At 60.8% G+C, this 57,671-nt stretch carries 41 protein-coding genes, 2 tRNA genes, 2 rRNA genes and 1 pseudogene (2 of these 46 only partly in view); 21 read left to right on the top strand and 25 right to left on the bottom strand.

Features of this window, described 5'->3' with window-relative positions; genetic code table 11:
- Positions 1-783, top strand: partial view of a hypothetical protein gene (locus CO657_RS20795; protein ID WP_054182221.1) — the end only. It extends 1,008 nt beyond the left edge of the window; 783 of the gene's 1,791 nt are visible here — the last part of the coding sequence; its start codon lies off the left edge, out of view; the stop codon is at positions 781-783.
- Positions 784-857: 74 nt separating this feature from the next.
- Here the strand turns inward: CO657_RS20795 and CO657_RS20790 are convergent.
- A tRNA-Ala gene (locus tag CO657_RS20790) sits at positions 858-933 on the bottom strand.
- Positions 934-1,083: 150 nt separating this feature from the next.
- Positions 1,084-1,467, bottom strand: a complete 384-nt coding sequence (locus tag CO657_RS20785; protein ID WP_003583384.1) for a TIGR02300 family protein — start codon at positions 1,465-1,467, stop codon at positions 1,084-1,086.
- A 327-nt stretch (positions 1,468-1,794) separates the two neighbouring features.
- Here CO657_RS20785 and cmk point away from each other — a divergent pair, with 327 nt between their 5' ends.
- Both cmk and rpsA read left to right on the top strand, forming a co-directional pair.
- On the top strand, positions 1,795-2,442 hold the full coding sequence (gene cmk, locus CO657_RS20775; protein ID WP_054182222.1) for a (d)CMP kinase: 648 nt from the start codon (positions 1,795-1,797) through the stop codon (positions 2,440-2,442).
- A gap of 177 nt (positions 2,443-2,619) precedes the next feature.
- Positions 2,620-4,323, top strand: coding sequence for a 30S ribosomal protein S1 (rpsA, locus tag CO657_RS20770; protein WP_003571265.1), 1,704 nt, complete (start codon positions 2,620-2,622; stop codon positions 4,321-4,323).
- 69 nt (positions 4,324-4,392) lie between these two features.
- On the opposite strand, the gene CO657_RS20765 is transcribed toward rpsA, so the two are convergent.
- From CO657_RS20765 to CO657_RS20755, 3 genes are all read right to left on the bottom strand, one after another.
- On the bottom strand, positions 4,393-5,952 hold the full coding sequence (locus CO657_RS20765; RefSeq protein WP_054182223.1) for a hypothetical protein: 1,560 nt from the start codon (positions 5,950-5,952) through the stop codon (positions 4,393-4,395).
- A 228-nt stretch (positions 5,953-6,180) separates the two neighbouring features.
- Positions 6,181-6,807, bottom strand: a complete 627-nt coding sequence (locus CO657_RS20760; protein ID WP_054182224.1) for a ribonuclease D — start codon at positions 6,805-6,807, stop codon at positions 6,181-6,183.
- Between the two features lie 140 nt (positions 6,808-6,947).
- Positions 6,948-7,757, bottom strand: coding sequence for a MerR family transcriptional regulator (locus CO657_RS20755; RefSeq protein ID WP_054182225.1), 810 nt, complete (start codon positions 7,755-7,757; stop codon positions 6,948-6,950).
- Between the two features lie 168 nt (positions 7,758-7,925).
- Here CO657_RS20755 and CO657_RS20750 point away from each other — a divergent pair, with 168 nt between their 5' ends.
- Entirely contained in the window at positions 7,926-9,206 is a 1,281-nt protein-coding gene (locus CO657_RS20750; protein WP_054182226.1) for a 4-aminobutyrate--2-oxoglutarate transaminase, read from the top strand.
- Between the two features lie 63 nt (positions 9,207-9,269).
- The gene (locus CO657_RS20745) at positions 9,270-10,751 is read left to right on the top strand and encodes an NAD-dependent succinate-semialdehyde dehydrogenase (protein ID WP_054182227.1); all 1,482 of its coding nucleotides are present in this window, start codon (positions 9,270-9,272) and stop codon (positions 10,749-10,751) included.
- Between the two features lie 46 nt (positions 10,752-10,797).
- On the opposite strand, the gene CO657_RS20740 is transcribed toward CO657_RS20745, so the two are convergent.
- Positions 10,798-11,007, bottom strand: coding sequence for a SlyX family protein (locus tag CO657_RS20740; RefSeq protein ID WP_003589419.1), 210 nt, complete (start codon positions 11,005-11,007; stop codon positions 10,798-10,800).
- Positions 11,008-11,188: 181 nt separating this feature from the next.
- Here CO657_RS20740 and uxaC point away from each other — a divergent pair, with 181 nt between their 5' ends.
- On the top strand, positions 11,189-12,604 hold the full coding sequence (gene uxaC, locus CO657_RS20735) for a glucuronate isomerase (protein ID WP_054182228.1): 1,416 nt from the start codon (positions 11,189-11,191) through the stop codon (positions 12,602-12,604).
- The gene (locus tag CO657_RS20730; protein ID WP_054182229.1) at positions 12,601-14,058 is read left to right on the top strand and encodes a mannitol dehydrogenase family protein; all 1,458 of its coding nucleotides are present in this window, start codon (positions 12,601-12,603) and stop codon (positions 14,056-14,058) included. Before uxaC ends, CO657_RS20730 begins: the two co-directional genes overlap by 4 nt.
- Before the next feature lie 278 nt (positions 14,059-14,336).
- On the opposite strand, the gene CO657_RS20720 is transcribed toward CO657_RS20730, so the two are convergent.
- From CO657_RS20720 to CO657_RS20690, 7 genes are all read right to left on the bottom strand, one after another.
- Positions 14,337-16,787, bottom strand: a complete 2,451-nt coding sequence (locus tag CO657_RS20720; protein ID WP_054182230.1) for a GcvT family protein — start codon at positions 16,785-16,787, stop codon at positions 14,337-14,339.
- Positions 16,788-17,663, bottom strand: coding sequence for a phosphotransferase (locus CO657_RS20715; protein ID WP_012559455.1), 876 nt, complete (start codon positions 17,661-17,663; stop codon positions 16,788-16,790). It abuts the gene before it with no gap.
- A 79-nt stretch (positions 17,664-17,742) separates the two neighbouring features.
- Positions 17,743-18,819 (bottom strand): ABC transporter ATP-binding protein, encoded by a 1,077-nt coding sequence (locus CO657_RS20710; RefSeq protein WP_012559454.1) that lies wholly within the window; start codon positions 18,817-18,819, stop codon positions 17,743-17,745.
- A gap of 32 nt (positions 18,820-18,851) precedes the next feature.
- A complete protein-coding gene (locus CO657_RS20705) occupies positions 18,852-19,949 on the bottom strand; it encodes a Gfo/Idh/MocA family protein (RefSeq protein WP_012559453.1) in 1,098 nt (365 codons plus the stop codon).
- Positions 19,949-20,836: a carbohydrate ABC transporter permease gene (locus tag CO657_RS20700; protein ID WP_003589429.1), complete on the bottom strand. Its 888-nt coding sequence runs from the start codon at positions 20,834-20,836 to the stop codon at positions 19,949-19,951. Before CO657_RS20700 ends, CO657_RS20705 begins: the two co-directional genes overlap by 1 nt.
- On the bottom strand, positions 20,829-21,788 hold the full coding sequence (locus CO657_RS20695; protein ID WP_003589430.1) for a carbohydrate ABC transporter permease: 960 nt from the start codon (positions 21,786-21,788) through the stop codon (positions 20,829-20,831). Before CO657_RS20695 ends, CO657_RS20700 begins: the two co-directional genes overlap by 8 nt.
- A gap of 6 nt (positions 21,789-21,794) precedes the next feature.
- Positions 21,795-23,081, bottom strand: a complete 1,287-nt coding sequence (locus CO657_RS20690) for an ABC transporter substrate-binding protein (RefSeq protein ID WP_054182231.1) — start codon at positions 23,079-23,081, stop codon at positions 21,795-21,797.
- A 205-nt stretch (positions 23,082-23,286) separates the two neighbouring features.
- Between CO657_RS20690 and CO657_RS20685 the strand changes: the two genes are divergently transcribed.
- The 5 genes from CO657_RS20685 to CO657_RS20655 all read left to right on the top strand — a co-directional run bounded on the left by CO657_RS20685 (position 23,287) and on the right by CO657_RS20655 (position 28,858).
- The gene (locus CO657_RS20685) at positions 23,287-23,964 is read left to right on the top strand and encodes a TetR/AcrR family transcriptional regulator (protein ID WP_003589432.1); all 678 of its coding nucleotides are present in this window, start codon (positions 23,287-23,289) and stop codon (positions 23,962-23,964) included.
- Between the two features lie 398 nt (positions 23,965-24,362).
- Positions 24,363-25,511: a Gfo/Idh/MocA family protein gene (locus CO657_RS20670; protein WP_054182232.1), complete on the top strand. Its 1,149-nt coding sequence runs from the start codon at positions 24,363-24,365 to the stop codon at positions 25,509-25,511.
- A gap of 3 nt (positions 25,512-25,514) precedes the next feature.
- Positions 25,515-26,678 carry a dihydrodipicolinate synthase family protein gene (locus CO657_RS20665; RefSeq protein WP_054182233.1) on the top strand — a complete coding sequence of 388 codons (1,164 nt, stop codon included), beginning with the start codon at positions 25,515-25,517 and terminating at the stop codon, positions 26,676-26,678.
- A gap of 30 nt (positions 26,679-26,708) precedes the next feature.
- Positions 26,709-27,539, top strand: coding sequence for a sugar phosphate isomerase/epimerase family protein (locus CO657_RS20660; RefSeq protein WP_054182234.1), 831 nt, complete (start codon positions 26,709-26,711; stop codon positions 27,537-27,539).
- 41 nt (positions 27,540-27,580) lie between these two features.
- Positions 27,581-28,858, top strand: coding sequence for a Gfo/Idh/MocA family protein (locus CO657_RS20655; protein ID WP_054182235.1), 1,278 nt, complete (start codon positions 27,581-27,583; stop codon positions 28,856-28,858).
- A 355-nt stretch (positions 28,859-29,213) separates the two neighbouring features.
- On the opposite strand, the gene CO657_RS20640 is transcribed toward CO657_RS20655, so the two are convergent.
- The 3 genes from CO657_RS20640 to CO657_RS20630 are packed head-to-tail and all read right to left on the bottom strand — an operon-like array spanning position 29,214 to position 33,132.
- The gene (locus tag CO657_RS20640) at positions 29,214-30,224 is read right to left on the bottom strand and encodes a hydroxyacid dehydrogenase (RefSeq protein WP_054182236.1); all 1,011 of its coding nucleotides are present in this window, start codon (positions 30,222-30,224) and stop codon (positions 29,214-29,216) included.
- A complete protein-coding gene (locus CO657_RS20635; RefSeq protein ID WP_054182272.1) occupies positions 30,221-32,077 on the bottom strand; it encodes a DUF2264 domain-containing protein in 1,857 nt (618 codons plus the stop codon). Before CO657_RS20635 ends, CO657_RS20640 begins: the two co-directional genes overlap by 4 nt.
- 5 nt (positions 32,078-32,082) lie before the next feature.
- A complete protein-coding gene (locus tag CO657_RS20630) occupies positions 32,083-33,132 on the bottom strand; it encodes a LacI family DNA-binding transcriptional regulator (protein WP_054182237.1) in 1,050 nt (349 codons plus the stop codon).
- A 145-nt stretch (positions 33,133-33,277) separates the two neighbouring features.
- Here CO657_RS20630 and CO657_RS20625 point away from each other — a divergent pair, with 145 nt between their 5' ends.
- Positions 33,278-34,564, top strand: a complete 1,287-nt coding sequence (locus tag CO657_RS20625) for an ABC transporter substrate-binding protein (RefSeq protein ID WP_054182238.1) — start codon at positions 33,278-33,280, stop codon at positions 34,562-34,564.
- Between the two features lie 170 nt (positions 34,565-34,734).
- Here the strand turns inward: CO657_RS20625 and CO657_RS20620 are convergent, their stop codons facing one another.
- From CO657_RS20620 to CO657_RS20600, 5 genes and pseudogenes are all read right to left on the bottom strand, one after another.
- Positions 34,735-35,703 (bottom strand): glycoside hydrolase family 26 protein, encoded by a 969-nt coding sequence (locus CO657_RS20620; RefSeq protein ID WP_054182239.1) that lies wholly within the window; start codon positions 35,701-35,703, stop codon positions 34,735-34,737.
- 3 nt (positions 35,704-35,706) lie between these two features.
- Positions 35,707-36,239 (bottom strand): annotated as a pseudogene (locus CO657_RS20615) (DUF995 domain-containing protein).
- A gap of 37 nt (positions 36,240-36,276) precedes the next feature.
- The gene (locus CO657_RS20610) at positions 36,277-38,145 is read right to left on the bottom strand and encodes a glycosyltransferase family 2 protein (protein WP_054182241.1); all 1,869 of its coding nucleotides are present in this window, start codon (positions 38,143-38,145) and stop codon (positions 36,277-36,279) included.
- Complete coding sequence (galE, locus tag CO657_RS20605; protein WP_054182242.1) at positions 38,142-39,125, bottom strand: UDP-glucose 4-epimerase GalE; 984 nt, start codon at positions 39,123-39,125, stop codon at positions 38,142-38,144. The genes CO657_RS20610 and galE overlap by 4 nt, the downstream gene beginning before the upstream one ends.
- A 1-nt stretch (position 39,126) precedes the next feature.
- Entirely contained in the window at positions 39,127-40,164 is a 1,038-nt protein-coding gene (locus CO657_RS20600) for a UDP-glucuronic acid decarboxylase family protein (protein ID WP_054182243.1), read from the bottom strand.
- Between the two features lie 399 nt (positions 40,165-40,563).
- On the opposite strand from CO657_RS20600, the gene CO657_RS20595 reads away from it, so the two are divergent.
- On the top strand, positions 40,564-40,884 hold the full coding sequence (locus tag CO657_RS20595) for a hypothetical protein (RefSeq protein ID WP_054182244.1): 321 nt from the start codon (positions 40,564-40,566) through the stop codon (positions 40,882-40,884).
- 184 nt (positions 40,885-41,068) lie between these two features.
- On the opposite strand, the gene CO657_RS20590 is transcribed toward CO657_RS20595, so the two are convergent.
- On the bottom strand, positions 41,069-41,851 hold the full coding sequence (locus CO657_RS20590) for a helix-turn-helix transcriptional regulator (protein WP_012559437.1): 783 nt from the start codon (positions 41,849-41,851) through the stop codon (positions 41,069-41,071).
- Between the two features lie 822 nt (positions 41,852-42,673).
- Between CO657_RS20590 and CO657_RS20580 the strand changes: the two genes are divergently transcribed.
- From CO657_RS20580 to CO657_RS20550, 7 genes are all read left to right on the top strand, one after another.
- The gene (locus CO657_RS20580) at positions 42,674-43,642 is read left to right on the top strand and encodes a hypothetical protein (RefSeq protein WP_054182245.1); all 969 of its coding nucleotides are present in this window, start codon (positions 42,674-42,676) and stop codon (positions 43,640-43,642) included.
- Between the two features lie 139 nt (positions 43,643-43,781).
- Positions 43,782-45,851: a hypothetical protein gene (locus CO657_RS20575; RefSeq protein WP_054182273.1), complete on the top strand. Its 2,070-nt coding sequence runs from the start codon at positions 43,782-43,784 to the stop codon at positions 45,849-45,851.
- A 25-nt stretch (positions 45,852-45,876) separates the two neighbouring features.
- Positions 45,877-48,210: a type I secretion system permease/ATPase gene (locus CO657_RS20570; protein ID WP_054182246.1), complete on the top strand. Its 2,334-nt coding sequence runs from the start codon at positions 45,877-45,879 to the stop codon at positions 48,208-48,210.
- A gap of 5 nt (positions 48,211-48,215) precedes the next feature.
- Positions 48,216-49,565 (top strand): HlyD family type I secretion periplasmic adaptor subunit, encoded by a 1,350-nt coding sequence (locus CO657_RS20565; RefSeq protein ID WP_054182247.1) that lies wholly within the window; start codon positions 48,216-48,218, stop codon positions 49,563-49,565.
- Between the two features lie 98 nt (positions 49,566-49,663).
- Positions 49,664-50,155: a hypothetical protein gene (locus CO657_RS20560; protein WP_003589459.1), complete on the top strand. Its 492-nt coding sequence runs from the start codon at positions 49,664-49,666 to the stop codon at positions 50,153-50,155.
- Positions 50,156-50,414: 259 nt separating this feature from the next.
- Complete coding sequence (locus CO657_RS20555; protein ID WP_054182274.1) at positions 50,415-52,067, top strand: GNAT family N-acetyltransferase; 1,653 nt, start codon at positions 50,415-50,417, stop codon at positions 52,065-52,067.
- Positions 52,068-52,198: 131 nt separating this feature from the next.
- Positions 52,199-55,579 carry a DEAD/DEAH box helicase gene (locus CO657_RS20550; protein ID WP_054182248.1) on the top strand — a complete coding sequence of 1,127 codons (3,381 nt, stop codon included), beginning with the start codon at positions 52,199-52,201 and terminating at the stop codon, positions 55,577-55,579.
- 95 nt (positions 55,580-55,674) lie between these two features.
- On the opposite strand, the gene CO657_RS20545 is transcribed toward CO657_RS20550, so the two are convergent.
- The 3 genes from CO657_RS20545 to CO657_RS20535 all read right to left on the bottom strand — a co-directional run.
- Positions 55,675-55,751 (bottom strand) — tRNA-Met (locus CO657_RS20545).
- 121 nt (positions 55,752-55,872) lie between these two features.
- Positions 55,873-55,987, bottom strand: a 5S ribosomal RNA gene (rrf, locus tag CO657_RS20540).
- Between the two features lie 195 nt (positions 55,988-56,182).
- Positions 56,183-57,671: ribosomal RNA gene (locus tag CO657_RS20535) — 23S ribosomal RNA — on the bottom strand; it runs 1,389 nt beyond the window's last position.

The following is a 57,671-nucleotide window of genomic DNA, read 5'->3' as shown; positions in this document are numbered from 1 at the left end:
GACGCCTTTTCATGCATTCTCTCCTACTACAGCTACCGCAGCGAAATGACCGTGCAGGCTCATGAGGTGGCGAAATCCTGCCTGCAACGGGCCGTGGAGAAGATGCCGGCCGATTCCAATGTCGTGGCCCTACTTTCGTTGATCCATCTCGACGAGTTCCGCTTTTCATACCAACTTCACACGAAATCGACGGCCGCGACGCTTGGCCTGGCAAAGCAACTTGCCGAGCATGCGGTGCGGCTCGACCCGAAGAATGCACGCGCTCTTCAGGCGCTGATGCTTGCCAATTTTTTCGACAATGATCCGGCTGCGGCCCTCAGCGCCGGCGCTGGCGCCTATGCCAGCAACCCGAACGATACCGAAGTGGCCGGTGAATACGGCCTGCGGCTGTCGATGTCGGGGGAATGGGACAGAGGCTGCACGCTGATTTCAGAAGCGGTCGGCAAGAATGCGGGGCCACGCGGATATTACGAGGTCGGAATGGCGCTCTGCGCCTTCATGCGGGGCGATACACAGGCAGCGGAACTCTGGTCGCGCATGTCGGATCTCAACTACAATCCGATGCATCGCCTCGTATTGCTCTCCATTCTCGGCGCGCTTGGAAAAAAGCAGGAGGCAAAAGAACAGCTTGAATGGATCCGGCGCGAGTCACCCGCGTTGATCCCGCACATCAGGCAGGAAGTCACGAGGCGGCTGGCGCGGACCGAGGATCAGCGGCGGTTTCTTGCGGGAATAGAGGCTGCCGGTTTGTCGGTGCAAGATGGTGAGGCGCCGAAGGATTGAGTTGGCGGCCGGGCACTGCTTTGGCCTAATGGTTTCTCGCGGCTGCGCCACGCAAAGCCCGTAAGGGCGAAGCGTGGTGGAGCTAAGCGGGATCGAACCGCTGACCTCTTGCATGCCATGCAAGCGCTCTCCCAGCTGAGCTATAGCCCCATCAAGGTGGTCCGGCTGAGCGCCGGTCCTGGGATGCTTCGCAGGGCGTGCCCTGCGGAGTGGCGGCTTATTACTTCCGGTTTTCGGAGATAGCAAGCCTAAAAAATTCGGCCCGGAGAATTTTTTCCTCACCGGGCCGAAATGCAGTCGTCAAACTTCGTCTTCGTCGCCGGTCACGCCGATGATGTCGCTCATGTCGTCATCGTCATCGTCCTCGTCGGGTGTGAGGAAGGTATCGTCGTCATCATCGCCTTCGATTTCGACATCGTCGTCGCCCATATCGGGGATGTCGTCGCCGGAGGCGGCGTCATCGGCATCCTCAAGCGAAACCAGTTCGACTTCGGTGTTTTCGGTATCGACTTCCGCAACCTCGTCTTCCTCGGCAACGTCGGCGATCGCCGAGGTTTCTTCGAAGAACGACAGGGGGTAGGACTTGCCAGTATAAGGAGAAACGATCGGATCCCGGTTCAGATCATAAAACTTCTTGCCGGTTTCCGGATCGGTACGCTTGGTTCCAAGTTCCGCTTTCGCCACTATAAGCCTCGTGAGAATGGCCGAATGCAAGATTCGGCAAATGCCGTTCAAGCCGGCGTTCCATCGGAATTTATAAGCCGGTCCCCTTAATCGCTGTGGCTCCCCATGTCAAAGCCAAACTTTATGATCGGAGTGCAAGGTATTTCCGGCGCCGGCGGATGACCGACCGGCGGGTTTATGGTAACGAGCCGCGGCAGCCGCAGAACCGAGCGAAGACCGTCGCGGGAAAGGACGGCCTTGCGAAGAAAATGCTGTGCCTTTACAAAGGATTACGCCACGCAGGCCTTCGCGCCGGGGCCTTTGAGCCCGCTGCCCAGGATTGATCGCATGACCAGCAAGTCTTTCATTATCGCCATCGATGGCCCGGCTGCGGCCGGCAAGGGCACGCTTTCGCGCCGCATCGCCGAGCAATACGGCTTCCATCATCTCGACACCGGCCTGACCTATCGTGCCACGGCCAAGGCGCTGCTCGACGCCGGCCTGCCGCTTGACGATGAGGCGGTGGCGGAAAAGATCGCGCAGGAGGTTGAACTCGCCGGATTGGATCGCGATATACTTTCCAAACATGAGATCGGCGAAGCGGCCTCGAAAATAGCGGTTATGCCGGCGGTGCGCCGGGCTCTGGTCGAAGCGCAGCGGCGATTTGCGACGAAGGCGCCGGGAACCGTGCTCGACGGGCGCGATATCGGCACCGTCGTCTGCCCGGATGCACCGGTCAAACTCTATGTGACGGCGACGCCGGAGGTCCGCGCCAGACGCCGTTACGACGAGATCCTCGGCAAGGGGGCGACGGCGGATTTCGATGCGATTTTCGAGGACGTCAAGCGGCGCGACGAACGCGACATGGGACGGGCCGACAGCCCTTTGAAACCAGCTGATGATGCGCACTTGCTTGATACGTCGGAAATGAGTATAGAGGCCGCGTTTCAAGCCGCTCAATCGATCATCGATGCGGTCTTGAGCCGAAATGCCTAAATTCAAGCGATTTTGCATGCTCAGACGCATGGATCGCTTTTAATACAGCAGCCTGAAATTCCGTCCAAGCGCCGGATTGCCTTCGTGAAAGAGGGCGGACTGGGTTCAGGCCCGTTCAACGCAAACCAACCGGCGCATACGTGTCCGCTCCGCTATTCAGGACACGCAGGAGATTTTATGTCAGTAGCTACTCCCTCTCGCGAGGATTTCGCGGCCCTTCTCGAAGAGTCCTTTGCCAAGAACGATCTGGCCGAAGGCTATGTCACCAAGGGCATCGTCACGGGCATCGAAAAGGATGTCGCCGTTGTCGACGTCGGCCTGAAGGTCGAAGGCCGCATCGCGCTCAAGGAATTCGGCGCCCGCGCCAAGGATGGCCAGCTCAAGGTTGGCGATGAAGTCGAAGTTTACGTTGAGCGCATCGAAAACGCGCTCGGCGAAGCCGTTCTGTCGCGCGAGAAGGCTCGCCGCGAAGAGAGCTGGGTCAAGCTCGAAGCCAAGTTCGAAGCCGGCGAGCGCGTCGAAGGCGTGATCTTCAACCAGGTCAAGGGCGGCTTTACGGTCGACCTCGACGGTGCGATCGCCTTCCTGCCGCGTTCGCAGGTCGATATCCGCCCGATCCGCGACGTCACGCCGCTGATGCATAACCCGCAGCCCTTCGAAATCCTCAAGATGGACAAGCGCCGCGGCAACATCGTGGTTTCGCGCCGTACGGTTCTGGAAGAATCCCGTGCCGAGCAGCGTTCTGAAATCGTTCAGAACCTCGAAGAAGGCCAGGTTGTTGACGGCGTCGTCAAGAACATCACCGATTACGGTGCGTTCGTTGACCTCGGCGGCATCGACGGCCTGCTGCACGTCACCGACATGGCATGGCGCCGTGTGAACCATCCGTCGGAAATCCTGAACATCGGCCAGCAGGTCAAGGTTCAGATCATCCGCATCAACCAGGAAACCCACCGCATCTCGCTCGGCATGAAGCAGCTCGAGAGCGATCCTTGGGATGGCATCCAGGCCAAGTATCCGGAAGGCAAGAAGATTTCCGGTACCGTCACGAATATCACCGACTACGGTGCATTCGTCGAGCTGGAGCCGGGCATCGAAGGCCTGATCCACATTTCGGAAATGTCCTGGACCAAGAAGAACGTACACCCCGGCAAGATCCTGTCCACGAGCCAGGAAGTCGAAGTCGTCGTTCTCGAAGTCGATCCGTCCAAGCGCCGTATCTCGCTCGGCCTCAAGCAGACGCTGGAAAACCCGTGGGCAGCATTCGCCCGCAGCCATCCGGCCGGCACTGAAGTCGAAGGCGAAGTCAAGAACAAGACCGAATTCGGCCTGTTCATCGGCCTCGACGGCGATGTCGACGGCATGGTGCACCTCTCCGACCTCGACTGGAACCGTCCGGGCGAACAGGTCATCGAGGAGTTCAACAAGGGTGACGTCGTCAAGGCCGTCGTTCTCGACGTCGATGTCGAGAAGGAACGCATCTCGCTCGGCATCAAGCAGCTCGGCAAGGATGCGGTCGGCGACGCCGCTGCATCGGGCGACCTGCGCAAGAATGCAGTCGTTTCCTGCGAAGTCATCGCGGTCAACGACGGCGGCGTCGAAGTGAAGCTCGTCAACCACGAGGACATCACTTCCTTCATCCGCCGCGCCGACCTCGCCCGCGACCGCGACGAACAGCGCCCCGAGCGCTTCTCGGTCGGCCAGGTCTTCGACGCCCGCGTCACCAACTTCTCCAAGAAGGACCGCAAGATCATGCTGTCCATCAAGGCTCTGGAGATTGCGGAAGAGAAGGAAGCCGTTGCTCAGTTCGGTTCGTCCGACTCGGGCGCTTCGCTCGGCGATATCCTGGGCGCAGCCCTGAAGAACCGCGGCGGCGAATAAGCCTCGCATCCGCCTTTGAATTGAAGAACCCGCCGGAGCGATCCGGCGGGTTCTTCATTTTCAGGGCATTTATTCCCAGCCGACCATGCGCTGATAGAGCGCATAAACCGGGTCGGCGGCCGCGCCTGACTGATATGGCGTCGGCTCGGAATCGATCATCCTCGGCGTCCGGCGCTCAGGCGCCGCATTGGCTGCTTCGCCATCGGCCGCGGCATCCCCGCTGCCGGACTGCGCCTGCTGCTGATCTTCCTGCTGCTGATCTGGCGACCCGCCCTCATGGTGGTGCTGATGCTGGTGGCTGGTTTCATCCGCCTTCCCGTCCGCCGGGACATCCTTGGCGAACTGATAAGGCAGCTGCGTATAAGCAAGTCCCTCCGGCATCCTTGCCGCAAGCGGCACATAGGCAGGCTCGGCCGTCTCGGGAAGCGGCATCGTGGGCAGTGGCGCATCGGTCTCTTTCGGCTGGCGGGCAGCCGTAGCCACGATCTCCGGTTCCATCGGCGATGGGTGCAGCGCCGCGGAGGGGCGCGCATCGGCTGCTGCGATCTCAGCCGGCTGCCTCGTCAAGGTTTCGGCCGCATCGCTGATGACGGCATCGTCGAGGATCGTATCGATCTCCACGGCCGCTTCGACGGCACCATCCTCCAGCACGGCTTCGACATCCTGCTCGCGGATGATGGTGACGATCATCTCGGAAACCTCTTCGGTCATCGAAGCGGCAATTCCTGTCCAGTTCCTCGGAATGACGGGATCGCCCTTTTCCGACACAGTGCGAGGCTGGAGAGCAGACGCCTCCGGCGTTTCCTGCGCCTCCTCGGCCGCTGCGGCTTCGGCCGGCAAGGCTGGCGCCGCGTCGATCTCTTGCGGCTCAGATTCTTCCGCGACGACCTCGCTTGCAGCTGCCGATATGGACTGAGCCCGGTTTTCATGCCGCGGCGTTTCCGGATCGGCTACCTCAACGGCCTCGACGATCACCGCTTCTTCGGCGGCCGCGAGCGCCGCGGCCTCGATCAGCGCACCGGCCGGCGCCGACAGCTTGTCTGGCGGCTGGCGCATGGCGGCTGGCGCATGATCCTCATGCAGCTGGATCTCCGGCCGGGCTTCGGCGCGCATCGGCGAAGCGTCGTTTTGGCCATAGGAGCGCACGACGGCGCGGGCGGCGAGATCGCGATCCTTGTAACGGACGATTTCCAGATAGGCGACGATGCGGGCCGCTTCCGGGCCTGCAGGGTTCTTCAGGGCTGCGGCGATCATCCGAAGCGGCAGGCTGTGGCCTTGCTCCGTCAGTTGGCGCTCGACCTCGTCGATCTTGGCGGCCGGCAGCCGCTGGATGGCATCGGCAAGCCGGGAGGCAAAGGCAAGATTGGTTTCGTCCTCGCCGCGATCCAGCGAGATCGCGCGCCCGGCAGCATCAATGGCATCGAAGAGGGCTTCGATCATGCGCTCGCGTGCGGCAAGGAGCAGGATACTGAGCTTGCCGGCAATGGCGGAATTCAGGTCGGCGGCTTCGACGGCGTTGACGGGCGCGGGCGCAATCACAGAACGGCCGAGGCCGCCGGCGACGATCGCCGCAGTCTGGCCTTGAGACGAAAAGCTTGCATTGGACGCTGCACGAACGGGAGTCAACATGGCATGCTCCTTTCGTAAAGTGACGATGAAAGCAGGCTCTATAAAGGACCGCGCTCATCCGGCCCCTTGCATCCCCGCAGATCCTCCTGTCCGCATGACGCAATACCGGCGTCATCGAAATGCATAAATATTAACGGGAATTTTAGGAAAGAGGCGTTAACGAATCGCTAACGCCGCGGACACGCCGATCCACGATCTTTGTTTTCATGCGTGCCGCAGGCAATTTACTCAGCTATGGGCGAAGATATCGGCTTCTTCCCAGCCGAGCAGGTCGAGCTTGGCGCGGGTCGGCAGGAATGCGAAGCAGGCCGTCGCATGGTCGAAGCGGCCGTCGCGGAGCAGGCGTTCCGTCAGCTTGTCGCGCAACGCGTGCAGATAAAGCACATCGGAAGCGGCATATTCGAGCTGGGCCGGAGACAGCGTCTCGGCCGCCCAATCGGAAGACTGCTGCGCCTTGGATATATCGACGTCGAGCATCTCCTTGAGATTGTCCTTGAGGCCGTGGCGATCCGTATAGGTGCGGATCAGGCGCGAGGCGATCTTGGTGCAGAAGACCGGGTTCGTCGTGACCCCGAAAGTGTGGAAGAGCACGGCAATATCGAAGCGGCCGTAGTGAAAGATCTTCTGATGGGTCGGATCTTCGAGCAGGGCGACGAGATTGGGAGCCTCTTTCTGGCCGGGGGCGATGCGGATGACGTCGGCGGTGCCATCACCCGGTGAAAGCTGGACGACGCAGAGCCGGTCGCGGCGCGGCACCAGGCCGAGCGTTTCGGTGTCGATGGCAATCGCGCCGGTGTAGCGCGCGGCATCGGCTGCGGAAATATCGCCTTCGTGATAACGTATGGTGGCGGCCATGAGACTGTCTTTCCTTAGGACGCTTTAGCACTTTGAATTGCCGCTTAATTTTATCCTTAAATCGATGGCGATTTAAGGAATTATGCAGTGCGCTATAGCGCAAAGCCGCAAAATGCGAAACCGCTTCCTCTGCAGGCGTTTCAGAATGTCGGCGGCGTGTTGATCCAGAGAAGCACGGTTTCGCCGTCATGGCGGTTGCGCCAGGAATGGTAGCGGCGGCTTTCGAAATAAAGTGAATCGCCCGGGCCGAGATCGAAGAACTGATCGCTGTCGAGCACCAGTTCGAGCCGGCCGGACAGGACATGCATGAATTCCTCGCCTTCATGGCGATAGGCGCCCTCGCTGGCAGCACCGGGCGCCAGCACGAAACGGTGACAATCCATCATTCTGGGGCCTTCGGCCAGCAACTGCACCGCGACTCCAGGCGTCGTTTCCGGCCAGCTGCGCCATTCCCCGGCACGCACCAGCACCGGCACCTCGGCGCTTTCTTCGCCGGAGAGGCGTGAGACGGTGGTGCCGTAATAATCGGCGAGGTCATGCAGCGTCTTGAAACCGACGCCCTGGGAGGTGCGCTCCAGCGTCGAAAGCGTCGAGGAGGTGACGCCGATATCGCCAGCCACCTGATCAAGCGTCTTGCCGGCGGCGTGGCGCAGGCTGCGCAGCTTGCGTCCGAGGCCGGTGCCCTGGCTTGCCTCGGCGCCATCGGCAGAAGGCTCCTCGCCTTCCAGCGCCTCGCGGATGGCGGCGGGATTGAGACCACGCTCGGCCCGATACCAGGAGATGCGCTTCAGCCGCGCCACATCGTCGGCGCTGTATTGGCGATGACCGGTTTGCGAACGGCCAGGAACGACCAGACCCTGGCTTTCCCAGAGACGCAGCGTCGAGGCCGAAACGCCAGCCAGCCGTGCGGCCTCCGCCACCTTGTAGCGTACCGGCCCGTTATCGTTCATCCGCCACTATCCCCGATTCCAATCGCTGCCGAGCATTTATCAAAAAGCGTGATGTTTGAAGCAAAAAATCCCACTTGTTTTCTTGCAGGAAAAATGTAGGAGTTTTATAAATAACTTGCAGAACTTATACAAGATAATTTCAACCCCCCTTCAGACAGGAGCGCATCGATGACCGCGACGAGCCTTACGGACCGGAAGAACGCCGCCATTTCACGGGGCGTCGGCACGACGACCCAGATCTATGCCGATCGCGCCGAGAATGCCGAGATCTGGGATAAGGAGGGCCGCCGCTACATCGATTTCGCCGCCGGCATCGCCGTTCTCAACACCGGCCACCGCCATCCCCGGGTGATTGCGGCGGTCAAGGATCAGCTCGACCACTTTACCCATACCTGCCATCAGGTGGTGCCCTATGAGAACTATGTCAGTCTCGCCGAGCGTCTGAATGCGCTGGTGCCGGGTGACTTCGAGAAGAAGACGATCTTCGTCACCACGGGTGCCGAAGCGGTCGAAAATGCCGTCAAGATTGCGCGGGCGGCAACCGGCCGCTCGGCCGTCATCGCCTTTGGCGGCGGTTTCCATGGCCGCACCTTCATGGGCATGGCGCTGACCGGCAAGGTCGTGCCCTACAAGGTCGGCTTCGGCGCGATGCCGGGCGACGTCTTCCATATTCCTTTCCCGGTCGAACTGCACGGCGTCACCGCCGATCAGTCGCTTGCAGCGCTGAAGAAACTCTTTGCCGCCGATGTCGATCCGCAGCGGGTCGCCGCCATCATCATCGAGCCGGTGCAGGGCGAAGGCGGTTTTTACCCGGCGCCGGCCGCCTTCATGAAGGCGCTGCGCGAGCTCTGCGACCAGCACGGTATCCTGTTGATCGCCGACGAGGTGCAGACCGGTTTTGCCCGCACCGGCAGAATGTTCGCGATGGATCATCACGAGGTGGCGGCGGATCTCACGACGATGGCGAAAAGCCTTGCCGGCGGCTTTCCGCTCGCCGCCGTCACCGGTCGCGCCGAAATCATGGACGCGCCGGGACCGGGCGGGCTCGGCGGCACTTATGGCGGCAATCCAATCGGCATCGCCGCAGCGCATGCCGTCCTCGACGTCATCGCCGACGAGGATCTCTGCAACCGCGCCAACCTGCTCGGAGGACGGCTGAAACAGCGGCTGGAATCGCTGCGCGAGACGGTGCCCGAGATTGCCGATATCCGCGGGCCGGGCTTCATGAATGCCGTCGAATTCAACGACCGGACGACGGGCTTGCCGAGCGCCGAATTCGCCAACCGGGTGCGGCTGACAGCGCTCGACAAGGGCCTGATCCTCCTCACCTGCGGCGTCCACGGCAACGTCATCCGCTTCCTCGCGCCGATCACCATTCAGGACGAGGTGCTCGGGGAGGCGCTCGACATTCTTGAGGCCTCGATGCTGGAAGTGAGTGCGGCCAAGTGAGGCGACAGGCACCGGATTTCAATGGCTGCCGGCGACCGGCAGCCGCTGCCAAGGAGATATGACATGGCTTTCACCACCGCGCTGACCAAACACGTTCCCTTCTCTTCACCGTTCCTGCGCGCTGCCGGCTATATCAACGGCGTCTGGACATCGGGTGATGCCGCCGGGACTTTCGACGTGCTCAACCCGGCAACCGGCGAGCTGCTTGCCTCGCTGCCCGATATGGGGGCTGCCGAAACGCGGACGGCGATCGATGCGGCCTATGCCGCCCAGCCGGCCTGGGCCGCCCGCCCGGCCAAGGAGCGCAGCGTCATCCTGCGCAAATGGTTCGACCTGATGGTCGCCAATGCCGACGAACTGGCCGCCATCCTGACCGCCGAAATGGGCAAGCCTTTCGCCGAAGCGCGCGGCGAGATCCTTTATGCCGCCGCCTATATCGAATGGTATGCTGAGGAGGCAAAGCGGATCTACGGCGAGACGATCCCCGCGCCGTCCAATGACAAGCGCATGATCGTCATCAAGCAGCCGGTCGGCGTCGTCGGCACGATCACGCCATGGAATTTCCCGGCGGCGATGATTGCCCGCAAGATTGCGCCGGCGTTGGCCGTCGGCTGCACCGTCGTATCGAAGCCGGCCGAGCAGACGCCGCTGACGGCGATCGCCCTTGCCGTACTCGCCGAGCAGGCCGGCATCCCGGCCGGCGTCTTCAACCTCATCGTCGGCGTTGACGGCCCGGCGATCGGCCGCGAGCTCTGCGGCAATGACAAGGTGCGCAAGATCAGCTTCACTGGCTCGACGGAGGTCGGCCGCATCCTGATGCGGCAATGCGCCGATCAGATCAAGAAGGTGAGCCTGGAGCTCGGCGGCAACGCGCCGTTCATCGTCTTTGATGATGCTGATCTCGACGCCGCCGTCGAAGGCGCGATCGCCTCCAAATACCGTAATGCCGGCCAGACCTGCGTTTGCGCCAACCGCCTCTACATCCAGTCAGGCGTCTATGACGCCTTCGCGGCTAAGCTTGCCGCCAAGGTCGCCGCGATGTCGGTCGGCGACGGCTTCCAGCCGGGTGTCGAGATCGGGCCGCTGATCGACGAACAGGGCCTTGCCAAGGTGGAAGACCATGTCAGTGACGCGCTTGCCAAGGGCGCCAGGGTACTGACCGGCGGCAAACGCATCGACGGCGCCGGCACCTTCTTTGCGCCAACGGTGCTGACCGGCGTGGCGCGCGGCATGAAGGTGGCGCGCGAGGAAACCTTCGGGCCGGTGGCGCCGCTCTTCCGCTTCGAGACGGCCGAAGATGTCATCGCTCAAGCCAATGATACGGAATTCGGCCTTGCCGCCTATTTCTATGCCGGCGATCTGAAGAAGGTCTGGCGGGTGGCGGAAGCGCTGGAATACGGGATGATCGGCATCAATACCGGCATCATGTCATCCGAGACCGCGCCTTTCGGCGGCATCAAACAATCCGGCCTCGGACGCGAGGGCTCGCGCCACGGCGCCGACGACTATCTGGAAATGAAATATCTCTGCATCGGCGGCGTCTGATCCGCCAGCCGGGAAAATCGGGCACGCGGCCTCTCGCCGCGTGCCGTCAATAGTGCGGCGGGCGGGTGATACCAGGCGCTTCCAGCGATTGCTCCTCGAGCGACAGGAAACGTTCGGTCAACCGGTCGAGCTTGGAGCGCATCTGCTCGACGATCTTCCATTGCTCGGTCAGCTGATCGGAAAGCTCCTCGATCGTCTTCGCCTGATGGGCCAGCATTTCCTCCAGCCGGGTGATGCGGTTCGTCTCGTCGGACATCGATCCTCCTTTGCCGAAACCGGCAGTACAGATGCTCCTCCCAAAGCGGAAATAGGCCGCTTCGTCAATGCTTTCCATGGCTGGCGCGACCATGCGCAAAAACCGAACCATCTGGTTACTAAAAGACCTTGCCGCGCCTGATGTTGTGGGGTAGGCCCTTATCCATCAGGGAGGAATACTGATGGATGTAGGAAACGGCTTTCTTCATCCGGACCGGCTCTTTCCGGCCGACCCGGCAACGCGGACCATTGCGCGCGACCTCTACGAGACGGTGCGTAATCTTCCAATCGTCAGCCCGCACGGGCATACCGAACCGTCCTGGTTCGCCGACGACAAGCCCTTCGAAGACCCGGGCTCGCTGCTGGTCATTCCCGATCATTATCTCTTCCGCATGCTGCACAGCGTCGGCGTCACCTTGGACGAACTCGGCGTTCCCAGGCTCGACGGCAAGCCGGTGGCTGAGGGACGGGCGATCTGGCGGACCTTTGCCAGGCATTACCATCTCTTCCGCGGAACGCCTTCGAGCCTCTGGGTCGACCACGCGATGTCGGCCGTGCTCGGCTGCACCGAGCCGCTGACATCCGACAATGCCGATGCGCTCTACGACCATATCAATGCGCAGCTTGCCCTTCCCGAATTCCGCCCGCGGGCGCTGCACCAGCGATTCGGCATCGAAACGATCGCGACGACAGAGGGCGCGCTCGACCCGCTGGCCCATCACCAGAAGATGGCGGCCGACGGCTGGATCGGCAAGGTCCGCACGACCTACCGGCCGGACAGTGTCACCGATCCCGACGCCGTCGGCTTCCGCGACAATCTCGTCAAGTTCGGAGAGATCACCGGCGCCGATGTGACACGCTGGGACGGGCTGATCGAGGCGCATCGGCGCCGGCGCGCCTATTTCCGCCAGTTCGGCGCCACCGCGACCGATCACGGCGTGCCCACAGCTTTCACGGCCGACGTGCCGCTTGCGGAAAAACAGGCGCTGCTCGACAAGGCGCTGAAGGGGCCGCTTTCCCCTCAAGAGGCCGAACTCTTCCGCGGCCAGATGATGACCGAGATGGCCGGGCTTTCGGCCGAAGACGGCATGGTGATGCAGATCCATGCCGGTTCGCGGCGCAACACCGACAGCGGCCTCTTTGCGACCCGCGGCCCGAATATGGGCGCCGATATCCCGACGCGCACCGACTGGGTCGGTGGGCTCAATGCGCTGCTTTCCAGATACGGCCATGCGCCAGGGCTGCGGGTGCTGCTCTTCACCCTCGACGAGACGACCTATGCGCGCGAGATGGCGCCGATGGTCGGCCATTGGCCCTGCCTGATGATCGGCCCGCCCTGGTGGTTCCACGACAGCCCGCTCGGCATTCGCCGCTATCTCGACCAGGTGGTGGAAACGGCAGGCTTCGCCAATATGGCCGGCTTCAATGACGATACCCGGGCACTGCTTTCGATTCCGGCGCGGCATGACGTCTGGCGCCGCGAAGTCTGCCGCTTCCTCGCCGGGCTCGCCGCCGAGCACCGGATTTCCAAGAAGGAAGCCGAGATCGTGGCGGGCGAACTCTCCTATGGCAATGCGAAGAAGGCCTACAAGCTGTGAGCGAACGACTGCAGACCCTTTCCGGCCTCGCCCCGACGGCGAAGCTTCCCGCCTATGATCGCAGCCGGCTGAAAAGCGGCATCCTGCATCTGGGTCCCGGCGCCTTTTTTCGCGCGCATTTCGCGCCGTTTACCGATGGCGCGCTGGCAGCCGACGGCGGCGACTGGGGCATCGAGGTGGCAAGCCTGCGCACGCCCGATGTCGCCGACAATCTGAGTGCCCAGAACGGGCTTTACACGACGTTGATCCGCGACACTTCGGGCACGACGGCTGAGGTGATCGGCTCGATCCTGAAGGCGCATGTGGCGCCGCGCGATCCGGCCGGCCTGCTGGCGCGGCTCGAAGATCCCGATATCCGCATCGTCAGCATGACGGTGACGGAAAAGGCCTATGGTTTCGATCCGGCAACCGGCGGCCTCGATCTCAAACATCCCGATATCGTCGCCGACCTCGCCAACCGCCATGCGCCGCGCGGCGTCATCGGCTATCTCGTCGAAGGCCTCGCACGCCGCCGGCAGAAGGGCATCGCCCCCTTTACGCCGCTGAGCTGCGACAACCTGCCGAGCAACGGCGCCGTTCTGAAACGCCTGGTGCTCGAATTCACCTCCCGTATCGATGCTGATCTGCACCGGTGGATCGAAGCGAATGTGCCCTTCCCGTCGACAATGGTCGACCGCATCACGCCGGCAAGCACCGAGGCGACTTATGCCGATGCCGAGCGGCTGACGGGGCGCGCGGATATGGCGGCGATCGAGACGGAGCCCTTTACGCAATGGGTTATCGAAGATCATTTCGCCGATGGCCGTCCGGCCTGGGAAAAGGTGCGCGGCGCGCTGATGGTCGAAGACGTCTCGGCCTATGAGAAAATGAAACTCCGGATGCTGAACGGCGCCCATTCGCTGCTCGCCTATCTCGGTTATATCGGCGGCTATGAATTCATCCGCGATGTGATGGATGATGCCGCCCTGGCAGCGCTTGCCTACCGCCACATGCATGCGGCGGCGAGAACGCTCGATCCGGTTCCCGGCATCGATCTCGACGACTATGCCAATGAATTGATAGCACGCTTTGCAAACAAGGCGATTGCGCATCGCACCTATCAGATCGCCATGGACGGCACGCAGAAACTGCCGCAGCGGCTGCTGGAACCGGCATGCGAAGCGCTGGCGCATGGCGACCGGGCGGAGACCTATGCGATCGCCGTTGCGGCATGGATGCGTTATGCGCTCGGCGAGCACGGCAACGGCGAGCGCTACGAGCTGCGCGATCCCCGTGCGGCGGAGATCGCCGCGCTGATCGCCGATGTCCCGCGCACGGGTCCTGCGATTTCGGCGGCGCTTTTTGCCCTGCCCGGACTTTTCCCCTCGGCGTTGACCGGACATCGGGCGTGGACGCAGGATGTGTCGGACAAGCTGGAAATTCTGATCCAGGATGATCGGCTGCCGTTGTTTTGAGGTTTTCCGACATAGGAGAGGGCGTGCCGTGGCCGCCCCCCTCTGCCCTGCCGGGCATCTCCCCCACAGGTGGGGAGATTGGCTGGGCTCACTGGCTTCCCCAAACAACTGGCGTCACAGCCCGGCGAAACGATAGACGGATGCAAAGGTTTGGCCACTTGTAATCTCCCCACCTGTGGGAGAGATGCCCGGCAGGGCAGGGGGGGGGCGGCCCGGCACACCCTCTCCTCCTAAACCTATATCCTCGGAGCGCTCGAACGCGCCGTAAAAGCAACCCGTCAAGCCTTCACCCGCACCATACCAGGATCGTAAAGCGGCGCCAGCGACACCTTGCAAGGGATGCGCTCCCTGGCGACATCGAGTTCATAGGTGCCGGAGAGGATGAAATCTTCCGTCACGCCGTCGGCATTGCGGATGTAGCCGTAGCCGATTGGCTTGCCGAGCGTATAGCCGAAGCCGCCGCTCGATAGCCAGCCGACACGTTTGCCGTTGCGATAGATGGTTTCGCGGCCGAGCAGCACGGTATCGGGATCGTCAGGAACGAAACAGGCGAGGCGCTTCTTCACACCCTCCTTAAGCTGGCGCTCGATCGCCTCGCGGCCGCGGAAGGGAATGCTCTTCCTGATCTTCACCGCCCAGCCAAGACCGGCTTCAACTGGCGTATGGTCGGGGCCGATATCCGAGCCCCAGGCGCGATAGCCCTTTTCCAGGCGGCAGCTTTCGATGGCGCGGTAGCCGGCGTTGACGAGGCCGAGCTTGCTGCCTGATGTCATCAGCAGATCATAGACCGTGGTGGCGTATTCGATGGGGACATGCAGCTCGTAGCCGAGTTCGCCGACATAGGTGATACGCAAGGCCCGCACCGGGCAGCCTGATATGCCGATGGTTCTGACCTGGCCGAAGGGAAAGGCGGCATTGGAGACATCGCTGCCAGTCACCTGTTCCAGTACGGCGCGCGCATTCGGTCCCATCAGCGACAGCACAGAATAGGCTGAGGTGACGTCGACCAGTTCGGCATGCATCTCCGTCGGAATATTGCGGGCGATCCAGTTGAAGTCATGGGTGGCGAAGCCGGTGCCGGTGACGATGTAATATTCGTCCTCGGCGATGCGGGCGACGGTCAGGTCGCATTCGATGCCACCCTTGTCGTTCAGCATCTGGGTGTAGATGAGCGATCCCACGGGCCTGGCGACATCGTTGGCGGCGATCCAGGAGAGTGCCGCCTCGGCATCCCTACCCTTCAGCACGAATTTGGCAAATGAGGTCTGGTCGAAGATGACGGCCGCCTCGCGCACTGCCTTGTGCTCGCGGCCGACGGCGTCGAACCAGTTCTGCCTGGTATAGCTGTAGACATCCCGCGGCTCCTCATTGGCGAAGAGATCGGCAAACCAGTTCGGCCGCTCCCAGCCGAGCTTTTCGCCGAAACAGGCCCCCTGCGCCTTTAGCCGGTCATAGAGCGGCGACTTGCGGCAGGGGCGGCCGCTCGAATGCTCCTCGAACGGCCAGGCCATGGTGTAGTGTTTGCCGTAAGCTTCGAGTGTGCGGGTGCGCACCCAGTCGGTATCGAAATGCGGCCGGCCGAAACGGCGGATATCGACCGGCCAGAGATCGTAGGGCGGCTCGCCCTTCGTCACCCATTCGGCAAGCGCCATGCCGGCGCCGCCGGCAGAGGCGATACCGAAGGCATTGAAACCGGCACCGACGAAGAAATTCTTCAGTTCAGGCGCCTCGCCGAGAATGAAATTGCCGTCCGGTGTAAAACTTTCCGGGCCGTTCAGCAGTTGTTTGACGCCGACATTCTCCAGCGCCGGAACGCGGCCGAGCGCCTGTTCCATGATCTGCTCGAAATGGTCGAAATTGCTGTCCAGCAGCGTGTAGTGGAAACCCTCGGGAATGCCTTTCTCCGCCCAGGCGATGGGGTTCGGCTCATAGCCGCCCATGACGATGCCGCCGACCTCCTCCTTGTAATAGGTCAGGCGATCGGGATCGCGCAGCGTCGGCAGGTTGGAGGGGACGCCGAAGGATTCGGTGATGATATATTGATGCTCGACCGAGACCAAAGGCACGTTGACGCCGAAGCGTGCGGCGAAGGTGCGCGTCCATTGGCCGGCACAGACGACGATCCGCTCGCATTCGATGCGGCCTTCAGCCGTGACGACGGCGCGGATTCGTCCCTTGTCGATCTCGAGATCGAGAACTTCGGTATCCTCGAAGATCGAAACGCCGGACAAACGGGCGCCCTTTGCCAGCGCCTGGGTGATGTCGGAGGGGTTGGCCTGGCCGTCTGTGGGAAGGAAGGCGGCGCCGACGAGATCGTCTGTCGTCATCAGCGGCCAGAGATCGAAGGCCTCCTGCGGCGTCAGCAACTGCATTTCGAGGCCGAAGGACTGCGCGGTGGTCGCCTGGCGCCTGACCTCCGTCCAGCGCTCCTCGTTGCAGGCAAGGCGCAGGCCGCCATTCATTTTCCAGCCGGTGCCGAGGCCGGTTTCCTCTTCAAGGCGCTTATAGAGATCAACGGAATAGCCGAGCAGCTGGGTGATATTAGCGCTGGTGCGCAGCTGGCCGACGAGGCCGGCGGCATGGAAGGTGGTCCCGGATGTGAGCTTCTTGCGCTCCAGCAGCACGGTATCGGTCCAGCCGAGCTTGCCGAGATGATAGGCTGTCGAGCAGCCGATGATGCCACCGCCGATGACAACGGCTTTCGCCGTCTTCGGTAATTGTCTCGTCATTTATCGTTTCCGTTCAAAGGCTTGGTAGGCGCGCTCGAAACGCGCGAGGTTTTCGGCCGTATAGGCGGCGTAGTCGAATTGGATGGTGGAGTGGATTTCCGAAATCATGCTCCAGAGCGTCTCGCGCAACAGCGAGGCGCATTTCATCGCGGCGTAACGGCGGCTGAGATCATCGGTCAACGGCCGGTCGAAATAGCTCTCCAGCATCATCTGCTCGGCGGCTTGCGAAAACTCGTTGTTGGAGGCCAATCCGCCGAGATCGAACAGCGGCGTGTTGAAGCCGGCATAGTCCCAGTCGATCAGCCAGAGCCGCTTGCCGTCGTCGAGAAAGTTGGCGGCGAGAAGATCGTTGTGGCCGAAGGCGATCTCGAACGGCCCTGCCGCCTGCTCCAGCGCCTCGGCCTTGGCGATCAGCGCCGGCAACAGCGGCAGATAGGGGCTGCCCGCCTCCTTCAGGCTGGCGGCATAGTCACGGATGACGTGGAAGACCCAGAAGATCATCGCCTGGCCGCGGAAATGCCGGGCGATATCATGGTGGCAGGCGCGCACCAGGGACAAGACCCGGGCGAGCATATCAGGCGCCCTGATATCCTCCGGGCAAAGCGCCTTCGCCTCGATATAGTCGAGCACCAGAACACCGGGCGAATGGTGGATGACGGCAGGCGATATGCCGGCGGCATGGGCCGCACGGCTGGCGGCAAGCTCGTTCTGCCTGCTGATGTGATGGATCGGGATATCGGTGCCGAGCCTCACCACACAACGCGCGACGGCATCGCTGACCAGATAATTCCGATTGGTGATGCCGCCTGAGATCGGCGCAATTTCGATCGGGCCCTGCCAGATGCCGAGCGCATGAATCCTATCTTCAGGCGTCATGCCATCCCCCTCGCCTTCTCGAAATGATGAGGCAGAGGAGGATCGGCTGTCAAGCAGCGGTTACAGCGCTGCGGCGGGATTAGATGGTCTTGCCGGAGCCATCGAAGACATGACAGCGGACCGGGTCGAAGAAGGTCTTCACATTGGCGCCGCGCTCGACCTTCTGCTGGCCGTCGAGGGCGACGGTCAGGAGCTGGCCATCCGGCGTCGTGGTGTAGAGCATGGTGGCGCCGCCGAGATTTTCGACCAGATCCACGTTGACGGTCGACAGCGTAATGGCGCCCTCCGTAAGGGAAAGATGCTCGGGGCGGATGCCGAAGGTGACATCCTGGCCGGCTTCGCCTTTCAGCCGACGTGGCAGGCGGACGGAATTGCCGCAGACATGGATGCTGGTTTCCGTCTCGCCGACCTGCTCGATGCGGGCCTTCAGAAAATTCATCTTCGGGCTGCCGATAAAGCCGGCAACGAAACGGTTGGCCGGATTGTTGTAAAGATCGAGCGGCGCGCCGACCTGTTCGATACGGCCGGAATTCAATACGACGATCTTGTCAGCCATCGTCATGGCTTCGACCTGGTCATGGGTGACATAGATCATCGTGTTGCCAAGCTGACGGTGCAGGCGGGAAATCTCGACGCGCATCTGCACACGCAGTTCCGCATCGAGATTCGACAGCGGTTCGTCGAACAGGAAGATGCGCGGCTCGCGCACGATGGCCCGGCCGATCGCCACACGCTGGCGCTGGCCGCCGGAAAGCGCCTTCGGCTTGCGCTCCAGGAGCTTCTCGATCTGCAGGATCTCGGCGGCGCGTTTGACCTTCGGCTGGATATCGGCCTTCTTGTAACCCGCCGTCTCCAGGCCGAAGGCGAGGTTTTTGTAAACCGACATATGGGGATAGAGGGCATAGGACTGGAAAACCATGGCGATGCCGCGCTTGGCGGGCGCCACCTCGTTCATGCGCTCGTTGTCGAGCAGCAGCCCGCCGCCGGTGATTTCCTCGAGGCCGGCGATCATCCGCAGAAGGGTCGATTTTCCGCAGCCGGAGGGACCGACAAAAACGACGAATTCGCCGGGATCGATCGTCAGGTCGATGCCATGGATCACATCCAGCGAGCCGTAGCGCTTCTCGACCTTCTGAAGAACGACACTGGTTGCCATCTTCTCAAAACCCCTCTCGTTTTATTTATCGATTACTTCGTTCTTGCACGCCAATCGACGTATTTCGGACTGTCCGGGCCGACCGGCAGCGGCACTTCGGCGCCGCTGTCGGAAGACTGGTAGATGGCGGTGACGAGTTCCAGCGCGCGGCGTGCATCCACCGTCGTCACCGGCAGCGGCCCATGGCCGCTGAGGAAGGCGTGAAACTGGCCCATCTGGGTAGTGAAACGCGGCGCGACCGGCTGCCAGTCGCTGATCACCCGGTCGATCTTTGCCTGCACGTCGTCATTGGCGGCGATGATCTTCCAAGGATCCTTACCTGGCGTATAGGGCTCATGGCTGCTTTCGAAGGTAACATTCTCGAAGTGCAGCCTCAGCCGGCTCAACTGTTCCTGCGAACCCAGCGTGCAGGACAGCGAGACGAAGGCGCCGCTTTCCATCAGCAGGCTGGCGGAGGCGCAATCCTCGACCTCGATATCGTTGACGCGGGTGGCGACACGGCCGAAGACCCTTGCCGCCGGCCCCATCAGATGCATCATCATGTCGTGCAGATGCAGCGCATGGGTGACGAGCACGCCGCCGAGTTCCGTCGCCCATTTGCCGCGCCAGGGCACGGCGTAATATTCGGGCTTGCGCAGCCAGAAGGTTTCGACCGAAGCCGTGTAGGCCTTGCCGGCAATGCCGGCGTCGATAATCCGCTTGGCCTTCTGGATGCCGTCGCCGTAGCGATACTGGAAGATCGGCATCAGCACGCCTTTGGCGGCTTTCTCCGCTGCCATGATCGTATCGACGGCGGCAAGCGAGCCGGTCAGCGGCTTTTCGCAAACGACATGTTTGCCGGCAGCGAGGGCAGCCACCACCTGTTCCAGATGGATGCCGGGCGGAGTGCAGATATCGATGATGTCGATCGTTTCGTCGGCGAGCAACTCCGCAAAGGAGGTGGTGCGCCGCTCGATGCCGAACTCGTCGCCGACTGACGCCATGCGCTGCTCATTCAGGTCGCAGATCGCCACGACCTTGAACTTGTCGGCATGCGGCAGATAACCCTCGACAATGTGGGAGCGGCCGATACCGCAGCCGACGATCGCGACCGTTCTGATGCTCATGTCACTGTTTCCCGTGACCGCCATCAACGCTTCATACCCGTGGTGGCGATGCCTTCGATCAGCAGGCGCTGGAAGAACAGGAAGAAGAAGAACACCGGCACGAGCGTCAGCGTCGACATGGCGAACAAGCCGCCCCAATCCGATGCGCTGGTGGAATCCACGAAGGTGCGCAGGCCGAGCTGGATCGTGTAGGTATTCATGTCGTTCAGGTAGATCAGCGGACCGAAGAAATCGTCCCAGGTCCAGATGAAGGAGAAGATGGCGGCCGTTGCCAGAACCGGCAGCGACAGCGGCAGCATGATCTTCCAGTAGATGCGCCAGGCGCTGCAGCCGTCCATCATAGCGGCTTCGTCGAGTTCGCGCGGGATGCCGCGGAAGAACTGCACCATCAGGAAGATAAAGAAGGCATCGCTTGCCAGGAACTTCGGCACGACGAGCGGCAGGATGGTGTTGACCCAGCCGAGGTTGAGGAAGAGCACATATTGCGGGATCAGCGTCACGTGATAGGGAATCATCAGCGTGCCGAGCATGATCGCGAACCAGAAATTGCGGCCGGCGAAACGCAGTCGCGCAAAGGCGAAGGCCGTCAGCGAGCAGGCGATGACATTGCCCGTCACCACCAGCAGCGAAATGACGAGCGAATTCCAGAAGAACCGGCCGAAGCTGACATCGAGACCGACCCAGCCGCGCGCATAAGAGGAAAAATCGATCGACGACGGGATAAGCGAGGTCGAGGAGAAAATCTCGGTTTCCGGCCTGACCGATGCCGAAACCATCCACAAAAGCGGATAGACCATCAGAATCGATGCGGCGATCAATAGTGCGTGGATGACAAGCGACGCCGGCAGGCTGCGTTTGGTGATGTCCGATGGCGGCCTGGCCGCAGTGACGGAAGCGGTCATCTCAGTCATCGTAGTGCACCCAATAGCGCGAGGTCAGGAAGGAAAAGGCCGTGAAGATCGCGATGATCACGACCAGGATCCAGGCGAGCGCCGAGGCATAACCCATGCGGAAATTGCCGAAGGCTTCCTGATAAAGGTAGAGCGTGTAGAACAGCGTCGAGTTGATCGGGCCGCCGGTACCGCCTGATATGATGAAGGCCGGGGTGAATGCCTTGAAGGCGTCGATTGTCTGGACCACGGCGTTGAAGAAGATGACCGGGGTGAGCAGCGGCAGGGTGATCTTGTAGAACTGGCGGAATTTCGAGGCTCCGTCGAGGCTTGCCGCTTCATACATATCCTGCGGGATCTGGCGCAGACCGGCGAGAAAGATGATCATCGGCGAGCCGAACTGCCAGACCGACAGCGCCACCAGCGTGTAGATCGAATAGTTCGGATGCGAGATCCAGCTGGGACCTTCTATACCGAACTGCGAGAGCGCGGCATTGACGAGACCATCGCTGGCGAAAAGCTGGCGCCAGAGCACGGCGATCGCCACGCTGCCACCCAGCAACGAAGGGAGGTAGAAGATGGCGCGATAGAAGGTCAGCCCGCGCAGGCCACGATTCAAAGCCATGGCAACCAGCAAGGCGAAGGTCAGTTTGAACGGCACCGAGAAGACAACATAAGTCAGGGTGACGTGCATGGCGGCCGAAAATTTCGGATCCGCCGTGGCGATGCGCACGTAATTCGAAATACCCACCCACCGCGGCGACTGCAGCATGTCGAAGTCGGTGAAGGAGAGGTAGAGCGAAATCAGGGCCGGCCCCAGCGTCAGCCCGAAAAAGCCGATAAGCCATGGCAGGAGGAAGAGATAGCCGGGAGCATTGGCGTTCCAGAGACGCCGGAAGCGTCCCTCGGCCACGGCCCCCTGATATCGTTCCACTGATATAGCCCCTGCGGGCGTGCGCATCGCATTGCTCATACGGGATCAGCCTCGTGCGAGAATCTGCGTGATTTCGGTGACAAGCTGTTTGCCGCCATCGGAAGGAGATAGCTGGCCGAAGCCGACCTGTTCGGCGATGTTGCGCAGCATCAGCTCGCCTTCACCGGCCCCGGCCGGCGGCGGCGGCGGCAATTTGCCGGCAAGATCGCCGAGACCGCTGACATAGGCCAACGCGACCTTGCCGTTCTCGTCGAGTTTCGCCGCGACGACCTCGCGCATGGCGGCCGATTCCGGAATGCCGCGTTCGACATCCAGGAGCAGCACTGCTTCGGGGTTCTTGACGAAGAAGTTGATGTAATCCACTGCCAAGTCGATCGCTTTCGACTGGGCCGAGACCGAGAAGAACATCGAAGGCTTGCGATAGTGGCCGCCCTTCGAATCCGCCTTGATGCGCATGTAGTTGGTGAGCGCCAGCTTGTCCTTGTTCATGGCCTGATAGGCGACGAACTGGTTGGAATGGGCAAAACCGGCCGCGGACTTGCCGAGCGATACCGTGTTGGTTTCGATGTCGTTCTTGTCGAGCGCCTGGACGTCGGCAGGAACGCAGGCGCCGGACTCACGGAACTTGGCCCACATGTCGTACCATTCCGATGCATCGTCGACGTCGAAGGCGATCTTGCCGTCGGCGGTATAAAGGCCCTTGCCGCGCTGGCGCAGCCAGTTTTCGAACAGCGGTTCACCGCCACTGCCGTCGGCGAGGCCGAACATGCCCTTGCGTTTGCCTGCCTTGGTGATCTCCGTACCCATGCGGCCGAATTCTTCCCAGGTGGTCGCCTGTGTCGGCAGATCGACCCCGGCTTCCTTGAAGGCGGTGGTGTTCAGCACCGTCGCGGCCGAGTTTGCACCCAGGCTGACGCCATAGAGATGGCCGTCGACGCTGCCGCCTTCGATCTGCGCCTTGTCGAAATCGTCAAGGTTGAGCTTGGCCGGCATATAGGATTCAAGCGGTGCGAGTGCGCCGCGCCGTGCATACTGAACGATATAGCGATAATCCATCTGGATGACGTCGGGCGCGTTGCGGCCGGCGACCTGGGTCGCAAGGCGCGGCCAGTAATCGCCCCAACCGAGGAATTCGCCGGTGATCGACGTACCGGCATTCTTCGTCTGATAGAGCTGGGACACCTTGTTGGTGCGGTCGGCGCGCGGCTGCGAGCCCCACCACAGGAGGCGCAAGCGCTTTTCCTGTGCAAAAGCGCTGGTTCCGAGCGCCGAGAGCGAAAGAAGCGTTGCGCCTCCCGCCATGAAATTACGTCTGCTTACACGTAGGCTCATTTTTTCCTCCTCCAAAGGGGAAGCGCCTCCACACGCTTCCGATGTCGTTACTCTTGCATAAATAACTAATTGGTTACAAGCTACGAGCAAAGCGGCAAGCCTGTCAAGCGGGGTGTCGGTTCTTGCTCGCCGCCCTTCTAAATTCGGTTTTTACAATTTCGCACCGAAGGCTTATGAGCGCAACATGCGAGACGGAGGGGAAACGATGAACGACAACGGCGAAAACGGGGAGAAGAAAAAATCCCGGCGCCCATCTCAGGAACGCACGGCGCAGCGCGATCCGGAGCGGACGCGCGCCGCGATCCTGGAAGCGGCCACCCGGGAATTTGCCGAAAACGGCATGGGCGGGGCCCGCGTCGACGCCATTGCCGAGCGCGCCGGCACCAACAAGCGCATGCTCTACCACTATTTCGGCGACAAGGAGCAGCTCTATCTGAGAGTCCTCGAAGAAGCCTATGTCGGCATCCGCACCGCCGAGCGCGCGCTGCATATCGGCGACCGCAGCCCGGAGGAGGGCATCGGCGAACTGGCGCTCTTCACCTGGCGTTATTTTCTCCAGCACCCGGAATTCCTCAGCCTGCTCGGCACGGAAAATCTGCATCGGGCCCGCTGGCTGCGCCAGTCCGTTCGGCTCAAGGAACTGCATTCGCATCTGATCGGCGAGCTTTCTGATGTGCTCGAGCGGGGAAAGAAGCAAGGCGTCTTCGTCGAGACCGCCGATCCGCTGCACGTCTATCTGACGATCGCCTCGCTCGGCTATTTCTACCTGTCCAACCAGTACACGCTTTCAACGATCTTCGGCCGCGACCTGATCGAGCCGAACCATCTCAATGCTTGGGAAAGACATATCGTCCACGTGACGCTCGCCTCGATCAAGCATTAGAGCCTTTCCGGGTTAGATTGCAGCATTCTGTTGGCTCAAACGGAGTCGGATGGTCGACCGGCCGGCGCGCGTCGTAGCCAAGCTCTACGGCCAAGCCGGCCGATCGATCAGCCGGCCCGTTTCAGCCAACCCGAAGGGCCGGGCATCTCTAGCCAGGATCAAAGGCGATCGGCTCGGACGTACCAAGAGGTATGTCCGAGCCGATCGCCTTTGCCCTGACGAAAACCTGCTCCGGCAGAATGCTTCAATCTAACCCGGAAAGGCTCTGATTCCGAAATCAGGATTTGACTATTGACAGCCTCGCCGCTCTTCTGCCATCAAGTAACTGTTTAGTTACCGGCTTGGGAGGGCCGGGCTTGATGCCCGCTCCCGCCGCAAACGATTCCAGGGAGGAAAACATGGCACGCTTGGGGATCATCTTGCACGGCGTTACCGGCCGCATGGGGTACAATCAGCACCTGGTGCGTTCGATCCTCGCGTTCCGCGATCAGGGGGGCATCACGCTGAAATCGGGTGAGAAACTCGAAATCGACCCGATCATCGTCGGCCGCAACGGCGCCAAGATGGAAGAGCTGGCGAAGAGGCATAACATCAAGCGCTGGTCGACCGATCTCGATGCCGCTCTCGCCAATCCCGACGACACGATCTTCTTCGACGCCGGCACCACGCTGATGCGCGCCGAACTTCTGTCCCGGGCGCTCGATGCCGGCAAGCATGTCTATTGCGAAAAGCCGATTTCCGACGACCTGCAGGTGGCGATCGATCTTGCCCGCAAGGCGCGCGGCTCCGGGCTCAAACACGGCGTCGTGCAGGACAAGCTCTTCCTGCCCGGCCTGCGCAAACTGGCGCTGCTCAGGGATTCCGGCTTTTTCGGCAAGATCCTCTCGGTGCGCGGTGAATTCGGCTATTGGGTTTTCGAAGGCGATTGGGGTGTGCCGGCCCAGCGTCCCTCCTGGAATTACCGCAAGGGCGACGGCGGCGGCATCATTCTCGACATGCTCTGCCACTGGCGCTACGTGCTCGACAATCTGTTCGGCGAGGTGAAGGCCGTCTCCTGCCTCGGCGCCACGCATATTCCGCGCCGCATCGATGAGCAGGGCAAGCCCTATGACTGCGACACCGATGATGCCGCCTATGCGACCTTCGAGCTCGACGGCGGCGCAATCGCCCAGATCAACTCGTCCTGGGCGGTGCGCGTGCGCCGCGACGATCTCGTTACCTTCCAGGTCGACGGCACGCACGGTTCGGCCGTCGCCGGCCTGACGAAATGCTGGAGCCAGCACCGCGTCAACACGCCGAAGCCAGTCTGGAACCCCGACCAGCCGCAGACGATCGACTTTTACAAGACCTGGGACGAGGTTCCGGACACGCAGGCCTTCGACAACGGCTTCAAGGTGCAGTGGGAAATGTTCATCCGCCATGTCGTCGAAGACGCGCCGTGGCCCTATGGGCTGGAAGCCGGCGCCAAGGGTGTGCAGCTGGCCGAACTCGGCCTGAAATCGTGGGCCGAACGCCGCTGGCTCGACGTTCCCGCACTGGAGTTCTGAGCCGTGACGACGATCAATCTCCCGCTGGACGGCAAGATCGTCCCCTATACGCTGACCGGCACGCCGATCGAACTGAAGAAACGCGACGCGAAGGCCTTTCCGCGCATCGCCTTTGCCGCCGCCCATGTCGTCGCCGATCCGCTCGCCGACAACGATCCCTGGCTGACGCCGGCGATCGACTGGGAGCGGACGCTTGCCTTCCGCCACCGGCTCTGGGATCTCGGCCTCGGCGTTGCCGAAGCGATGGATACGGCGCAGCGCGGCATGGGCCTCGGCTGGCCTGAGGCCCGCGACCTTATCCGCCGGGCGCTTGGCGAAGCGGCCGGCCGCAACGATGCGCTGATCGCCTGCGGCGCCGGCACCGACCATCTGACGCCGGGACCCGACGTGACCATCGACACCATTCTCAGAGCTTATGAAGAGCAGATCGAAACGGTGGAGGCGGCCGGCGGCCGCATCATCCTGATGGCGAGCCGGGCGCTTGCCGCCGCCGCCAAGGGACCGGACGATTATGTCAGGGTCTATGACCGCATCCTCCGCCAGGTCAAAGAACCCGTCATCATCCATTGGCTCGGCGAAATGTTCGACCCCGCGCTCGAGGGATATTGGGGCAATGGCGACCACCTGAAGGCGATGGAAACCTGCCTCGAAGTGATCGAAGCCAATGCCGCCAAGGTCGACGGCATCAAGATCTCGCTGCTTTCCAAGGAAAAGGAAGTGGCGATGCGCCGGCAGCTGCCGAAGGCCGTGCGCATGTATACCGGCGACGACTTCAACTATGCCGAACTGATCGCCGGCGATGAAGATGGCCATTCCGATGCGCTGCTCGGGATTTTCGATGCGATCGCACCGGCAGCGTCGGCTGCGCTTGACGCGCTCGGCCGCAAGAGCAACCACGAATTCTTCGACCTGCTCGAGCCGACCGTGCCGCTGTCACGGCACATCTTCAAGGCGCCGACCCGCTTCTACAAGACCGGCGTCGTCTTCCTCGCGTATCTCAACGGCCTGCAGGACCATTTCACCATGGTCGGCGGCCAGCAGAGCACCCGCTCGCTGACGCATCTGGCAGAGCTCTTCCGGCTGGCCGACAAGGCGCGGGTTCTGGCCGATCCGGAACTGGCAACAGCGCGCATGCGCCAAGTGCTTGCCGTTCACGGCGTTCATTGAGCGCCGGCACGGCGATGGGAGGAGAATGACATGCAGGTCGAAGGACTTTCGATCAACCTGGCGACGATCCGCGAGCAATGCGGTTTTGCCGAAGCCGTCGACATCTGCCTGAAGCACGGCATCACCTCGATCGCGCCCTGGCGCGACCAGGTCGCCAAGGCCGGCCTCGATGAAGCGGTGCGGATCGTCAAATCGAACGGCATCAAGCTGACCGGGCTTTGCCGCGGCGGCTTCTTTCCGGCCGCAAACGAGGGCGACTGGCAGAAGAACCTCGACGACAACCGGCGCGCCATCGACGAGGCGGCGGCGTTTTCGGCCGATTGCCTGGTGCTCGTCGTCGGCGGCTTGCCGGGCGCTTCGAGGGATATCGTCGCAGCCCGCCAGATGGTGTTCGACGGCATTGCCGCGGTGCTGCCGCATGCCCAGGCTGCCGGCGTGAAGCTTGCCATCGAGCCGCTGCATCCGATGTATGCGGCCGACCGGTCCTGCGTAAACACGCTCGGCCAGGCGCTCGACATGTGCGAGCCGCTCGGCGAGGATGTCGGCGTCGCGATCGACGTCTACCATGTCTGGTGGGATCCCGATCTTGCCAACCAGATCGCCCGCGCCGGCCGGATGAAACGCATTTTCGCCCATCACATCTGCGACTGGCTGGTGCCGACCAAGGACATGCTGCTCGACCGCGGCATGATGGGCGATGGCGTCATCGACCTCAAGGGCATAAGACAAATGGTCGAGGCCGCCGGGTTCTTCGGCGCGCAGGAGGTGGAAATCTTTTCGGCCGAGACCTGGTGGAAACGCCCGGCCGATGAGGTGATCGCCACCTGCGTCGAGCGCTTCAGAAGCTGCTGCCAGATCTAATTTCAATATTCGTTTCATCACGCATGCAGGAGGATCATTCGATGGAGAAACGCCGTTTTGCCCTGATCGGCACGGGAAACCGCGGCACCACCATGTGGGGCAAGGATCTGCTGGCCGGCTGGCGCGAACATGTCGACCTCACAGCCATCGTCGAGACGAATTCGCTGCGCGGCGAGCGCGCCCGCAACATGATCGGCAGCAACGCGCCGCTCTATGAAAACATCGATTCCATGCTCGCCGAGCAGAAACCGGATTTGGTCATCGTCTGCACGCCCGACCATACGCATGACGATATCGTCGTGCGGGCGCTGGAGGCCGGTATCGACGTCATTACCGAAAAGCCGATGACCACCTCGGTCGAGAAAATTCGCCGGATTCTCGATGCCGAAAAACGCACCGGTCGCCGCGTCGACGTCTCCTTCAACTATCGCTACGCGCCGACGGCCGCAAAGATCAAGGAGCTGCTGAACGGCGGCGAGATCGGCCGGGTGACCTCCGTCGATTTTCACTGGTATCTCAACACCAAGCATGGCGCCGACTACTTCCGACGCTGGCATGCCTATACAGAAAATTCCGGCAGCCTGTTCGTCCACAAGGCGACGCATCATTTCGATCTGTTGAACTGGTATCTCGACAGCGATCCCGACGCCGTCACCTCCTTCGCCGACCTGCAGAACTACGGCCGCAAGGGCCCGTTCCGCGGACCGCGCTGCAAGCTCTGTCCGCACGCGCATGAATGCGACTATTATCTCGATATCGAACAGGATTCCTTTCTCGATCAGCTCTATGAAGATCCCTCGAAGATCGACGGCTATTTCCGCGACGGCTGCGTCTTCCGCGAGGATATCGATATTCCCGATACGATGGTGGTCAGCCTGCGTTACCGCAACAACGTCCATGTGTCCTATTCGCTGAACACCTTCCAGCCGATCGAAGGCCATCACCTGGCATTCAACGGCACCAAGGGACGCATCGAAATTCGCCAGTATGAGGCCCAGCCGTGGGAAGAGCCGAAGCAGGACACGATCCTGCTCATCCGCAATTTCCCGAACGGCAAGGAAGCGGTAGAGCGCATCGTCGTTCCGCATTTCACCGGCGGCCATTACGGCGGCGACGACCGGATGCGCAACATGATCTTCAAGCCCGATATGGAAGACCGGCTCGCCCAGCGCGCCGGCACGCGGGCCGGCGCCATGTCCGTGCTCTGCGGCATTGCAGCGCTGACGAGTTCGCGCACCGGCAAGGTGGTCAATATTGCCGATCTGATGCCCGAACTTGCCGATGACGGGTCGCCGAATTCGCTGAAAACAGCGCGCTGATAGCTAGAGCCTTTCCTGGTTAGATTGAAGCATTCTGTTGGCTCAAACGGAGTCGGATGGTCGACCGGCCGGCGCGCGTCGTAGCCAAGCTCTACGGCCAAGCCGGCCGGTCGATCAGCCGGCCCGTTTCAGCCAACCCGAAGGGCCGGGCATCTCTAGCCAGGATCAAAGGCGATCGGCTCGGACGTACCTGGAGGTATGCCCTTCGCCAATCGCCTCTGCCCTGACGAAAATCTGCTCCGGCAGAATGCGTCAATCTAACCAGGAAAGGCTCTAAGGCGCGTCGCGATCTTTCAGATTCGCTCCCAGCGCTTTCGGTCTTTGATTTTACAGCGCCTGAGCCGCTCGATGCGACTCAGGCGATGTTTTCGAGATTTGCCTGGTGGATCTGGTAGAGCAGCGGCCGGCCGCTCACGAAGCGCTCGACCTCGTCCACCGCCATCTCGCCGAGGCGCGCCCGTTCCAGCCCGATGGCGCCGGCAATATGCGGAGTCAGAAAGACGTTCGGCAGATCGTAAAATATAGAATCCGGCTCCGGGATTTCCGGATCGGTGACGTCGATGACCGCATCGATGCGGCCGGTCTTCAGCTCCGAAAGCAGTGCCGCCTCATCGATGAGAATGCCGCGCGCCGTATTGATGAGCGTCGCCCCGTCCTTCATCAGCGACAGCCCTCGTGCGTCGATCATGTGCCGGGTCGACGGCAGCGACGGCGCGTGCAGGGAAACGATATCGGCGCGGCGCATCAATTCGTCGAGCTCGACCTTCTCGGCGCCGAGGCCGGCCGCCTCGGCGGCATCAAGCATCGGGTCGAACAGCAGCAGCCTGTAGCCAAAGGGTTTCAACAGCTCGATCACCCGCCGGCCGATGCGCGAGGCGCCGACGATGCCGAGGGTGCGGCCGTAATTGCCGATGGCTTCGCGCTGCATCGGATAGGTTCGATCGCGGTTGCGGTCGGCAACGTAGAGATCGCGGAACCGGAAGGCCCGTTTGCCGGCGAAAAGGATCGCCGCCAGCGTGAATTCGGCGACCGGCACGGCATTGGCCTCGGCCGCGTGGCTGACCGCTATGCCGGCTTCGAAGATGGCGTCGTCGATGATGCCCTTCACCGTGCCCGCCGCATGGACGATGAGGCGAAGCCGCGGCGCGGCTGCGAGGATGTCAGGCCCGACATAGGGCGCGCCCCAGCCGGTCATCAGGATTTCGGCTTCGGCCAGCAGACGCCTCGCCCGCGCATAGTCGAAATGCTGCAGCGGCTCGGCATCCAGCAGACGGCCGATGCCATTCAGCCGGCGCAGGATCTCATCCGGCAGGACATGCTCGGTGCGCGAGGGCTGCATGGCAAGGACAATGGCCGGTCGGCTCATGGCATCTGTCCCGGGGCTTCGATGGCGCTGACGGTCACGCCCTTTTCCCGCACCAAGGCCTCCAGCGCTGCGATGTCGGGCGCCCTCGGCGGCTTCGTCCAGGCCGAGGAGACGGCAGCGGGATCGTCGAGCGCCAGTACCGCCGTCACCAGGATGGTTTCGCCGGCCGGGATCTGGCCGCGCAGTTGTGGCACCAGTGTTTTCGCAACGATCACATTGGTGTTCGGCTGCGCCTTCTGGGTCAGCCCGGTGCGCCTGACCGAAGAACCGAGATCGAGAATGCAGCTGAAATCGGCTTCGCCGATCGCATAGGCAGCCCCATCCGAAGCCGACAGCCTGTCGAGTTCGAAATCCCGGCGGTCGATGGCAAAGCCGCCTTCGGCGATGCGCAGCGGCCGGCCTGAGCTGATCCGGTGGAGGCGGATATGCCAGGGGGCTCGTGGCACGAGCCAGGTTTCGACGCCGACATCTTCAAAAGGCGACCATTTTGCATACAGCACGTCGCCTGCGAGCTTGGCTTCCTCATTGGTTTCGCGCACGCGGTAGTGCAGGCCATCATCGCTGAAGGCCAGCATCGAATCGAAGGCGGCGAGCGCAAAGCCGCGTTCGTCGGATTCGACACTGAAGCCGTAGCGGGAGGAATAAGCGAATTTCGCGTATTTTTCCGTGCCGAACCGCATCTGCAGGTTTTCCTGGCCGGAGGAAAGGGCCACGACATCGCCGCCCGTCCGCATCATCACCATACCGGGATGACGCTGAGGAACGACATCAGGTGCCGGCTCCGGCGCCTTTTCCTCAGCGGTCCAGAACGGATGATCCTCGGCGATCGCCAGCGGCAGGAAGGCCTTGAGCGCCCAATAGGGGGAGCCGGCGGAATTGTAACTTTCCGACATCAGCAGGTTCGGATAGCCGAAACCGATCGACAACACGCCGTCGCGATCGGCAATTGGCTTATCTTTCCACCAGCGCAGATGCTGCAGGCAGAGATGCTTGACCTCGCCCCAGGGCAAAGCCTCGACATCGGCAAAGGCGAGCGCCGACCAGAAGCCGGCGCAGGCGAAACGATAGGTCAGGCTGCGGCCGAAGGGGATCGTGGCGCCGTCGGCGGCGAACCAGTGGCGGAAATCCCGGGCGAAGAGGATCGCGCGCTCGCGATAGCGCTTGGCATAATCGTCGTCGACCAGCTTCGAATAGATCAGGCCATAGAAATGCATGGCGAAGGGAATGTAGTGGTCTATGCGGCGGACGTTTCCGTCGCGATACCAGCCGTCGCCGATATAGAAGCCTTCGAGTTCCTCCAGATATTGCCGGGTCAGGCTGCGGTCGAAATCGGCGCCGAGGCGATCGAGGGCGATATCGACGAAAATCCGGAAGAATTTCCAGTTGTTGTCGGCATAGTCGAACTGCCTGGCATGTTTGAGATAGGCGATGACATTGTTGCGGGCGCGCGCATCGAGCGGTTCCCAGATTTTTTCCGGCACCAGCGCCAGGGCAAAACCGAGAGCGGCAAGCTCGACCATCCGCTGATCGCGGCCGTTAACCGTTCCCCAATATTCGGGATGGGCGGGATCGGTGCCGTTTGCGAGGCCTTCGGCGAACCGATGCCAATGGGCGAAGTCGCCCTTGCCGGCGCCAAGCGGCGCCAATCCCCAAAGCGGGCGGGCAAAGCCTTCGAGATCGGCCGCCGCCCGGTCGAAATGGGCGGCAGCACCGCTCAGCCTGACGCGGGCATTGCCCTCCGAGAAGCAGGCAAGCAGTGGCTCGAAGAGTTCAAGTAGGGCCCGGCTCATATCGGCGCGGGTTTCGAGCGGATTGCCTGCGAGCGGGTTGGCGCTGGCGGGATCATAGGTCATCGGCATCACTCACGGGTTTCAGCGTTCGGAACGGTCCCTCCCGGAACGGGAATGACCGCCTGGCAAATGTGGCGCGCCGGCGCCGTCCTGTTGCGGAAACGGGACAGCATCAGCGAGATGGCCTCGCGCCCGAGGGCGGCACGGTCGACGCGCATGGTGGAAAGCTGCGGGTTTGTCATCAGCGCGCAGGGCAGATCATCGAAGCCGACGATGGCGAAATCCTCCGGCACACGCAGACCGGCTTCGGTGACGGCTTCGAGCACGCCGACGGCGATGAAATCATTCATGCAGAAGGCGGCGGTAAAACCGGCATTTTCAGCAAGGATCGCAGCCGTGCGTTCATGGGCTTCGCCGCTGGCGCTGCCCTGCAGCGCGAGATCGACGAAACGGCCCTCGGCGCCGGAAACGGCGGCGATCGCCGCCTCGAAACCGCGGATGCGCTCCCGGATCGTATGGCGGTGAGACCCGCTCAGATGCAGGATGCGGCGGTGGCCGGCTTTCATCAATCGGCTGGTCGCCTGATAGGCGCCGAAGAAATTAGCCGGCGAAACGCCGTCCAACTGCATCATCGGATCGGTACCATTGACGAGTACCGCCGGCGTCATGCCGTCCAGCAGCCAGGCGCGCAGCATCTCGTTCGGATCGATGCCGACCAGAAAGAGACCTTCGGCGCTCGCTGCCCGCATATAGTCGCGCACGGCATCCGGCGTTGTGCGATCCTCGCGGACCATGCGGATTTCGAAGGGCATGCCCGCTTCGGCAGCGCCGGCGCGCAAGCCGTCGACGATCGCTTCGTAAAAGACGCTTAGGCCGCCGGTGACGCCATCGCTGGCGATCAGCGCCAGCCCGCCGGCAACGGCTTCCGTCGCAGACTTGACGGGATAGCCGTGCTCGGCGGCCACTTTCAAGATCTGGCGGCGCACGGTGTCGCTGATGCCGGGCTCGTTGGCGAGCACCCGCGACACCGTCGAGACGGAGACGCCTGCCAATGTGGCGATATCGGCCTGGCGCGGCCGTCTGATTTTCTGTTCGTTCCCAATTTTTTCTTCATTCATGGGCCAAAGTCTATGCAAGTTATGCAAATTTGCAAGATAATCATTATTTCTTGCAATAATTATTTTTTTGCGTACTCTTTGTGACGAATTGCTCGCGAACGCCATTGGAGGATGGCAGCGGGCATATAGGGGCAAGGAGGATATCATGCAGGTCAACCGCCGTTCATTTCTGATGGGATCAGCCGGAGCAGCCGCCGGCCTCGCCTTTGGCGCGGGAAGCGCCATTCCGGCTTTTGCCGAGGACACCTCGCTGCGCGCCATGTGGTGGGGTTCGAACGACCGCGCCAAGCGCACGCTCGATGTCGCCAAGCTCTATCAATCGAAGACACCCGGCGTCACGATCGTCGGTGAATCGCTATCCGGCGACGGCTACTGGACCAAGCTCGCAACGCAGATGGCCGGGCGCTCGATCGCCGACATCTTCCAGCTCGAGCCGGGAACGATCTCCGATTATTCCAAGCGCGGCGCCTGCCTGCCGCTCGACGAATTCGTCCCCTCGACGCTGAAGGTCCAGTCCTTCGGCGCCGACATGCTGAAACTGACCACCATCGACGGCAAACTCTATGGTGTCGGCCTCGGCCTCAACTCCTTCTCGATGTTTTTCGACACGGTCGAATTCGAAAAGGCCGGCATCCCGCTGCCGACACCCGACCTTACCTGGGATGAGTATGCCAAGCTCGCCGTCGAACTCACAAAGTCTTCCGGCAAGAGCGGAGGCCCCTATGCGGCCCGCTACGCCTATGTGTTCGACGCCTGGCTGCGCCAGCGCGGCAAGAGCCTTTTTGCAAAGGAAACCGTCGGGCTCGGCTTCACGGCCGACGATGCCACCGAATGGTTCGACTATTGGGAGAAGCTGCGCAAGGCGGGCGGCACCGTTGCCGCCGATGTGCAGACGCTCGATCAGAACACCATCGACACCAATAGCCTCGGTGTCGGTAAATCGGTGATGGGCATGGCCTATTCCAACCAGATGGTCGGCTACCAGCTGATCATCAAGAACAAGCTCGGCATCACCATGCTGCCGCGGGAAAAGAAGGGCGGACCCTCCGGCCACTACTACCGTCCTGCGCTGATCTGGAGTCTCGGCGCCACGACGAAGAACGGTGAAGCGGCCGCGAAATTCATCGACTTCTTCGTCAACGATATCGAGGCCGGCAAGATCCTCGGCGTCGAGCGCGGCGTGCCGATGTCGCCGACCGTGCGTGAAGCCATTCTGCCCCACCTCAACCCGACGGAGCAGGAAACGGTCAAATACGTCAATCTTCTGAAAGATCAGGTCGGCGAATATCCGCCGCCCGTTCCGATGGGCGCAACCCAGTTCGACCAGCGCGTCCTGCGCCCGATCTGTGACGAACTCGCTTTCGAACGGATTTCGCCGGCCGATGCAGCGACCCGGCTCGTCGAAGAGGGTAAGGCGACACTCAAAGGATGAGCGATCGCCTGAAGCATGTCGCGCAAAACTGTGCAGCGGTTCCCAAGCAAAGCGCGAAGCGACATGCGTAAACAAAGAGCTAAAGCGCGTCGTGATCATATCGCGCGCCATGCTTTAACCTGCGAGGAGAGGCCCGCGAACCCCGGCGGACCTCTCCTTGTTTTGTGGGATCAGTTGCTGACGCTATCGACCACGCGCCAGTCCGGCCGGCCGAGATCGAACGGCCAGGCATGCACATCCCGATCGTTGAAATAGACGACTTCCTCCAAGTTCGGAAAGGCGCTCTGTTTCAGCGTCGCGGTTTCGATCCAGGGCCTGACATAGGCGTCGCTGCCTTGATAGCCGAGCTCCGCCACCCAGATCGGCTTGCCGTAGCCGGCGACGAGATCGTAACCCTGCTTCAGCGCTTCGGAGAACGTCCGATGCTTGTCGTATGCAAGCTCGTCGTAACGTTCGACGCCGAAGACCGAGAGCCCGACGAGATCGACATAATCGTCACCGGGATAGTAGTCCTGCAAGCCCGGCTCGCCCTTCGGCGACCACATGATCTGAGTGCCAGGCGCCTCCTGCCGGACGATATCCATCATCCGCTTGTAGGCGGCGATATAGTCCCGCGGGTTCCACCCGGACCACGAAAACCGCCCAGACTTGTCCTCCATCTCCTGGCCCCAGCGGACGATCACCGGGCTTTTCAGCTGGGATATCATCTGCGCGATCGCCCGCATATTGACATCGTAATCGCCACGCAGAACCTTTTGGCGAAGCTGGTTGGATGTCAGCCGCCAGTCGACGTCCCAGGACCACGGCTCCACGGTGATCAGCAGATTGCGGCCTCTGGCCTGGGCGTAGGCATCGGCGACGCGCAACGTCTCCAGATCGACGTCTTCCCAGGGCAGAAACAGCGCTTCGGTCGCGACATTCGATTGTGCGCCGAAATCGCCATGCGGATCGTAGGCACCGAACTTGATGCCGTCGGCATGAAGTTCGGGGCGTTTATCGATGATCGTCTTGACGCTTGCTGCCGGGTTCGGGGCTATGCCCGCATATTGCATCTCGCTTCGGCCGGGCATATCGGCGGCACACAGCAGGAGTAGCGCGATCGCTGCGGTGGAGAGGTTCTTTTTCATCAGCTTCTTCATGGCTCACCCTCCTTTTCGGGCTACTTCCTGCTCAGCAGGACCTGCTTCAGGTCGCGCGCCTTGTCGCTGACCGAATCCATGGGAACGAGCTTGCGAAACTCGTCATCCCCGCGCACCGACGCATGACGGAAGACGTACCAATTGCCATCCGGCTGGCGCCGCTGATAGATCGTGTTGCCGATCTTGCGATGGCCGAAACAGGTGCTGGCGCGGGCTGCACCTTCGGCATTCGTCCAGGTGGCGCGCATGCAGAGCTGACCGAGATCGTCGACCACCCATTTGCCTTCGGCAAAGGATTGCTTGCCCTTGTCGTCCACCCAGGCGACGAAACGCCGGCCGTCGTCCAAGAAACGGCCACCGCCGGTGTTCCAGATCCAGGTCTTGTCGCCGTAGATGCGGTAGAGCTCATAGGCGCTGAGCGGCGTCGACGTCGCCGTCGGCGCCATCTTGCCGGCTGCCTCGGCGCACTGTGCCGCCACCGGCAGACACAGGCTGAGAGCAAGGGCTGCTCCATAAAGTTTCGATCCGATACGCATTACTTCCTCCTGTTCGACACTTGCCGGTTCCGCCGGCTCAGACACCCTGTTGGTCCCGCCCCATGTTGCCGAACCCATTCCATTTGAGACGGAATTTCGTGATCTTGGTCTTGCCGCCGCCCAACCCGGCGCCGGCCACGGCAAATTGCGTTTCGGTGAAGCTGACGAATGGCTGGCCATGGGAAAGGGCTTCGAGGCTGCGGAGGCCATGGCCGCCCAGTTGCATGCCGCCGGTAACCCAGATGGCGAGCCCCATGGCGGTCGCGAGCCGCAGCCCGTGCGATTGCGGCAGCAGCGGCAGACCGTTCTCTATTGCATGGCGAACAACGATCAGCACCGTCAGCGACAGATAGATCGACAGATTCATCGCGGCGAAGATGTAGAAGCCCTGGGCGGCAGCGGCCTTGCTGGCGAGCGCCATGGCGACGGCGCATAGCCCGGCGAGCGCGATATAGGGCGCGACGACGCGCAGCGGCAGAGAATGCTGCTGCTGCTGTCCCTTCGGCGTGATGCGGAAATCGACGAAGGAGCCGGAGATACGATCGCGCATGGCGGCCAGGCTGCCGGCGAGCGACCACGGCCAGCGCAGGAAGATGAAGGCGAGCCCTTCCCAGCCGAACAGTTTCGCATCATACGGCCTGAAAGTTCCCGTCGCCCGCCAGAACACGGAAAACAGCGTCAGCACGACCGATATCGGTGCGAAATGCAGCAGGAAATCCGGATAGGTGACGTTGACGAAGACATGGCCCGTCAGCAAGGCGGCAACCGGCAGCAGGAACATGACGGCCATGAAAGCGGAAAAGAGCGGATACCACAGCTGCGAGAACACGAACTGAAATTTCAGCCGCCACGGCAGATGCTCGATGTAACGGCCGGAATGCTGCAGCAGAATGGTGACGAGGCTGCGCGACCACTGGAATTCCTGGACGACAAGATCGGCAAAATTCGCCGGGCCGTCGCCATGGGCGATCGCATCGACAGCATGCACGCCACGCCAGCCGCCGGCATTCATCATCAGCGTCGTCGAATGGTCTTCGGCAAGTTCCGGGCCGAGGCCACCGATCTGACGAAGCGCTGAGGTGCGAACGGCATAATGCGAGCCGATGCAAAGTGGCGCCCAGCCATTATTGTAACCCGTCTGCAGCGAACCGTGCAGGCTGGCTTCGGCATAGAGCCTGCCGCGCGCGGCCCAGCTCGCAGCCGCATTGGCATCGCAGATGCTGGGCGCCGAGACATAACCGATGCCAGGGTCAGCGAAGGGACGCAGGACCTCACGGAGATAGGTCGGCGTCGGCACATGATCGGCATCGAACTGGGCGACGAAATCGTAACGCGCATAGCCGAAGTGATCGTAGAAATAGGCGAGATTGCCTTCCTTGCAGCGCGTCCGGCGCGGCCAGGTGGCGCGATGATATTCCGGCACGCCCTTTCGGGTGGAGATCAGCACGCCGTGCTCCGCACACCAGCGCCGGGTTTCCTGTGAAGGATCTTCGTCGGCCAGCCACACATCGAAATCGACGCCGATCTGATCGAGCATCGCCCGCAGTGTTGCGCGGACCACGGCAAAGGGCTCGGATGGCGCCTTGGTGACCACCATCGCCACCCGCCCTTCCGGCAGCCGCGCCTGGGGGCTGACCGTTCTCGCATCGAGGAAGATCAGGATGAAATAGGCCGGCACAAGCGTAATCCAGCCCAGCACGAGGGTAATGAGCACGAAAGCCGTCCAGGAAATGATGTGAGCCGACTGGCACCACCAGATCCAGAAATAGCCGAGTGCCGCCAGCCAGCAGAGGATGCCGAAACCGTAAACGACGCGGCTCCAGCCGGCGAAGACAGCATCGAATGCATTCGCGGAGGCGGCTTTCGCCGACCTGGCGCGATGACCGATTTCCGAACCGATGCTCATGCCTTCATCTCCAGCCCGAACGTGGGACCGGCGGTGCGGATGATCGTATCGATATCGGAGAGAGCGGGCGCGAAGCCGAGTTCCGCCGTGGCTTTTGCCGTGTCGGCAAAGAGGATCGGCGGGTCGCCGGCCCGGCGGGGACGATAGCGGACGGGAACTTCACGGCCGGTCGCGCGATAGATGGCTTCGAGGATCTGGCGCACCGAGGTGCCGCGGCCGGAGCCGAGATTGACGCTGAGCGAATCGCCGTCGGCCATCAGGTGATTGACGGCGGCAAGATGCGCCTGGGCGAGATCGCTGACATGAATATAGTCACGCACACAGGTTCCGTCTTCTGTGGGATAATCGGTGCCGAAGACATCGAGCCGCTCCAGCCTGCCGGCGGCAGCGAGAAGGGCGCGGGGAATGAGATGGGTTTCTGGCTGGTGGCGCTCGGCAAGCTCGCCCTCCGGATCGGCGCCGGCCGCGTTGAAATAGCGCAGCGCAGCGAAACGGACGCCATAGGCGGCGGCAAAGTCCTCGAGCGCCATCTCGAAGATCAGCTTAGTGCGGCCGTACGGATTGACCGGGTGCTTTGGAGTTTCCTCGCGTATCGGCAACGAGGCAGGGACGCCATAGGTGGCGCAGCTGCTCGAAAAGACGATCCGGTCGATATCCTGGTCGAGGCAGGCCTCAAGCAGCGTCAGGCTGCCGACGACGTTGTTGCGGTAATATTTCCTGGGCATCTCGACGGATTCGCCGACATAGGCATTGGCGCCGCAATGGATGACGCAATCGGGCGAAAACTCGGCAAGGGTCCGGCGCAGCGTGGCGGCATCGGCGAGGTCCGCCCGGATGAGCGGTCCCCAGCGGACACTGTCGGCATGCCCCGTCGAGAGATTGTCGTAGGTGACCGGGACCATGCCGGCACGCGACAGCGTTTTGCAGATATGACTGCCTATGAAACCGGCGCCGCCGGTAACCAGAATGTAGCGGGGCATCTCATACGACCTCCGCCTTCTCGGCGCCGGCCTTCTTTGCGCCAGTAAGCAAGCCGTCGAAATAATCGACGGTGCGCGCCAGGCCGGTTTCAAGCCCGATGCAGGGCTGCCAGCCCAGATCGGCCATGGCCCGGGAAATATCCGGCCGCCGCTGGCGGGGGTCGTCGGTGACCGCCGGCAGATGAACGATCTGTGAGCGCGAATTGGTGAGGTCGCGAACGATCTCCGCCAGGCGCCGAACGGTGATCTCGGCCGGATTGCCGAGGTTGATCGGGCCATGGCAGGTGTTGCCGGCGGCCGAGAAACGCAGGAAGCCCTCGACGAGATCGTCGACATAGCAGAAAGAGCGGGTCTGCTGACCGTCGCCATAGATCGTCAGATCTGCATTGCGCAAAGCCTGTACGATGAAATTGGAGACGACGCGGCCGTCATCCAGGCGCATGCGCGGCCCATAGGTGTTGAAGATGCGGCCGACCTTGATGTCGACGCCGTACGTCCTGTGATAATCGAAAAACAGGGTCTCGGCGCTGCGTTTGCCTTCGTCGTAACAGGCCCGCGGTCCGATCGGGTTGACATTGCCGCAATAGGATTCCTGCTGCGGGCTCTGGTTCGGGTCGCCATAGACTTCCGACGTCGACGACTGAACGACGACCGCACCGGTCTTGCGGGCGCAATCCAGGGTGTTGACGGCGCCAAGCACGTTGGTGAGCAATGTGCCGACAGGATCCCGCTGATAGTCGGGCGGAGAAGCTGGTGAGGCGAAGTTGAAGATCAGCGACGCTTCGATATCGAAGGGTTGGCGAACATCGTGCTCGACGAGCTGAAAACGGGCGTTCGATGCGAGGTGATCGACATTCACGCGGCGCCCGGTCGAAAAATTATCGAGGCAGATGACTCGGTGGCCGCGCTGCAGAAGCCTTTCGCAGAGATGCGAGCCGAGGAAACCGGCCCCGCCATTCACAAGAGCGGTGCCCAACTCCTTGCGCACCGGCATGTCTGTCACTTCGGAATATCCTTCGCTGGGAACGAAACTACGCATTACAAACTCCTTCCCATGTTTTAGTCTTTTGTTTTAGTTAAGCACTTCATGCCGCCCTTATCCTGTTGGATATTCATTGTACCGACTCTGTACTGACTATCTCAACATGAATAACTTTTGAGTTATTCTTAGAACAACTGAATTACTATTAAAATGATAAGACGATTGCGGATAAGGTCAACTTTAAAAATTCCAAGTACTCAAAATAATTACGCAACTATTCTTTGAAGTAACAAATGATTAATCATTTTCTATCCATTTTACCCTTAGAACGAGTGTCCAGACCGCGCTCAAGCTTCACTCAATGCAGCTGATCTAGAAGTAACGGGGAAGATCGGCCGGGCTGAACCGCACGGCCGGCCTTGCATCCGGAAGCGCCATATGCGAGGGGTTTTGGCCATGTTGAAAAAACAAGCTGCAGCGCAGCCGAAAGGCTGGCGTCTATTTCATCTTGCTATGTTTGCCGGGGGAACGACGCTTTTTGCGATCGGGACAACGGCCTGTACCGTCGTGAACGACGACATAGCCGCCGTCGCGAAAAAGAACGTTGTCGTGGTCGAGGCCCCGCGCGTTGCAAAAGCCTACGCCTATCCGGCAAATCGGCCCGAACGCCCGGCTACATCGACGGTTCGCGTCGCCTATCACGGCTCAGCGCCTTATATCTGCTCTCCCAGCGGCTTCGGACAGAAGTCGCGCTGCTTCGCACGTCCGTCGATCTGACGCAGCAGTCAGTGCGACGGCCTTGTTTGCGCGTCTGAATGGCCGCGCGGCGCGCGAGAGTATTTGCGTTTTTCTTCGGTTCACGAAGATGCTCAATCTTCTTGTTTTCACGCCATTCCCGGCAAATGCGCTTTGTGCTTTGCCTGGCAAAAGCGCTCGGCAATTTTGCCGGACTTGCTCTGGATCAGTTGCGCCAGCGGCCGGACATGTCGTCCTCGCCGGCGGGATGCTCGTTGAAGAAACGGGATGCAGCTTCCGTGCGGTTTCGGACGTTCATCTTCTTGTAGATGTTGCGGACGTGAACCTTCACGGTGTTTTCGGAAAGATGCAGCTTGTCGGCAATGATCTTGTTTTGCGTGCCCTTGCATATGAGGTCCAGGATCTGAACCTCGCGCGTGGTCAAGGAGGAGATGCTGTCGCGTCTCAGCTTCAGCGCATTGGTGCGCGCCGCATCGACCGATTTTGTCTGATAGAGCGAAGGCTCCAGCGGGGTGTTCTTGTTGGTGAGGCGATTGAGAAGGGCTGACGGAAAATGTTCGCCACCCTTCATCAGCAGATCGACCGCGGCCATGAAGACATCGAGCCGCAGGTTGAGCGGCAGGACGCCATCGATGATCCTTGCCTCCACCAGGCGACTGACATAGGGTTCGAGCATGTCGATCGCTTCGACGACGAGTCCGACGGATGTTTCCGGGTGATTTTCGCGCGCAGCCTGCAGCGCTTCATGAAGCTCGGGCGCAGGTATATGATAGAATAAAACAAGCTTTATATCGTTGGCATCCTTGTCCAGCATCGGCTTTGTGCTCGTTATGCTTGACACCTCACAATTCGGAAATTTCTTCGCCAGCGCTTCTACCATGCATTCGGAAAACAGATCCGCCTTGGCGACCACTAGTATAGTATTTCTCGATGACTCCAACTTCCGTCCCTGGTCAGAATTCTCCGTCTCTGAGCCTGTCATGAACATATACGCCTCCCCTAGCGTTACACTTTACTCAAACGTGGAGCGATGGCGGGTATTCAATAGTATGAAATGCCGGCCCCGGATGTCACCGCCTTATTTTTTAGACATTTCTTAATTATGTTAATACGGATTGAGAAGGAAGGAAATGGCCCAAAGTGATTAGTTTTAGCGGGCGAAAAACAACAATATACTAAGCTTTGGTTGTATTTTTACTGTGATGTGTACTTCGAGGTTAAATTTGCTCCCAATATAGATCAGAGCCCGATGTAATATTTGAGTACAGATTGTTATATTTTCGTCCTCTAGCGGATATCGGCCGAACAACCGTCGAATGGCGCCACTCAACCTGGCGGCGAGCGCTGCAAGTCTTACTCTCGTCGCTCGGCAATACCCCGTCAGACGTCCCATTGCTCCAGCGACAGGGGCTAGACGAAGGTGGTCAATCTGCCTTAACCCGAATTGATATCTATCGGCTCCGCATTTTTTCCAGCAATCTGTGATCGTCGCCGAAGTGGCGGCATGGACGATCCAGGTATCGGCGTGTGTTTTTGGTACGTGGCATCCATTTAGGGCAAATCAACGACAATAAAGCCTGAATACTCCTCATCCTCGTCAGGATGCGGAGCTGGATATGTGCGGCCTTGTACTGAGTACGTGCGGTCCCAATACCAACGGTTTGACGAACAAATCGCGATGAAGCTGCAGATGACTGGTACCGAATACATCTGCCGATGTTAACCGCATCGGAGCGAGCGCGAGCAAAATCCCATTTGAGATGAGAGGGATTTCGAAAAGCTGCTCCGGTTTTTTTCTGGAGAGATTTTGATGTCTGACGCCTATAAACACGACCCGAAACCATCGGGCGACGTAACCGAAATCACGAAGGTCGGGGCGCTGGCCGACGGCTTTGCCAACAGCGCTATCAATTCAACTGAAGTCGACGACAGCTCGACAGGTTATGTCGGTGGCGTCGCCAATGGCGACAATCGTGACAATACCGACAACAGCGTCGACGTCGACGTCAAAGCCGAACTCTCCGCCAACAATGGCGACAACCGCGATAACGACTACGACTGGAGCTACAAGTCCGACGACGACACGAGCACCAAGACCACGACGATCACCGATACCAAAACCGACTACGACTGGAGCTATGACAGCAAGTCGTACAGCGACAACGACACCAAGACGATTACGGACACCGATACGAAGACCGTGACCGACACCGATATCAAGACCATTACCGATACCGACACCAAGACGGTTTCCGACAGCAACAATACCGCTGACAGCTTCAACAAGACGGACACCGACTTCGCCGTCATCGAGGACGTCAAGGATTTCGACAACCTCGGCGTTGCCGGCCACGACCTCACCTTCAACCTCGGCGACGACTTCTCCTTCACGCTCGACGTCGACAGCATTCTGAACGACTCGCTGTCCGGCGCGGGCAATGACAGCGGCTTCAGCGCCGTTCAGGCAAACCATCTGGCCGACCAGGACAGCGCCTGGAACATCAAGATGGAGAACGAAGGCGCCCAGAACCACCTAAACGCCAACGCCGGCACCGCCGATAGCGCGGAAGGCATGGAAATGGACGGCAGGGGCTGGGATCTCAAGGCCGGCGACGACGCCACCGGCTCGAGCACGGCCGATGCTTCGGCGATCCTTGCCAATTCCGGCTTCCACCTCGAGCTCGTTCAGGGCGCGAACCTGCTCAGCAACACCGTCGACTCCAGCGTCATTGGCGGCAATTCTCATGTCTCCGACGTCGGCGAGGATACCGGCACCTGACACTGACCTCCAGCCACCAAGACGAACTGCACCGGCCGGCGCCGGTGCAGTTCGACTGTTTGAAAACGGTTTGACGACCATGGCTCCCGGCGGGGCCGCTTTAAAGGCCGATCGTCATTTCGAATGGGAGGGCCGAACCATGCATATCGAGAAGATTTCGGAAATCATTGCGCACTTCATCGGTCTCTTCGAGATGACCACTGAAGAGATCAGGGCGCGCACCAAATATGCCGAAGGCGCAGGAGCCGGCGAAGATGGGCCGGTTCTGTCGGATCAGGACGCGTTTACCGCGGCCTTCACTTCCAATCTCCAGCTCAAGGACTACGATCCCGGGATCATCTACAAAGGCGGCAGTTACGAGATCGAATTCGGTCCGTCGCGTCATTTGGGCCGCGTCTTCGAAGAGAGCATCGAGAAGCTGGCAGCAATTGCCGCAAGGGACATACCGTTACCGCATTTCGGCTCGCCCACGGATATCGTGCTCTCGAATGAGCCGGAATTGAATGTCTTTGCCGGCCCCGGTTCGGCGATCAGTCACGTCCTTCAGGTCAACGTGCTTTACGACGACGACTATCTCGACATGACGGACGGCATTCATGCTGCCCGGGACACGAGTTTCGTCAGCGAACGGCTGGCGGAGTTCGGCACCAAGGCCGAAGTCTTCACGCCTTTTTCGGATCTCCACCGAACCGACAGCTATGACGGCGTCCTGAAAATCGCCCAGGATCTGGAAAGCTACATCCAGACTGCCCGCGATGCCCAGGATGCCGAGAATGTCCAAGGCGAGGATAGCGAGAGCAGTGGCGCAACGCCGCCAAGCACCGACGCCACGCATGATTTCATCCGCCTCGATCCCGAGGTCAACGGTCCCGTTTACGTCAACGGCAAGATCGAGGCCGAGATCCCTGTTCTCGATGACTTCCTGCCCGACCGCGGTCTCGCGAAGATCCCGGAGGAGCCGGACGACAGCAATTCATCCGTTGAGCAGACCGACCCGAGCGGCAACAACCTTGAGGTGACCGCCGGGGCGAACTTCGTCGTCAACGTCGCCTCGGTGATCAATACCGCCGTCATCACCTCGGTCACCGCTGTCATGGGCGACTACCATCAGGTTGACGCGGTTTCCCAATCCTTTGTCTATAGCGATAATGACGAGATCGCCTCGGCGCTGCGCGCATCCGCGCACTCGGCCGAGGAGGCCGGGACGGTCGCCAAGAATATCGCCGTCTTCCAGCAAAGCACCTTCGAAGCATCGAGCCACGCCGAAACCGATGCTGCCGATCCGACGTTCCCGACCAGCTGGCGCGTCAGTGTCATCGACGGCGATGTCTCCTTCGTCCAGTGGGTCGAGCAGTATCACTTCGTCAGCGACAACGACACGATGACGGTCACCACCTCGGGATCCGAAACCACGGTTCTGACAGGCGGCAATACCTCCATCAACTTGTCCTCCTTTTTCGGGATGGGCATGCAATATGATCTGGTGATCATCGGCGGCAATGTGCTCGACATCAACAGCATCACGCAGATCTCGCTGCTCTACGACAATGACTGGGTGCGGGCGGAAGACAGCGCCGATCCCGGCGCCGACATCGAGACCAGCGACAACCTGATCTGGAATTTCGCCTCTATTCACAATGTCGGCACGGGCAGCCCGTTCGAGGCGATGCCGGACTATATGGTCGAGACCCAGAAAGCCATCGAAGACCGCGATCCCAACATGCCGGAAGGGCTGTCCTTCGATGTGAATTTCCAAGGCTATGCCGGCCTCAACGTGCTCTACATTACCGGCAATCTCTACGACATGACTGTCATAAAGCAGGTCAGCATCCTCGGCGATTCCGATGATGTGACCCAGGCCGCATCGACGCTTCTGAAGAACAATCCCGATGCAACGGTCACGATCGACACCGGCAGTAATGCGGTCGTCAATATCGCCGAGATCATCGATTATGACAGTTTCGGCCAGACGACCTATCTGGCAGGCCAGCTCTACTCGGACGCCATCCTCATTCAGGGCGGGCTGGTAGAGCATGACACGACCCAGCCGCACCAGGCAGACGACAGGCTCGCCAACGAAGTCATCGCCTTTCTCAACGACGATGATCCGGCGGCCGGCGATTCTGCCGATGGCGTAATCAATGCAGGGCATGACCTTTCATGGTCGTCGGCGCATCCCGCCGACGTCATGCAAGCCGTGGTCGCGTGACCCTAAGGACTGTGAGAGAATCACGATGAACCAGATTTCGAAACAAGTCTTTGCAGCGGGCAGCGCCCTCGATTTGAGGTCAGGCAATATTCCCTCCGCTGCGCCCTCGGAAGCGGCGAGGAACGATCTGTGCATCTCTGCGATCGACGAAGCCGTCGAGAACCTTCGTCGGCTCACCGGCGCCGCCGCTTCGTCTGCGTCTTCCGATCGCAGCAAAGCGCCGGCCGATGTTGCAGCAAGCGACGTTGCCGATATGGCGCGCGCAGCCACGGTGCAGGCACCCCTCCCGCAAAAGACGGTGACGCTGGAAGCCTCACTGAAAGCCTGGAATGCAGAACCGGAGGCTCCCGCCGCCGTGATGCAAGGTCCGGCGCCAACAAAACCGGTGGAAGCAAAACTGGCGGAGGCATCCGCCCCATCGCCGATCGAGGCGCGGGCGGCGCCCGAACTGCCGAAAGAGAAAATCGAGCTTAAATCGAGCCCGACGATGCCTTTCGCCAAGACCATCGAAGGCGACAGCGGCCCGGTCAGCGAAACCGACAGGCGTCTGCGCACCGGCGGAGGCGGAAATGGCAAGCATTCCGATCCCGGGGGCGGCGGGGGCGGGGGCGGGGGAAGTGGCGGCGGTTTTCACAAGCGCAGCGAGCCTGTGAATTTCGCCGCCAGCCTCTCGCGCGGCATGGGGGCAGTACGGCGCAACATGGTGGTCGTCATGATGTTCACGATCGCCATCAACGTGCTTCTGCTGGCGATCCCGCTCTACCTCTTCCAGATATCCGACAGGGTGCTGACCAGCCGCTCGATCGATACGCTCGTCATGCTCTCGATCGCCGTGCTCGGCGCCGTCCTGCTTCAGGCCTTCATGGATACGGTCAGGCGCTTTATCCTGATGCGCACCGCGGTGGAACTCGAAGTGCAGCTCGGCGCACCGATCCTCAGCGCTGCGGCGCGGGCCTCGCTGCATGGCAGCGGCAAAGACTATCAGACACTCCAGGACCTGCAGCTGCTGCGTGGTTTCCTGACATCCGGCACGCTCATTGCGTTTCTCGACGCGCCGCTGATGCCGTTCTTCGTCGTCGTCGTCTATTTCGTGCATCCGCATCTCGGTATCATCATCATGACCTGCTGCGCGGTGCTATTCTTCATCGCCTATCTGAACCAGAAATTCACCGCCCGGCAATTTGCCGAATCCAACAGCTATCTCAGCCGGGCGAATTTCCACCTGGATTCCATGTCGCGCAATTCGCAGATCATCAACGCAATGGCGATGATCCCCGAGGCCGTGAAGATGTGGGGCCGGGAAACGGCGGGCTCGCTGAAATCGCAGGTCGAGGCGCAGGACCGCAACATCATCTTCTCCGGCATATCGAAGGCCTGCCGCATGATCACCCAGATCACTCTGCTCGGCTGGGGCGCGCATCTGTCGCTTTCCGGTGAGCTGACCGGCGGCATGGTAATTGCCTCTTCGATCATCTCGGGACGCGCACTGGCGCCGATCGAGGGCGCCATCGAAGGCTGGCACCAGTTCAACCGGTCAGCAGCCGCCTATTCCAGGATCAAGGGCCTGCTTTTGAACTCGCCGTTGAACTTCCCGCGCCTGCGCCTTCCCAATCCGGAAGGCCGGCTTGATGTCGAACGCATTCTGTTCGTGCCGCCGCCGCAGAAGAAGGTCATTCTCAACGGCATTTCCTTCTCCCTCAAGAAGGGCGAATCGCTGGCGGTCATCGGCAATTCCGGCTCCGGCAAGACGACGCTCGGCAAGATGCTCGTCGGCTCGATCGTGCCCACATCGGGAAATGTGCGCCTTGACCTGATGGATCTGCGAAACTGGGACCAGCGCCAGTTCGGCGAAAGCATCGGCTATCTGCCGCAGGACGTGCAGCTCTTTCCCGGCACGATCAAGGCGAATATCTGCCGCATGCGCGACGACATCGAAGATCACCAGATCTACGAGGCCGCGGTGCTGGCCGACGTGCACGAGCTCATCGCGGGTTTCCCGCAGGGCTACGAGACCATTGTCGCGGCCGACGGCGCTCCGCTTTCGGGCGGCCAGAAGCAGCGCATCGCGCTTGCCCGCGCCTTCTTCGGCAATCCCAAATTCGTCGTCCTCGACGAGCCGAATTCGAACCTCGATACACAGGGTGAGGCAGCCCTTGCCAAGGCGCTGATCCATGCCAAAAAGCAGGGCATCACCACCGTGACGATCACCCAGCGTCCTGCCCTGCTCCAATGCGTCGACAAGATCCTGGTGCTCAAGGACGGCACTGTCGCCATGTTCGGGGAGCGGATCGAGGTGCTGCAGGCGCTTTCGAAGAATAACAGCAATAACGGTCAACAAGCACCGCGCATCGAAGGGTGAAGGCTATGGCACGGAAACAACAGGAGACCGCCGGTCCGGTGCAGCTCGAATGGTACAGCGATGTACCGCGCTCGATCCGGATGCACAGCATCGTCGGCCTGACGGTTCTCTTCACTTCGTTCGGAGGGTTCGGCTTTTGGGCCGCAACGGCGCCGCTTGCCTCGGCTGTCATCGCCCAGGGAAGTTTCGTTGCGACCGGCAACAACAAGATCGTCCAGCATCTGGAAGGCGGCATCATCAAGGAGATGCGCGTCAGCGAGGGTGATACTGTGAGGGAAGGCGATATTTTGCTGACCCTCGATCCAACCGCCTCTCGCTCGAATGAGCGGATGCTGCAGCTTCGCCGCCTGCGCCTGGAAGCCGTCGTCTCGAGGCTTCGCGCCGAGGCGCAGGGTCTGCAGGAATTCCAGCTTCCCGCTATCGTGACGAAAGAGGCGGGCGACCCGGACATCAATGCGATCATCCAGAGCCAGAACATCGTCTTCCACAGCAAGCAGATCAAGCTCGAAGAGCAGCTCAATCTGATCGAGAAAAACATCCAATCGCTGGAATACCGTTTCGCCGGTTATACCGGCCAAAAAGAATCTTTCGAAAGGCAGCTATCGCTGCTGACAGAGGAACGCGACTCCAAGGCCCGGCTGGTCAAGGTCGGCTATATGCGCAAGACGGATCTCTTGGCGATCGAGCGGGCGATCGCCGATGCCATGGGCGACATTGCGCGCCTGAACGGCGAGATCAACGAGAGCGAGGCAGAGATCGCCAAATTCCGCCAGGAAGCCGTCATCGCCGTCAACTCCAACAAGCAGGCGGCACTCGACGCGCTCGAGACCGCCGAATCCGATCTCGACAGCGTACGCGAACAGATGCGCGAGGCTGCAGGCGTGCTCGAGCGCACCACCATCCGTTCACCGGTGTCGGGAACCGTCGTACGCTCCTATTTTCATACCGCCGGCGGCGTCATCACCACGGGCAAGCCGATCATGGAAATCCTGCCGGCGCATGTGCCGCTGATCCTGGAGGCGCAGGTGCTGCGAACCTCCATCGACCAGCTGCGCGAGGGAGAAATGGCATCGGTCAGGCTGACGGCGCTCAATCGGCGGACGACGCCGGTTCTAGAGGGCAAGGTCTTTTACGTCTCGGCCGATTCGATCGAGGAGAATGCGGGCCTCTCGGTCAAGGACGTCTATATCGTTCGCGTCGCAATACCGGATTCCGAGATTGCGCGGGTGCATAATTTCCATCCGGTTCCAGGCATGCCGGCCGAAGTGCTGATCCAGACGTCAGAACGCACCTTTTTCGAATATATCAGCAAACCAATCACGGACAGCATGTCCCGGGCATTCAAGGAACGCTGACCGCGCGATCGGGCAAACGACGGCGGTCCGTAATATGGTGTCGGTAATCTATCATCCCTTCGGGATGGATCGTCCCCTCCGGGGAAGAAAGGGCGAACATGGCGGCGATGTCGGATGTCCTGCTGCGGGTCGGGCGCCTGAACTATGTCTGGACGAATACCGAAAGCCTGCTGATCTACATCATTGCCCATCTGCTCCGGGTCGAAAAAGATGCGGCAATCGTCGTGTTCCTGACCCTCAACACGACCCGTGCGCGGATGGATCTCATCGAACGGCTTGCGAAGCTCGCTTCGACCCCGCCTTCCGACCGGAAAGCGATTCTTTCAGCCATGGCGCGGCTGAAGAAGGAATCCAAGACCCGCAACAAATACAATCATTGCATTTATTCCTTCGACGAGAAGGGAGAGATCTCGAGCACACAATTGATGCGACTGGTCGAGGACGACAAGGAGATCCGCTACGGCAAGATCGAGCAGATGGATGCGCGCGAGATCGACCATTTGGAGAAGTCGATCGCCGAGATCGTCGCCATCAGCCGGACACTCTGGGCCTTTATTCATGCGAGCCCGCGGATCTCCGGCGAGCTCTGATCTAATCCTTATGTATGGTGGGTGGCCGAACTTTGGACAGCTTGGGCGGCCTATATTGAAGCGTCGCGTTCCCTACAAATTGCGCAACTCTATGTGATTGAATTATTTAGCAGAAACATATCCAGATTCTGGGTTATTTGCCGGCTCAGAACTAATCATAATTAAGCCCTGAAAATCATCCGGATGGTTTATTTGAAGATCGGTTTTTCCCCTTAGAATGAAAAGCTCCCGAGTAACGTATGGGGTATTGGGGGCGGCCATGCGCATAGACATCATCGACACCGTTGCCGGGTTGGAGGCGGTGCGCGACAACTGGGATCAGGTCTTCATGGACGATCCCGACGCGCAGCATTTCCTCTCCTGGATCTGGCTGAAGAATTATCTGTCCCGCCGGCGCCGCTGGTTCATACTCGCCCTTCGCGAACGCGATCCCGATTCACCCTACGTTGCTTTTTTTCCCCTACGCCTCATCACGCATCTGAACGAAAAGACCGGGCTCTTCTACGACGAGATCATCATGGCCGGGAATTTTGCGGCCGATTATACCGGCTTCATCGTCAGGCCGGATTACGAACATCATGCCATTGCCGGCTTTGCCTCGTTTATCAAACATCAGAACTGGACCGACCTGAAGCTCGAATATTTCAGCGGCCCTGCCGGGCGGCACGAAAAGATGATCGAGGCGCTGCGGGGGCCGGAGGTGATGTTTCGCGACAGCTCGCCCAAAAACAATGAGAACATCGACAATACGATCTGCCCGATCGTTTCCCTGCCGGCAAGCTTCGACCACTATCTCGAACAGCGCATGAGCAGCCAGACGCGCCAGAAGCTCCGCCGGTTCCTGCGCAAGGTCGAAGGCGGCGATCTCTACCGCATCACGATGGCGACACCCGAGACTATCCATCGCGACCTGGACATCCTCTTCGATCTCTGGCGGACCAAGTGGAGCGCCCGCAAAGGCGCGGAGCGGACCGAGCGGCTGATCATCACCACCCGCGAAATGCTGATGGACTGCTTCAACAACGGCAATCTCGAGGTACCGGTCTTCTGGTATGGCGACCAGCCGCTCGGCGCGCTGGCGAATATCGTCGACCGGCAGAAGAAGGCGATCCTCTTCTACATCACCGGCCGCGACGAAAACTGGAAGACGCCGTCTCCCGGTCTCATCCTGCACGGTTACTGCATCCGGCGGGCGATCGAACAGGGCTTCAAGACCTATGACTTCCTGCGCGGAAACGAGCCCTATAAATATATGTTCGGGGTCGAGGAACGACACATCAGCTGCACGCTCTTCCGCACCCGCAATGGCCAGAATCTGCATGGCGCGCTCAACCCGCGCAGCATTCGCTTCGTCTATGAGCAGGCGCTCGACATGTACCGCAACGGCGCCCGCGGGAGAGCGGAGATCGTCTTCAACCAGGTCTTGCAATCGGCTCCAGGCCATACCGGCGCGGGATTTGGCCTCGCCAATCTGCTGTTCGACCGGGGCAAGCTGACGGAGGCACTGGCTGCCTATAAGGCGCTCGCCGAACAAGCGCCCGATCCGACACCGATCCGGATGCGGCTTGGCGACACGCAGCTTGCTTTGCATCAATACGACCAGGCCGCCGAGACGTTCCGCCTGGTCGGCGAGGTCGGGCCGCATCTGATCCAGGCGCATTACAAGCGTGGCATTGCCCTTGTTGCCGGTAAACGGCTGGCCGAGGCGGAAGCTGCTTTCGCCGCGATCCGGGACGTGCATTCGGACGATCCGGCCGCACTCGACTATGTTGCCAAGGCAAATGCCGCCCTCGAACGGATCCAGGCGAGCGCCGAACCCACGCCTCACAAGACCGATGTCGTGTCCGAGACCATCGCCCGCTGGAACCGGGGCTGGCAGCTCAGCGAGCGACGCCGGCCGCGTCTGCACTGACGAATACCTGCCGGCGGCGACAATGCGTTGCGGCGGTTCCTGGCAGCGAAGCCGCCATGGTCTTTGATTTCGAGCGGCGATCGTTGTTAATAGAGGCGCAAGCCTAATTTGCAACGCCTCAGTGGAACCTCATGCAGACCAATGCAGATGGCGCCGAAAGGGAACGGCTTCTGGCCATTCTCGATTTCTGGCACAAGATCGAGTTCTTCATTCCCTACGATCTCTCCAGCCGTATCGTCGCAGGTGAAGGGCGAAGTGTCTTCTGGCTGCATGCAAGGACGCTCGAGGATGACAGTGCCGCGCTCAGCCGTCCAGCAGTCCCCGCGGAGAAGCAGATCACGGGTTTTACCCTGTTCCTCGGCGTTTTCGGCAAATCCGAAATTACCGCTGTCCGCAGGCACTTCGATAGCGCTGCGGCCGGTATCGCCGAATATGAGGATGCCGAACGCGGCGATCTAGACGGCGATACCTGTTTTGCCAGCATGCAGCTGACACCCCTGGGGCAGCCGATCTTCGAAACATTTTCCGTTTCCACGCTTCCATGGGCTCTGGGACGGGTACGCAAATCCGGCCTCTCCTCGCTCAGCCACGAGGCATTTGCCGAGGGCAAGCGACAGCTGACGGAAGTGCTTCAGAATTTTCGGGCGCAGCGACAGCTGAGATCCTCATCCTTCGACGACGGCGCCGATCAGCCGCTCGATGCCGGCGAAATTCTGACGCTGCATGAATTGCTCTGCGATTGGGCGAGCTTCGCCGCGCATCAGGAGAAGCCGATCGCCGCGGTCGAAATACGCTACAAAGACAGGGCGGAAAGGCCCGAAATCCTCTCGCTGCCACCGCAGCCGGAAAGCCATCCGCCCGATGCCGACGATGAGGAGGATGAGAGCGCAAGCGCCGAGGAAGAGATCGGTATCCTGAACAGCTTCTTCATCGAGGATATCGAGGGGGCGATGATGCGCGTCAAACAGGGTGATATTCCCGAGCCGCTCAGGCGATATCTCACCCCGCTTGCCCCGGAGAAGCGGATCGACCTCTATTCGGAGGATGGGCGCAAGGCGATCGTTCGGGCCTTGCATCCCGGAAATCTCAACCGCGGACGCTGGCTCAGCGAACCTCAGCACGCGATGAGCCTCATGCAGCAATTCGCGATCAATTCGGCCATCGGCGAGCTTTCGGAAACCGGACTTTTCTCGGTCAACGGCCCACCGGGAACGGGAAAGACCACCCTGCTTCGCGACATGTTCGCGGATAATATCGTTAAGCGCGCCCGGGTGCTCTCCTCCTTGAAGACGGCGCGCGATGCCTTTGACGGATCGCCGCGCCGCGCCATCTTCGCAGACCGCAGCACCGCCTCGATCTCGGCGCTGATCCCGGCCCTTACCGGTTTCGAAATGGTCGTCGCCTCTTCCAACAATGCCGCGGTGGAGAATATCTCGCGCGACCTTCCCAAGCGAAGCGCGATCGCCAGGACGTCGTCCCTCCAATATCTGCAGACGGTCGCGCACAAGATCGCTTGCCAAAAGGACAATGGCGCCGCCGTCAAGCTCTCCGACGGCGACCGCCCATGGGGGCTGATCGCGTGTGCGCTCGGCAACTCCAGAAACCGGCGAGCCTTCAAGGAACGTTTCGCCTTCATGGAAATCCCCGAAAGGCCGAACCCCGGCTGGTCCGGCGCGGCCAAGCCGCAGACGATCTGGCAATGGCGAGAGAGCTACGAGGGGCCGAACTTCGCCGAAGCAGCGTCGGCCTTTCGTGCCGCCGACGACCGGGTTCGCGAGAAGATCGGTCAATATGCACGTTATGCCGATCTCCATGACGACATCGTGCGGGTCTCGCAGGATGCATTCTGCCGCGACGCGCTTGAACGGGTCGCGGCTGCCGCCGCCGACCTTCAGGGCACGCAGGAGCGCTGCGATAGGGTTGCGGCCGAAATGCTCCAGATCAAGGAAGAGTTGTCGCATCTGAAGGAAGAGGAACAGCTGCTCGACCGCAGCGCGCCTGCCTGGTGGGAGCGGGTGATGCCGAGCAGCCCCGCCCGCCAGCACCGGCAGGATGTCGGCGCCAATGCGCGCCGGCAGCTGAAATTGCGCAAGGCGCTGGCGGAATGCGAGCGGCATCTTGCGAAGATCCATGGGCCTCCGCGGGAACAGGCTTTGCGAGAATATGAGCGGGCCGAACAGGCACTGCGGTCACGGCAGAAAATCTGGGAGAGGAAAAGAGAGGAATTCGACCGTCTAGGGGAGGTGTTCGGCCATCCCGCCATACCCGAACGGCTTGCCGATCTCGAGACCGACCGGTTCCAGGTCGACGGTCTCTGGCATCAGGACGAGTTGGCGGGTCTGCGGTCGGCATTGCTGGAAGCGGCATTGACGCTGCACGAAGCATGGCTGGCGGAGGTTGGCAGGAAGGGCGGAGGTTTTGGCGGAAACATCGTCGCCATCAGCAAACTGCTGTCCAACAACAGTCCCGTCGATGACGAGCACATTTCATTGATCTGGCAGAGCCTTTTCATGATCGTTCCCATCGTCTCGACGACATTCGCCTCCTTCGCCCGGCAATTCCACCGGCTGGGCGCCGGTTCGATCGGCTGGGTCTTCATCGACGAAGCCGGTCAGGCGGTGCCGCAGGCGGCGGTCGGGGCCCTGTTGCGGGGGCGCCGCGTCATGGCGATCGGCGATCCGCAGCAGATCGAGCCGGTCTTTATCCTTCCCAGCGCGCTGATCACCGCCGCTTCGGCGCTCTCAACCCACACGGCGGCGGGGCAATATTCGCCGAACCGGGCGTCGGTGCAGATGCTCGCCGATGCCGCCAACCGCTATGGAACGACCGTCCCCGGCGAGGAAGCGGACGGGCTTTGGATCGGCTCCCCTCTCCGGGTGCATCGGCGCTGCATCGATCCGATGTTCGGTCTTGCCAACCGGATCGCCTATCAGAACAAGATGGTATTCGGGCTGGAAAAGCGCCGGCCCGCCGGAGACGCGCCGCCATTTTATGGCGACAGCGCCTGGATTGACATCAGAGGCAGGGTATCGGGCAAACAGACGGTTGCCGAACAGACGGGCTTCATCGTCGACGTCCTCACTGCCACCTATCGCCGCGACGGCGCATTGCCGGACCTCTACATCATCTCGCCCTTCAAAGAGATCAAAAACAACCTGAGGCAGGCTCTGGCCCATGCGCCATGGGTCGATCCGCTCGGAAATATGCGGTCTCCTCCATTGCGGTTGTCCCGATGGCTGCGGGAGCGGATAGGCACGGTCCATACCTTCCAGGGCAAGGAGGAAGACATTGTTTTCATGGTGCTCGGCGCCGATGCCTGGCATAGCGGAGCCGCAGCCTGGGCCGCATCGAAACCGAATCTCCTGAACGTGGCGCTGACACGCGCCAAGCGCCGCTTCTATATCGTCGGCGGCCGCAGTCTCTGGCAGACTTTGCCGTACTTCAGGGAGACAGCGAATGCCTTGGAGACGATGAAGGCAGCAGAATTCCTGGCCCGGAATGGGCTGGACTAAGGACAGCGCTGCCGCGGGCTGAATCCCGTGACGGCTCCCAGAAACGCCAAAACCCGCCATGAGGCGGGTTTTGAGGTATTGAGTTATGGGAAGTTTGGTTGCGGGGGCAGGATTTGAACCTGCGGCCTTCAGGTTATGAGCCTGACGAGCTACCGGGCTGCTCCACCCCGCGCCAGCGCAAGTCGTTTGGACTTGCTGAAGTATTGTAACACGAAAGGCCGCTTTGTGAGCGGCCTTTTGACGGCGTTTGCCGTTAGAATTGTTCTGAGAAGATTTAAAGTTGCGCTTTGCAGACCTGGCAGCGACCTACTCTCCCGCGTCTTAAGACGAAGTACCATGGGCGCAGGGGCGTTTCACGGCCGTGTTCGGAAAGGGAACGGGTGCAGCCACCCCGCCATAACCACCAGGTCGGCAAAGCGCAACTTTATGTTTGAGAAGCTGGGGATGAGGCAATAGTCAGCAGCCATTAGGCAGCAGTGACTATTGTCATCGTTTTTTTGAACACGTCTTTGATGCTTGTGATGGGCGAAGGCTGTAGTTGTTCCTACTGCCTCTTGCCTATTCACTTCATCAGCCTTTGGCTGATGAGCACAGTCAATGAGAACGATCAAGCCGATCGAGCTATTAGTACCGGTAAGCTTCATGCGTTGCCGCACTTCCACACCCGGCCTATCAACGTGGTCGTCTTCCACGGCTCTGATAGGGAATACTCGTTTTCAGGTGGGTTTCCCGCTTAGATGCCTTCAGCGGTTATCCCGTCCATATATAGCTACCCTGCTATGCCCTTGGCAGGACAACAGGTCCACCAGAGATATGTCCATCCCGGTCCTCTCGTACTAGGGACAGATCCTGTCAATATTCCTACACCCACGGCAGATAGGGACCGAACTGTCTCACGACGTTCTGAACCCAGCTCACGTACCGCTTTAATTGGCGAACAGCCAAACCCTTGGGACCTGCTCCAGCCCCAGGATGCGATGAGCCGACATCGAGGTGCCAAACAACCCCGTCGATATGGACTCTTGGGGGTCATCAGCCTGTTATCCCCGGCGTACCTTTTATCCGTTGAGCGATGGCCCTTCCACGCGGGACCACCGGATCACTATGACCGACTTTCGTCTCTGCTCGACTTGTCAGTCTCGCAGTCAGGCGGGCTTATGCCATTGCACTCGACGACCGATTTCCGACCGGTCTGAGCCCACCATCGCGCGCCTCCGTTACTCTTTCGGAGGCGACCGCCCCAGTCAAACTACCCACCATACACTGTCCCGGACCCGGATGACGGGCCGCGGTTAGACATCCATGACGATAAGGGTGGTATTTCAAGGATGGCTCCACGGAAACTGGCGTCCCCGCTTCAAAGCCTACCACCTATCCTACACATGCCGACACGAATGCCAGTGTAAAGCTATAGTAAAGGTGCACGGGGTCTTTCCGTCTGACCGCAGGAACCCCGCATCTTCACGGGGAATTCAATTTCACTGAGTCTATGTTGGAGACAGCGGGGAAGTCGTTACGCCATTCGTGCAGGTCGGAACTTACCCGACAAGGAATTTCGCTACCTTAGGACCGTTATAGTTACGGCCGCCGTTTACTGGGGCTTCGATTCAAAGCTTGCACCTCTCCTCTTAACCTTCCAGCACCGGGCAGGCGTCAGACCCTATACGTCGTCTTGCGACTTCGCAGAGCCCTGTGTTTTTGATAAACAGTCGCTACCCCCTGGTCTGTGCCACCCCATCATACTTGCGTAAAATGGGGTCACGCTTCTTCCGAAGTTACGCGTGCAATTTGCCGAGTTCCTTCAACATAGTTCTCTCAAGCGCCTTGGTATACTCTACCTGACCACCTGTGTCGGTTTCGGGTACGGTCTATACGGTGGAGCTATTTCCTGGAACCGCTCCGCTGCCCTGATAATCCAATAAACCAGAACAACTTGTGCAATCCGTCACTACCACCAGGCCCACGAATATTAACGTGGTTCCCATCGACTACGCATTTCTGCCTCGCCTTAGGGGCCGGCTAACCCTGCTCAGATTAACTTTAAGCAGGAACCCTTGGTCTTTCGGCGAGAGGGTCTCTCACCCTCTTTATC

The organism is Rhizobium acidisoli (assembly GCF_002531755.2).
Lineage (GTDB): Bacteria > Pseudomonadota > Alphaproteobacteria > Rhizobiales > Rhizobiaceae > Rhizobium > Rhizobium acidisoli.
This window is presented reverse-complemented; position numbering and strand designations above follow the sequence as displayed.

Excerpts from the sequence above, each read along its gene's own strand:
- cmk (WP_054182222.1), top strand. The coding sequence starts at position 1,795 with ATGACCAGCAAGTCTTTCATTATCGCCATCGATGGCCCGGCTGCGGCC.
- rpsA (WP_003571265.1), top strand. The coding sequence starts at position 2,620 with ATGTCAGTAGCTACTCCCTCTCGCGAGGATTTCGCGGCCCTTCTCGAA.
- CO657_RS20765 (WP_054182223.1), bottom strand. The coding sequence starts at position 5,952 with ATGTTGACTCCCGTTCGTGCAGCGTCCAATGCAAGCTTTTCGTCTCAA.
- CO657_RS20760 (WP_054182224.1), bottom strand. The coding sequence starts at position 6,807 with ATGGCCGCCACCATACGTTATCACGAAGGCGATATTTCCGCAGCCGAT.
- CO657_RS20755 (WP_054182225.1), bottom strand. The coding sequence starts at position 7,757 with ATGAACGATAACGGGCCGGTACGCTACAAGGTGGCGGAGGCCGCACGG.
- CO657_RS20750 (WP_054182226.1), top strand. The coding sequence starts at position 7,926 with ATGACCGCGACGAGCCTTACGGACCGGAAGAACGCCGCCATTTCACGG.
- CO657_RS20745 (WP_054182227.1), top strand. The coding sequence starts at position 9,270 with ATGGCTTTCACCACCGCGCTGACCAAACACGTTCCCTTCTCTTCACCG.
- CO657_RS20740 (WP_003589419.1), bottom strand. The coding sequence starts at position 11,007 with ATGTCCGACGAGACGAACCGCATCACCCGGCTGGAGGAAATGCTGGCC.
- uxaC (WP_054182228.1), top strand. The coding sequence starts at position 11,189 with ATGGATGTAGGAAACGGCTTTCTTCATCCGGACCGGCTCTTTCCGGCC.
- CO657_RS20720 (WP_054182230.1), bottom strand. The coding sequence starts at position 16,787 with ATGACGAGACAATTACCGAAGACGGCGAAAGCCGTTGTCATCGGCGGT.
- CO657_RS20715 (WP_012559455.1), bottom strand. The coding sequence starts at position 17,663 with ATGACGCCTGAAGATAGGATTCATGCGCTCGGCATCTGGCAGGGCCCG.
- CO657_RS20710 (WP_012559454.1), bottom strand. The coding sequence starts at position 18,819 with ATGGCAACCAGTGTCGTTCTTCAGAAGGTCGAGAAGCGCTACGGCTCG.
- CO657_RS20705 (WP_012559453.1), bottom strand. The coding sequence starts at position 19,949 with ATGGCGGTCACGGGAAACAGTGACATGAGCATCAGAACGGTCGCGATC.
- CO657_RS20700 (WP_003589429.1), bottom strand. The coding sequence starts at position 20,836 with ATGACTGAGATGACCGCTTCCGTCACTGCGGCCAGGCCGCCATCGGAC.
- CO657_RS20695 (WP_003589430.1), bottom strand. The coding sequence starts at position 21,788 with ATGAGCAATGCGATGCGCACGCCCGCAGGGGCTATATCAGTGGAACGA.
- CO657_RS20690 (WP_054182231.1), bottom strand. The coding sequence starts at position 23,081 with ATGAGCCTACGTGTAAGCAGACGTAATTTCATGGCGGGAGGCGCAACG.
- CO657_RS20685 (WP_003589432.1), top strand. The coding sequence starts at position 23,287 with ATGAACGACAACGGCGAAAACGGGGAGAAGAAAAAATCCCGGCGCCCA.
- CO657_RS20670 (WP_054182232.1), top strand. The coding sequence starts at position 24,363 with ATGGCACGCTTGGGGATCATCTTGCACGGCGTTACCGGCCGCATGGGG.
- CO657_RS20660 (WP_054182234.1), top strand. The coding sequence starts at position 26,709 with ATGCAGGTCGAAGGACTTTCGATCAACCTGGCGACGATCCGCGAGCAA.
- CO657_RS20655 (WP_054182235.1), top strand. The coding sequence starts at position 27,581 with ATGGAGAAACGCCGTTTTGCCCTGATCGGCACGGGAAACCGCGGCACC.
- CO657_RS20640 (WP_054182236.1), bottom strand. The coding sequence starts at position 30,224 with ATGAGCCGACCGGCCATTGTCCTTGCCATGCAGCCCTCGCGCACCGAG.
- CO657_RS20635 (WP_054182272.1), bottom strand. The coding sequence starts at position 32,077 with ATGACCTATGATCCCGCCAGCGCCAACCCGCTCGCAGGCAATCCGCTC.
- CO657_RS20630 (WP_054182237.1), bottom strand. The coding sequence starts at position 33,132 with ATGAATGAAGAAAAAATTGGGAACGAACAGAAAATCAGACGGCCGCGC.
- CO657_RS20625 (WP_054182238.1), top strand. The coding sequence starts at position 33,278 with ATGCAGGTCAACCGCCGTTCATTTCTGATGGGATCAGCCGGAGCAGCC.
- CO657_RS20620 (WP_054182239.1), bottom strand. The coding sequence starts at position 35,703 with ATGAAGAAGCTGATGAAAAAGAACCTCTCCACCGCAGCGATCGCGCTA.
- CO657_RS20610 (WP_054182241.1), bottom strand. The coding sequence starts at position 38,145 with ATGAGCATCGGTTCGGAAATCGGTCATCGCGCCAGGTCGGCGAAAGCC.
- galE (WP_054182242.1), bottom strand. The coding sequence starts at position 39,125 with ATGCCCCGCTACATTCTGGTTACCGGCGGCGCCGGTTTCATAGGCAGT.
- CO657_RS20600 (WP_054182243.1), bottom strand. The coding sequence starts at position 40,164 with ATGCGTAGTTTCGTTCCCAGCGAAGGATATTCCGAAGTGACAGACATG.
- CO657_RS20595 (WP_054182244.1), top strand. The coding sequence starts at position 40,564 with ATGTTGAAAAAACAAGCTGCAGCGCAGCCGAAAGGCTGGCGTCTATTT.
- CO657_RS20590 (WP_012559437.1), bottom strand. The coding sequence starts at position 41,851 with ATGTTCATGACAGGCTCAGAGACGGAGAATTCTGACCAGGGACGGAAG.
- CO657_RS20580 (WP_054182245.1), top strand. The coding sequence starts at position 42,674 with ATGTCTGACGCCTATAAACACGACCCGAAACCATCGGGCGACGTAACC.
- CO657_RS20575 (WP_054182273.1), top strand. The coding sequence starts at position 43,782 with ATGCATATCGAGAAGATTTCGGAAATCATTGCGCACTTCATCGGTCTC.
- CO657_RS20570 (WP_054182246.1), top strand. The coding sequence starts at position 45,877 with ATGAACCAGATTTCGAAACAAGTCTTTGCAGCGGGCAGCGCCCTCGAT.
- CO657_RS20565 (WP_054182247.1), top strand. The coding sequence starts at position 48,216 with ATGGCACGGAAACAACAGGAGACCGCCGGTCCGGTGCAGCTCGAATGG.
- CO657_RS20560 (WP_003589459.1), top strand. The coding sequence starts at position 49,664 with ATGGCGGCGATGTCGGATGTCCTGCTGCGGGTCGGGCGCCTGAACTAT.
- CO657_RS20555 (WP_054182274.1), top strand. The coding sequence starts at position 50,415 with ATGCGCATAGACATCATCGACACCGTTGCCGGGTTGGAGGCGGTGCGC.
- CO657_RS20550 (WP_054182248.1), top strand. The coding sequence starts at position 52,199 with ATGCAGACCAATGCAGATGGCGCCGAAAGGGAACGGCTTCTGGCCATT.